The organism is Chryseobacterium sp. FG46, from assembly GCF_057809135.1.
On sequence record NZ_JBMDJJ010000019.1, the window covers coordinates 1 to 57,671 of the forward strand.

At 36.4% G+C, this 57,671-nt stretch carries 49 protein-coding genes (1 of these 49 running past the window's edge); 16 read left to right on the plus strand and 33 right to left on the minus strand.

Annotated features, from left to right (window positions below; all coding sequences use genetic code 11):
• Positions 1 to 425: 425 nt before the first annotated feature.
• The 10 genes from ACODR7_RS14520 to ACODR7_RS14565 form a co-directional block, all read right to left on the minus strand.
• Entirely contained in the window at positions 426 to 995 is a 570-nt protein-coding gene (locus tag ACODR7_RS14520) for a hypothetical protein (protein ID WP_488840080.1), read from the minus strand.
• Between the two features lie 9 nt (positions 996 to 1,004).
• On the minus strand, positions 1,005 to 1,538 hold the full coding sequence (locus tag ACODR7_RS14525; protein WP_488840082.1) for a hypothetical protein: 534 nt from the start codon (positions 1,536 to 1,538) through the stop codon (positions 1,005 to 1,007).
• Positions 1,535 to 4,288, minus strand: a complete 2,754-nt coding sequence (locus tag ACODR7_RS14530; protein WP_488840084.1) for a COG1470 family protein — start codon at positions 4,286 to 4,288, stop codon at positions 1,535 to 1,537. The genes ACODR7_RS14525 and ACODR7_RS14530 overlap by 4 nt, the downstream gene beginning before the upstream one ends.
• Positions 4,281 to 5,081, minus strand: a complete 801-nt coding sequence (locus tag ACODR7_RS14535) for a WxL protein host-binding domain-containing protein (RefSeq protein ID WP_488840085.1) — start codon at positions 5,079 to 5,081, stop codon at positions 4,281 to 4,283. The genes ACODR7_RS14530 and ACODR7_RS14535 overlap by 8 nt, the downstream gene beginning before the upstream one ends.
• A 104-nt stretch (positions 5,082 to 5,185) precedes the next feature.
• Complete coding sequence (locus ACODR7_RS14540; protein WP_110368095.1) at positions 5,186 to 5,764, minus strand: hypothetical protein; 579 nt, start codon at positions 5,762 to 5,764, stop codon at positions 5,186 to 5,188.
• A gap of 188 nt (positions 5,765 to 5,952) precedes the next feature.
• Positions 5,953 to 8,298: a phosphocholine-specific phospholipase C gene (locus tag ACODR7_RS14545; protein ID WP_488840087.1), complete on the minus strand. Its 2,346-nt coding sequence runs from the start codon at positions 8,296 to 8,298 to the stop codon at positions 5,953 to 5,955.
• Between the two features lie 81 nt (positions 8,299 to 8,379).
• A complete protein-coding gene (locus ACODR7_RS14550) occupies positions 8,380 to 9,900 on the minus strand; it encodes a SusD/RagB family nutrient-binding outer membrane lipoprotein (RefSeq protein WP_488840089.1) in 1,521 nt (506 codons plus the stop codon).
• 20 nt (positions 9,901 to 9,920) lie between these two features.
• The gene (locus tag ACODR7_RS14555) at positions 9,921 to 13,079 is read right to left on the minus strand and encodes a SusC/RagA family TonB-linked outer membrane protein (RefSeq protein ID WP_488840091.1); all 3,159 of its coding nucleotides are present in this window, start codon (positions 13,077 to 13,079) and stop codon (positions 9,921 to 9,923) included.
• Positions 13,080 to 13,409: 330 nt separating this feature from the next.
• Positions 13,410 to 15,014 (minus strand): BamA/TamA family outer membrane protein, encoded by a 1,605-nt coding sequence (locus ACODR7_RS14560; RefSeq protein WP_488840093.1) that lies wholly within the window; start codon positions 15,012 to 15,014, stop codon positions 13,410 to 13,412.
• 124 nt (positions 15,015 to 15,138) lie between these two features.
• A complete protein-coding gene (locus tag ACODR7_RS14565) occupies positions 15,139 to 15,933 on the minus strand; it encodes an SDR family oxidoreductase (protein WP_488840095.1) in 795 nt (264 codons plus the stop codon).
• A 251-nt stretch (positions 15,934 to 16,184) separates the two neighbouring features.
• Here ACODR7_RS14565 and ACODR7_RS14570 point away from each other — a divergent pair, with 251 nt between their 5' ends.
• The 4 genes from ACODR7_RS14570 to ACODR7_RS14585 all read left to right on the plus strand — a co-directional run bounded on the left by ACODR7_RS14570 (position 16,185) and on the right by ACODR7_RS14585 (position 23,548).
• Positions 16,185 to 16,883: a hypothetical protein gene (locus tag ACODR7_RS14570; RefSeq protein WP_488840097.1), complete on the plus strand. Its 699-nt coding sequence runs from the start codon at positions 16,185 to 16,187 to the stop codon at positions 16,881 to 16,883.
• Positions 16,884 to 17,177: 294 nt separating this feature from the next.
• Positions 17,178 to 20,066: a SusC/RagA family TonB-linked outer membrane protein gene (locus tag ACODR7_RS14575; protein ID WP_488840099.1), complete on the plus strand. Its 2,889-nt coding sequence runs from the start codon at positions 17,178 to 17,180 to the stop codon at positions 20,064 to 20,066.
• Between the two features lie 26 nt (positions 20,067 to 20,092).
• The gene (locus ACODR7_RS14580; protein WP_488840101.1) at positions 20,093 to 21,601 is read left to right on the plus strand and encodes a RagB/SusD family nutrient uptake outer membrane protein; all 1,509 of its coding nucleotides are present in this window, start codon (positions 20,093 to 20,095) and stop codon (positions 21,599 to 21,601) included.
• A gap of 120 nt (positions 21,602 to 21,721) precedes the next feature.
• Positions 21,722 to 23,548 carry an alkaline phosphatase gene (locus tag ACODR7_RS14585; protein WP_488840103.1) on the plus strand — a complete coding sequence of 609 codons (1,827 nt, stop codon included), beginning with the start codon at positions 21,722 to 21,724 and terminating at the stop codon, positions 23,546 to 23,548.
• 223 nt (positions 23,549 to 23,771) lie between these two features.
• Here ACODR7_RS14585 and ACODR7_RS14590 read toward each other — a convergent pair whose 3' ends face one another.
• The 5 genes from ACODR7_RS14590 to ACODR7_RS14610 form a co-directional block, all read right to left on the minus strand.
• Positions 23,772 to 24,755 (minus strand): phosphatidylinositol-specific phospholipase C, encoded by a 984-nt coding sequence (locus ACODR7_RS14590; RefSeq protein ID WP_488840105.1) that lies wholly within the window; start codon positions 24,753 to 24,755, stop codon positions 23,772 to 23,774.
• Between the two features lie 413 nt (positions 24,756 to 25,168).
• Positions 25,169 to 25,849 carry a hypothetical protein gene (locus tag ACODR7_RS14595; protein ID WP_488840107.1) on the minus strand — a complete coding sequence of 227 codons (681 nt, stop codon included), beginning with the start codon at positions 25,847 to 25,849 and terminating at the stop codon, positions 25,169 to 25,171.
• Positions 25,850 to 25,925: 76 nt separating this feature from the next.
• Positions 25,926 to 27,146: a 3-phosphoshikimate 1-carboxyvinyltransferase gene (locus tag ACODR7_RS14600; RefSeq protein WP_488840109.1), complete on the minus strand. Its 1,221-nt coding sequence runs from the start codon at positions 27,144 to 27,146 to the stop codon at positions 25,926 to 25,928.
• 70 nt (positions 27,147 to 27,216) lie between these two features.
• Positions 27,217 to 27,543, minus strand: coding sequence for a nucleotide pyrophosphohydrolase (locus ACODR7_RS14605; protein WP_076594856.1), 327 nt, complete (start codon positions 27,541 to 27,543; stop codon positions 27,217 to 27,219).
• Positions 27,543 to 28,952, minus strand: coding sequence for a hypothetical protein (locus ACODR7_RS14610; protein WP_488840111.1), 1,410 nt, complete (start codon positions 28,950 to 28,952; stop codon positions 27,543 to 27,545). Before ACODR7_RS14610 ends, ACODR7_RS14605 begins: the two co-directional genes overlap by 1 nt.
• 184 nt (positions 28,953 to 29,136) lie before the next feature.
• Here ACODR7_RS14610 and ACODR7_RS14615 point away from each other — a divergent pair, with 184 nt between their 5' ends.
• The 7 genes from ACODR7_RS14615 (at position 29,137) to guaB (ending at position 35,443) form a co-directional block, all read left to right on the plus strand.
• On the plus strand, positions 29,137 to 29,388 hold the full coding sequence (locus ACODR7_RS14615; protein ID WP_002976190.1) for a type B 50S ribosomal protein L31: 252 nt from the start codon (positions 29,137 to 29,139) through the stop codon (positions 29,386 to 29,388).
• 105 nt (positions 29,389 to 29,493) lie between these two features.
• Positions 29,494 to 30,654: a GlmU family protein gene (locus ACODR7_RS14620; protein ID WP_488840113.1), complete on the plus strand. Its 1,161-nt coding sequence runs from the start codon at positions 29,494 to 29,496 to the stop codon at positions 30,652 to 30,654.
• Between the two features lie 99 nt (positions 30,655 to 30,753).
• Positions 30,754 to 31,263 carry an RNA polymerase sigma factor gene (locus ACODR7_RS14625; protein WP_002976192.1) on the plus strand — a complete coding sequence of 170 codons (510 nt, stop codon included), beginning with the start codon at positions 30,754 to 30,756 and terminating at the stop codon, positions 31,261 to 31,263.
• Positions 31,238 to 31,927, plus strand: a complete 690-nt coding sequence (locus ACODR7_RS14630; RefSeq protein ID WP_488840115.1) for a hypothetical protein — start codon at positions 31,238 to 31,240, stop codon at positions 31,925 to 31,927. Before ACODR7_RS14625 ends, ACODR7_RS14630 begins: the two co-directional genes overlap by 26 nt.
• A 16-nt stretch (positions 31,928 to 31,943) precedes the next feature.
• The gene (locus ACODR7_RS14635) at positions 31,944 to 33,230 is read left to right on the plus strand and encodes a DUF4252 domain-containing protein (protein WP_488840117.1); all 1,287 of its coding nucleotides are present in this window, start codon (positions 31,944 to 31,946) and stop codon (positions 33,228 to 33,230) included.
• Between the two features lie 11 nt (positions 33,231 to 33,241).
• Positions 33,242 to 33,745: a DUF4252 domain-containing protein gene (locus tag ACODR7_RS14640; RefSeq protein ID WP_488840119.1), complete on the plus strand. Its 504-nt coding sequence runs from the start codon at positions 33,242 to 33,244 to the stop codon at positions 33,743 to 33,745.
• Between the two features lie 237 nt (positions 33,746 to 33,982).
• Positions 33,983 to 35,443, plus strand: coding sequence for an IMP dehydrogenase (guaB, locus tag ACODR7_RS14645; protein ID WP_488840121.1), 1,461 nt, complete (start codon positions 33,983 to 33,985; stop codon positions 35,441 to 35,443).
• 262 nt (positions 35,444 to 35,705) lie between these two features.
• Here guaB and ACODR7_RS14650 read toward each other — a convergent pair whose 3' ends face one another.
• The 11 genes from ACODR7_RS14650 to ACODR7_RS14700 all read right to left on the minus strand — a co-directional run bounded on the left by ACODR7_RS14650 (position 35,706) and on the right by ACODR7_RS14700 (position 47,422).
• Positions 35,706 to 36,398 (minus strand): T9SS type A sorting domain-containing protein, encoded by a 693-nt coding sequence (locus ACODR7_RS14650; protein ID WP_488840123.1) that lies wholly within the window; start codon positions 36,396 to 36,398, stop codon positions 35,706 to 35,708.
• A 5-nt stretch (positions 36,399 to 36,403) separates the two neighbouring features.
• Entirely contained in the window at positions 36,404 to 36,997 is a 594-nt protein-coding gene (locus ACODR7_RS14655; protein ID WP_488840124.1) for a phage tail protein, read from the minus strand.
• Between the two features lie 173 nt (positions 36,998 to 37,170).
• On the minus strand, positions 37,171 to 38,241 hold the full coding sequence (locus ACODR7_RS14660; RefSeq protein ID WP_076594866.1) for a DUF4407 domain-containing protein: 1,071 nt from the start codon (positions 38,239 to 38,241) through the stop codon (positions 37,171 to 37,173).
• A 151-nt stretch (positions 38,242 to 38,392) separates the two neighbouring features.
• Complete coding sequence (gene ruvC, locus ACODR7_RS14665; protein WP_047435701.1) at positions 38,393 to 38,947, minus strand: crossover junction endodeoxyribonuclease RuvC; 555 nt, start codon at positions 38,945 to 38,947, stop codon at positions 38,393 to 38,395.
• 215 nt (positions 38,948 to 39,162) lie between these two features.
• Positions 39,163 to 39,687: a 2'-5' RNA ligase family protein gene (locus ACODR7_RS14670; RefSeq protein ID WP_488840127.1), complete on the minus strand. Its 525-nt coding sequence runs from the start codon at positions 39,685 to 39,687 to the stop codon at positions 39,163 to 39,165.
• Between the two features lie 30 nt (positions 39,688 to 39,717).
• Complete coding sequence (locus ACODR7_RS14675) at positions 39,718 to 40,830, minus strand: serine hydrolase domain-containing protein (protein ID WP_488840128.1); 1,113 nt, start codon at positions 40,828 to 40,830, stop codon at positions 39,718 to 39,720.
• Between the two features lie 197 nt (positions 40,831 to 41,027).
• A complete protein-coding gene (locus ACODR7_RS14680) occupies positions 41,028 to 41,738 on the minus strand; it encodes a Dph6-related ATP pyrophosphatase (RefSeq protein WP_488840195.1) in 711 nt (236 codons plus the stop codon).
• 55 nt (positions 41,739 to 41,793) lie between these two features.
• Positions 41,794 to 41,994 (minus strand): hypothetical protein, encoded by a 201-nt coding sequence (locus ACODR7_RS14685; RefSeq protein ID WP_488840130.1) that lies wholly within the window; start codon positions 41,992 to 41,994, stop codon positions 41,794 to 41,796.
• A gap of 172 nt (positions 41,995 to 42,166) precedes the next feature.
• Positions 42,167 to 45,514, minus strand: coding sequence for a methylmalonyl-CoA mutase family protein (locus tag ACODR7_RS14690; protein WP_488840131.1), 3,348 nt, complete (start codon positions 45,512 to 45,514; stop codon positions 42,167 to 42,169).
• Positions 45,515 to 45,752: 238 nt separating this feature from the next.
• The gene (locus ACODR7_RS14695; protein ID WP_488840133.1) at positions 45,753 to 47,027 is read right to left on the minus strand and encodes a hypothetical protein; all 1,275 of its coding nucleotides are present in this window, start codon (positions 47,025 to 47,027) and stop codon (positions 45,753 to 45,755) included.
• A complete protein-coding gene (locus tag ACODR7_RS14700; protein ID WP_488840135.1) occupies positions 47,024 to 47,422 on the minus strand; it encodes a hypothetical protein in 399 nt (132 codons plus the stop codon). The genes ACODR7_RS14695 and ACODR7_RS14700 overlap by 4 nt, the downstream gene beginning before the upstream one ends.
• Positions 47,423 to 47,666: 244 nt before the next feature.
• Between ACODR7_RS14700 and ACODR7_RS14705 the strand changes: the two genes are divergently transcribed.
• Positions 47,667 to 47,999: a hypothetical protein gene (locus tag ACODR7_RS14705; protein WP_488840197.1), complete on the plus strand. Its 333-nt coding sequence runs from the start codon at positions 47,667 to 47,669 to the stop codon at positions 47,997 to 47,999.
• Between the two features lie 38 nt (positions 48,000 to 48,037).
• On the opposite strand, the gene ACODR7_RS14710 is transcribed toward ACODR7_RS14705, so the two are convergent.
• Complete coding sequence (locus ACODR7_RS14710) at positions 48,038 to 49,135, minus strand: DUF3667 domain-containing protein (protein WP_488840137.1); 1,098 nt, start codon at positions 49,133 to 49,135, stop codon at positions 48,038 to 48,040.
• A 347-nt stretch (positions 49,136 to 49,482) separates the two neighbouring features.
• On the opposite strand from ACODR7_RS14710, the gene rplM reads away from it, so the two are divergent.
• The 3 genes from rplM (at position 49,483) to rpsB (ending at position 51,296) form a co-directional block, all read left to right on the plus strand.
• On the plus strand, positions 49,483 to 49,938 hold the full coding sequence (gene rplM, locus ACODR7_RS14715) for a 50S ribosomal protein L13 (RefSeq protein WP_002976217.1): 456 nt from the start codon (positions 49,483 to 49,485) through the stop codon (positions 49,936 to 49,938).
• A 6-nt stretch (positions 49,939 to 49,944) separates the two neighbouring features.
• Positions 49,945 to 50,331: a 30S ribosomal protein S9 gene (gene rpsI, locus ACODR7_RS14720; protein WP_002976218.1), complete on the plus strand. Its 387-nt coding sequence runs from the start codon at positions 49,945 to 49,947 to the stop codon at positions 50,329 to 50,331.
• Positions 50,332 to 50,534: 203 nt separating this feature from the next.
• On the plus strand, positions 50,535 to 51,296 hold the full coding sequence (rpsB, locus tag ACODR7_RS14725; protein ID WP_062675707.1) for a 30S ribosomal protein S2: 762 nt from the start codon (positions 50,535 to 50,537) through the stop codon (positions 51,294 to 51,296).
• Between the two features lie 249 nt (positions 51,297 to 51,545).
• Here the strand turns inward: rpsB and ACODR7_RS14730 are convergent, their stop codons facing one another.
• The 4 genes from ACODR7_RS14730 to ACODR7_RS14745 all read right to left on the minus strand — a co-directional run bounded on the left by ACODR7_RS14730 (position 51,546) and on the right by ACODR7_RS14745 (position 54,233).
• Positions 51,546 to 51,983, minus strand: a complete 438-nt coding sequence (locus tag ACODR7_RS14730; RefSeq protein ID WP_488840140.1) for a DUF6759 domain-containing protein — start codon at positions 51,981 to 51,983, stop codon at positions 51,546 to 51,548.
• Positions 51,980 to 52,681, minus strand: coding sequence for a DUF6759 domain-containing protein (locus ACODR7_RS14735; RefSeq protein ID WP_488840142.1), 702 nt, complete (start codon positions 52,679 to 52,681; stop codon positions 51,980 to 51,982). The genes ACODR7_RS14730 and ACODR7_RS14735 overlap by 4 nt, the downstream gene beginning before the upstream one ends.
• A gap of 13 nt (positions 52,682 to 52,694) precedes the next feature.
• Positions 52,695 to 53,372 (minus strand): tRNA (guanosine(46)-N7)-methyltransferase TrmB, encoded by a 678-nt coding sequence (gene trmB / locus ACODR7_RS14740; RefSeq protein ID WP_488840144.1) that lies wholly within the window; start codon positions 53,370 to 53,372, stop codon positions 52,695 to 52,697.
• A 96-nt stretch (positions 53,373 to 53,468) separates the two neighbouring features.
• Complete coding sequence (locus ACODR7_RS14745; RefSeq protein WP_488840146.1) at positions 53,469 to 54,233, minus strand: DUF6759 domain-containing protein; 765 nt, start codon at positions 54,231 to 54,233, stop codon at positions 53,469 to 53,471.
• Between the two features lie 451 nt (positions 54,234 to 54,684).
• Between ACODR7_RS14745 and ACODR7_RS14750 the strand changes: the two genes are divergently transcribed.
• Positions 54,685 to 56,232: a GEVED domain-containing protein gene (locus ACODR7_RS14750; protein ID WP_488840148.1), complete on the plus strand. Its 1,548-nt coding sequence runs from the start codon at positions 54,685 to 54,687 to the stop codon at positions 56,230 to 56,232.
• Positions 56,233 to 56,476: 244 nt separating this feature from the next.
• Here the strand turns inward: ACODR7_RS14750 and ACODR7_RS14755 are convergent, their stop codons facing one another.
• Positions 56,477 to 57,268: a hypothetical protein gene (locus ACODR7_RS14755; RefSeq protein ID WP_488840150.1), complete on the minus strand. Its 792-nt coding sequence runs from the start codon at positions 57,266 to 57,268 to the stop codon at positions 56,477 to 56,479.
• 203 nt (positions 57,269 to 57,471) lie between these two features.
• Positions 57,472 to 57,671 carry the end of a T9SS type B sorting domain-containing protein gene (locus ACODR7_RS14760; protein WP_488840152.1) on the minus strand. Its footprint extends 3,199 nt past the window's final position, so 200 of the gene's 3,399 nt are visible here — the last part of the coding sequence; the start codon falls outside the window, past its right edge — the gene reads right to left on this strand; the stop codon is at positions 57,472 to 57,474.

Below are 57,671 nucleotides of genomic sequence, written 5' to 3' on the forward strand. Positions count from 1 at the left end.
TTTATCAATGATGACAGACATACACTCCAGTTGTCACTCCACAGGAGTCTCAACAAAGTATTATCAAATAACTCAGTATTACTTTTGCTTTTTTAACCTTTGATCTCTTAAGACTCTAATAAAGTTGGCTGGATTCCTGCGGAATGAAACAGTAGAAAGAAAAGGCGCAAATGAAAAAGAAAGACGCCATTGGAATAGCAATAACACCATTGAAAAAAGAAGTTTATCTATTCTATTGGCAGAATGATATTCCTCCCTTTTTTAAGCTCATAAATCGATTATCACGAATAAGAAGTAAATAATCCTGATAAATATGTTCGAGTGGCTCAAATCTATTTTATTTTAACCCAAAAGAAATAAAAAACCACCTCTGTAAAGGAGTGGTTCCATTTATGGCATTTTAATTTTGAATTTACAAAAGAGACTTAGTTTGCTCCGATTGTAAAAACTATTTGTGCGCTATACGTTGCCGCAGGAATTGTTACAGATACACCACCCATTTGTAATTGTACATTTATAGCTGAGTAGTCTACACTGTTGTTAATTCCTAATACTCCACCAAATGTAATTGTAGAAAGTGTTACTGCACTGGACTGAAGTATTTCTATATAATTCGCCGTTCCACCAGAGAATGTAACGGAACAAAGCAAACAAAGCCCATTGATAGTTGCTGATCCACCACTTCTTTTTGCATAAAGTTTAAGAGAGCTGTTCCAGTTGGTAGGAACATATTGCATACTGATTTTGGCACCAGAGCTACCAAGAAGATTCAGGAAAGATCCTGGTAAATGACCCGACAACGTGAGTAGGCCAGGATTATCGTAAGTTCCGGTATAGTTGGTTCCCGCTTCAGTGATGGTAGGTACACTTGCATTCCAGTTAGATCCTGTAATATTTATGGTTTGCCCTTTAAGGTAACTTCCCATTATTAAAGCAATAATGTATAGATACCTTTTTAAGAACTGTTCTTTGAGAAAAGGACTTTTAATTTTCATTTTTTAATTTTATTCTGTAATGGTGTAGGTGATGACAATAGCTGTATTGGCCTGTGCCTGTAAATTGCCATAAGTACTAGTGGCAAGTGAAATGGTGAGGGCATGGCCGTTATTTGCTCCATTTCCTGTATATGCTCCTCCAATACCACTAATAATCGTAGTTGGAGTGGTTGTAAGGATAACCTGCCCTGCAGATGTTCCCAATGTTCCACCTCCGGCTCCGGAAGCTGCAGCTGCCTGAATTCTTATATTGACACCTGGAATAACTGTATTTACTGATGCTGTAATTCTTCTGGTAAGTCCTCCGGAAGCGATAGCAGATGTATAGTTGATCCACTTTGACGTATTGGGTGCTGGAGCTACCAGAGCATTTCCAGCCTCGGTAGGACGGGTAAAATTTAAAGTTATGCTTCCTGTAGGTTCAATATCCATTAAAGTTACTTTGGGTAAAGTCAAAGTAACGGTAGTACTTGCAGTCTGGGAATAGGTTGAACTGTATACAGTACAAAATACAATTAATAATATGGAACGGATCAGAATCATCTCTTCTTTTTTATTTCATTATATCCTACTTTCAAGGATTCCTTTTGATATTTGATCTCTATCTGTTGTTTAACAACATTGATGCTTAATTTTTTTGTTTCTGATGGTTGTAAAGTAAACAGAAATTTATCTGTTGAGATTTTATAGCGTTTATCCAACCCATTACGATAAACTTTTACAATCCAGTCTCCCGGACGTAGATAAGTGAAATCAAAATCTTCTCCGATGTAGCATACCTTACGAAAAGTCTGATCATGGTTGCTAGCTTCTACAATGATACTTTCCCTTTTCTTCTTTCCTTTTAAAGATGATTGTTGCCAGGAATCTGGCTGGTCTTTTTCTCCGGTTTCCAGGAAATTAACATGGCCCTGAACATTTGCTGCAGTTGTTAATCCGAAATTAAAAGTATGCTCTTTATTCATCAATGAAAGGGAGGCTGGAAAAGTTTGGGTTGGAATATCATTGATTTCTGTGGTGGAACGGTCTATTTCAAGATAATAATTACCCGGGATAACATTTTTAAACATATAATTTCCATCCTTATCGGTAATGGATAAGTAACTTCCAAGCATTAATCTTATTCCCTCTGTTTTTTTTATACCTAAGTTGCTCACATTTCCAGACAGTGAAATATAATCGGCAATTTTCTGTACCGGAATGTTAGGTCGCCATGTATAGCGCATAGAGAATATGAAATCTTTATCTCCAATTTCTCCTCTTTGCAATGAATATCTTCCGGAAAGGTCAAGTTCGTTTCCAGGAAATAATTGCTGATGAAAAAGAAGTTCAAACAGATTTCTGTCTTTGAAATATTCCTCAGGCATATAATTGTTCTGATAAAAGATGCTTAATCTGGTTTTATCAGAAAACTGGCTATAGATTCTTGCTCCGTAGTAAAGGCTTTTCTGATTCTGAAGCTGATATCTTGAGCTTATAGCATAACTTCCGAAGATGTTAAAAGATGTTTTGAATTTTTGAAATGAAAGGTTAGCAGAATAGAAACTTGAATTTCCACTAAATCCCGTCAGATAATTATCTGTTTTCCCGAATTGTCCATCTACATTTACCTGAAATACTCCTATCTGTTGATTAATACTCACTTTGAAATAACGTTCATAATAATCAAACTGTTTAGGTTCTAATCGATCTTTATAGGTTTGATACCCATTATTAAGAATAATGAAACCACTAGGCAGATATTTGTACTGTACTCCATATTGAAAATACTTTCTGTAGGGGGCTGCCAGTAACAGGGTATCTCTTTGGAAGTTTTTGGCATCCTGCATGTAATTGGCAAATATGCTGATCTTTTTGGTGATATTGTAATAAATATTACCGTTAAAGGTATTTGTATTGGTAAAATATCCGGCAAAATCAGGACTGGCTCTCATGTACATCAGACTTCCGTTCAATTTTTTAAAAATGGCTTCTGCCTGTAATAAATAGGCTGTTCCATCTGTTTTTTGTGTTGTACTGTATGCCAATTCCCCGGAAAGATTAATGTTTTTTGAAACTTTAAATTTCCCTTTAGCATAAGGCAGATGAGCATCTGAGTCAAGTTTTACATCTCCAAATCGGATTTCTTCTTTCCTCGGAGTTTTGTAGAGATATCCTACAGATACTTCAGACTCTTTTCGGATTTTAAAGGCTGAATAAATATTAAATTCATCTTTAATATCTCGGAAGAATCTGGGATGATTATAGAAGCCGCCGAAGCTTACTTTATTAAAATCATATCGGATTTCTGCCCCGCGGCCATATCTTGCAAATTCTGTAAGATAAGAAGAAGAGTAGGTTTTATCGCCAAGATGAAGAAAAAACTTATCTCGTTTATAATTCACAAAATATTCCTCATATTGGGTGAATGTATTAAGCTCTACCGGATTGTGAGTGACAGCCCTAAATTCAATCTGATTCTTATTGTCTTTATCAAGTGTTCCTTTGCCGTAAATTTCACCTTGAAAACCATCATTATAAACGCCCATATTCTGCATTCCAATGAAAGATAAAGAGAAAGCAACAGGCAGTCTGTGATAAATATCGTTTTCAGAGGGTTTTACTGATATCACCTGAGTGGTTGCATAGACATCCTGAGTTTCTTTGGGATTATTCCTCGGATGTACCGAAAGATTTAGGTTCTGAAATTCATTCTGAGCAAGTTCAGAACTTGTTACTTTGTGAATCGTAATGATTTTTGATTCATTGGGTGCAAGAACAAGAGATGATTCATTATCAATAACAGCATTTTTACTTTCAATAACAATACTTTCCGTTATATTACCATTGTTTTTTAAAAGAAAAGATGCACGGATCGTTTCTCCAGCTCTTACAAATTCAGGTGTATTTAAAGCTGTAACCAAAAGCTTTCTGCTTCCGGAAACTACAATTTTTGAACTTTGTGTAAAAGCTGTTCCATTATTACGGTCTGTAATGTTCAGGGTGACAGAATAAATACCCTGTCCTGTTTCAGTACCGATCCGTAAAGGAACCAGATATACCGATGTTTCATAAGGCGGAATCTGAAATTCTCCCTTTGCTAAAATAGGATTTATTGAGGAACTTGAAGTGACAACTGAAATATCATATATTTTGGTTTCCGTCGAATTATTTTCTAAAGTGAAGGGAATAGAAGTAGACATTCCCGGCATTAAACTATCTTTTTTACTGACCAATCTGTCGGATTGCTCTTGGGAAAAAATAAATACCGGGAATATTGATATGATAATAAATAAAGTCCAAGTTCTAATCATTTTTTACTTCTAATTCCACATTGAGTGCAAAAGCATTCTCTTCTTCATCCGTTGCTATGATAGTTGCTTTGTATTTGTCAGGGGGTAATCTACTGATATCAATGTAAAATGTCTTGGAGGTATCTGGCAAAAGTCCCATCGTTAAACTTGAATAAGTTCCCATCTTTTCACCCGTTTTCCGGTTATAGATTTCAATAGAAGCTGTCGGTTTACAGTAAAGATTGCCATGATTGGCTATTGCTATCTTTGCTGTCTGCTTTCCCTCCTGTTTTTCTACCTTTACATTTTCAAACTTAAGGTCCGGTTGGCCCTTTTCTGCTTCAAAATCTGTAATGACCTGAATAGCATATCGTATAACAGAAGTGATGCTCACTCCCGGTTTATTGTCGCTGGGTTTTATCTCTTCTACCGGTTCTACAATGATCACACTCCAATAGCTTCCCGGATTCATTGCCTGATTGGGAACTGTTATTTCATAAAATATCTCAGTCTTTTCCTTACCTTTAAGAGTAACAAGATTGGTATTGAGCTTTAGCCATTCTCCATTACTGCGTTTATTGGTACGTAATGCTGTATAATTGATGGTTCCGTCTGCATGGTAGGTATAATCCTGTAAAAATATTTTTACACTTTGAGGGTTGCTGCCTGTGTTTTCAATAGCAACTTTTCCTTTATACACCTTTCCGTTTTCTATTTTGTAAGAATGCGTAAGCCCGTTGAGAATCACAATACCGGCATGTAAAAGGCTGAACTGCAAAATAAGGGTGATCAAAAGAAGGATACGCTTTATCATGATGTAAAGTTTGGAGTTAAATCATTAATAATACAAAGCCCGGAAGAAACTGGATACTAATTTCTTCTTGTTTTTGAAACGTAAATTAGAATTTTAATTAAATTCTAATTGTCTGATATTGTATACGTAACGGTAGCAGCAACAGTAGCTGTAGCCTGTAAATCTGCATACGCGGCTACCCCTCCAGGACCACTTCCTGCAGCGAGTGCATAGGTAAGATTATGACCGTTATTGGCTCCATTCCCGGTATAAGCACTTCCGATGCCAGAAATAATAGTCTGATCGGCGGCACTTAGTGTCAGAAGGCCTGCAGATGTTCCCAGTGTTCCTGCTCCTGCTCCGGTAGCTGCAGCAGCAGTTACGTTAAGATCTACTCCTGGAATAATGGCATTCATTTTTACACTTACATTACGTGTAGGGTCTGCAACAGATTTAATAGAAGAATAGTTAAGCCATAAAGTAGTGTTGGCCGCATCCGGAATAATAGGACTTCCTGCTTCAGTAGGAGCCGTGAATCCAAGGGTAATGTTTTTTGTTGCTGCTGGTTCAATATCTACTAATGCAACTTCGGGAATAGAAATGGTAACCGTATGGTTGTCTGTATTGATGTCCTGCGCGCTCAGATTCCCGGATAGAGCAAACGCAAATAAAGACGCTGCAATAGTCAAATTTAGTTTTTTCATGATGATGATAATTAGTAGAGTGAATATAACGAAATTCGGAATACATTGAATAAAATATATAATAATTTTTATATTAATAAGTATTTACATTATGTAATGCATTTTGGTTAAAATATTCTTTAACGGAATAAGTCAAAAAAAAACCTATACAAATTTGTACAGGTTTTTATCAATATTAAAAGAATTTTTTACGCCCAATGCGGATCAGAAACAGAAACTTTTCCGGTCTCTATACGTCCGGCAAAGTGCCACAAATGTTCGTTTGACGAGATTTTCAAATCATACCACCCTTTAAATTTATCAAGATCGATCATTATTTTTTCTTCTGATTTTTGTACAGGAATTGTTTTTTTATTTTTTGTGTACAAATCTTCCAGATTGATGGAGAAATTTTTCTTTTTGTTACTTCTTATAGTCAGCTCAACTTGGTTTTTTGCTGTTATATTTTCTAAAATTATATCTATTTCCGGAGAAATACTTCCCTGAAATTTCCTGAAAAAGCCATTGGGACCGAAAATTTCATAATCATAGGCTCCGGAATGCACAGCAAGGGACAAATTTTGTCTGGAATATAAGGCATATGAAAAATGATAATTATTACTGTTAAATTGAGTCCTGTCATAAACAAGCAAAGGAACTCCATTTTCTTTCAGATTAGTCATTTTTATATGATCGCCTTCCAAATTGACATGGAAATGATAAGGCAGCGGGCTGGATGGCTTCAGTCCTCTTTCCTGAATGTCAAGCAAACTATCATTAAGTTGATCTTCAGAATACCATTTAAGATCAGGAACAGGTTTATTTTTAGCTGCATTGATGGTTTTAGCGTAATCCTTCTGATCCAGATAATCCATCTGCGGAACTTTTATACTGGAAGAGTTGAAAGCAGAGGTAAGATCACCGCATACAGCTCTTCTCCAGTCACTGATATTGTCAACATGTACATTCTTTTTGAATTTTTTCATGATAAATTTCTCCAGAAACTGCAGTACAGAAGTGTGATCCGATACTTCGGAATTGACAAAGCCTCCTTTTGTCCATGGCGAAGCGATGATCATAGGAACTCTATAGCCTAATCCTACAGTACCTTCAATTTTTTCATAATTTTTTAAAGAAGGATTACTCATGTATTCCTGAGATTGATCTACATATTCCACTCCTTCTTTTCCATTCATGTCAACAGGCTGGCTTGGATTCACCGGTGGTGCGAAAGGCAGCACATGATCAAAATATCCATCATTTTCATCGTAATTGATGATGAATATGGTTTTTTTCCATGTTTCAGGATCTTTGGTAAGAATATTTAAAACCTCAGAAATATACCAGGCTCCGTACCAAGGTGATCCTGGATGATCTGAGAAATGTTCAGGAGCCACAAGCCAGGAAACCAATGGAAGCTTTTTCTCTTCCACATCTTTTCGGAACTGAAAAAGTACATCTCCTTCAGGAACAACCAGTCTTTCTCCGTTTTCATCCTTTCCGATTTCAAGTTTCCAGTAATCCGGATCGTTGGAATTAGTCGTAAATGCTTTTTCGTGAAGGTTTTTTTCTTCCTTTGAAAGCCTGGAATAATTATCAGGATGGTATTTCACCTGATCTTCCTGTATTTCCGCCAGCATAGCCTCCAGCCTTTGTTTCTGACCAGGATTTTTTTCAATTTCCCCTTTCAGATAGGTGATGATATTAGGAATATTCTGATAGTATCCTTTTGAAAACTTAACGTTGAATTTTGAAAACCACTCAATCGGGTTATCTGTAAAATTACTCAGCCAGGCTTCCTGCTCTCCGGACATTCCTTTTGGAAGACTGATCTCGTTCTGATAAATTCTCCATGAAACATTCTGCTGTTCTAAAATCTCCGGGAAGCTTTTCCATTTTGCCTGTCTTGCTTTGTCATAATCAATGTTTTCATTAACAACATTGGCCTTTACTTTTCCGTTTTGCTGTTCTCTCAAAGTTCCGGACCAAAGGAATAGCCTGTTGGGAGTCGTTCCGGTAAGAGAAGAGCAGAAATACTGATCGAATATGGTAAATGCATCTGCCAGCTGATAATAAAACGGAAGGTCTTCACGGTTGTAATATCCTAAGGTAAGCGGAATATTCTTGTAATCTTTATTTCCTGAGGCTTTCGCCTGAAGCCATTGGTCAAATTTTCCTTTGTTCAATGCTTTTTGCTGATCAGCCCATGAATGTGGAAGTGAGCTCATCCAGGTAGATTTTGTATTTCTTAAATCCAGTCGGGCAGGAGAAGCATATTTTCCTTCGTCATTTTTTTGAAAGAAAACAGAATGTCCATCATGCTTTACAAAAGCTCTTTTATCCAAAAAGCCTCTTACTCCTTTAAGAGCACCGAAAGCGTGGTCAAATGAACGGTTCTCCTGCATCAGGATGACAACATGCTCTGCATCATAAAACGTAGACTGCGCAGCAGGATCAATGGCTAAAGCTTTTAAAATAGCAGGATGCAGAACATTTGAAGTTCCTAATCCAGCTAATAAAAGACTTGATTTCTCTAAAAATTCTCTTCTGTTCATGTTCAATCGTAATAAGAAAGAAACCGCAAGTTAATAGGATTTCCTGCGATTTCTTTGTTTTATATAAAAATAATCATGTTTTTATTGCAGCCACCAGGGTTTGGAATTGATATTATCATTCCCTCCATACTGAGCGGCTAATGCGGCCTTTAAATTGTTGCTGTTGTAATTATACTCAGACTGCGGATATCTGAATCTGAAAGGTGCTGCAACACCTGCTTTTAAAGGATAGTTAGGATAACCTGTTCTTAAATAGTCATAATATGAAGTCCACTGTGCCTGATGGAACATGGTCATGTATTTTTGGGTCATGATCTTCTCCAGTTGTGTTTGTAGTGGATCAGCATTATTATAAACCACTAAAGGAGTTGCCAGATATTGATTCACATCAAAGCCTGAGAAATACTGTCCCGGATTTTTTACATAGGTCTGATAAAAACTGAAACTCGCTTTGATTGCGTTGTCATAATGTGTTTTTGCAGATCCGGAAATCCAGCCTCTTGCCGCAGCTTCGGCCAGAATAAACTCAAGTTCTGAATAACTCAATACAGAAGCAGGCTCATTGGTAGGATCTTTATAAAAACGGTCGTTTACTTTAGAGATATTTTTTGCTGTGATCAAAGCAGCATTATCAGAATAAGGTGACGTAGGATTTCCTCCGTTGTAAGCTGTATAATCTGTGATTGCTTTTCCTGCTTCTTTTGCTCCGGTAGTTTGTGCCGCAAATGTGAACAAACGCGGATCATGTCTGTCTTTAAACATATTAATGAAATAATCTGCCATGTACAAACCCGAACCATATCCGCTATTATTAAACATGGTGTATCTGCTATCAGCAGCATCAGCAAACTTAAGTTCACCGTTATCTGCAATGGAGGTCATGAGAGACTGGCTTCCTGCAATTGAAGCAAATTCTGCAGCAATATTATAACTTCCTACCGTCGTTTTCTTAGATAAGGTGATCAGTATTTTCAGGCGGAATGAATTGATCAGTTTTTTCCACTTTAAAGCATCTCCGTTGTAGACGATATCTCCTTCAATTTTATCGCTGGTATTAATAAGATCATTGGCTTCTTTGAGTTCTGATAAAATCCCGGCCATGATCGCTTCCTGAGTATCATATTTCGGTTGTGTAATCCCGGATTCACCCTTTACCGCTTCAGAATACGGAGCACTTCCAACTTTCAAACTGATGTTGAAGAAATGATAGGCTCTCAGAAATTTTCCGATAGCCAGATAATTTTTGTTTCCTCTTTTCTCTGCTTCCTGCATCATTTTTCCTGTATTCAGAAGTCCTTTTGTGTAAACTTCAAAGGATAAATCATTCCATTTAATATACTGGTATGCATTTTCGCCATCAGTACCAATCATCATTCTTGAAGCGTACATATTATCTCCATCCACTTTGAAGGTGTATTGTGAAACATAGGTCAGAAGATTTTTGGGATCAATACTGGCCTGGTCATTCGGATTTTCATTAATTGTATCAAGGTTGGATTCACATGATGCTAACGTCAGAAGCCCGGCTGCAAATATAGATTTCATCATCCATAATGCTGTTTTCCCTTTTTGCCTTTTCACTTTGTTTATAGTATTTTTCATTGTCTAGACGTACTTTTTAGTTAAAACTTAAGATTAAAACCGATTCCAAACCATCTGCTGGAAGGATCCTGAATATCATTGCTTACATCACCTTCTCTACCTGTTCTGATCTGGAAATCAGGATCGGAGTAAAGATTCTTTGATTTTTTCCACATGGCTAAATTATAGGCAGAAATATTGGCAGTGAAGCCTTTTACCATTCCTTTCGGATTCAGTAATGACGAGAAATCATATTCCAGAACAACAGATCTCAACTTAACGAAGGTTCTGTCGAAAACGTTGGCAAATTCTTCACTCTCATCCTGCGTTACTCTTGCACGGTAGGGATAATTTTGTGCCCAGTCCTGATAGCTGATTGCTTTTGTGTGTGGTGTATAAAGCCCGGTTGCGGGATTGTAGTTAACCCCATCCGGTACAAAATAATACGTCCCCGGATTCGCATACTCAAGATCCCTGTACGCTACAGAATTAGGATGTTTTCCTCCCCACCACATTTTTTCTACTACCTGCGACCTCATCACACCACCGATGCTTCCATCGATTCCGATATTTAAAGTGAATTTTTTATATTTAAAGGTGTTGTTGAAACCAAAAGTCCAGTCCGGATTGAAATGCCCTAAGTTACTTGGATTATTGGCTCTTGTAGGCATTCCTGTATTGGCATCAAGAATGACTTTTCCGTCCGGAGATTTTTGCCATGTGTAGTCATAATAACTGTCCATTCTTTCTCCCAACTTAATGTTGTTGTAGTTCGGCATATTATCATAAATGGAAGTCAGCTTTTGCTCATAAGTACTCCAGTTGATCAATGTTTTCCAACTGAAATCAGCAGTTTTTACCGGAACTAAACCAAGGGTAACTTCAAATCCTTTCGTAGTATATTCATTTCCGTTTACATATTGTGAGGTGAAACCTGATGATTCAGCAGCCGGGAACTGAAGGATATTATTATAATCTAATGTTCTGAAATACGTGGCATCTAAGGTAATTCTGTTATTCAGGAAACCTGCACTTAGCCCTAATTCATAAGATTTTGTCTGCTCAGGTTTCAGCATATTTTCAACATTCAGCGTTGTTGGATAATAATACGTAGGATTTCCGTTAAATGTGGTTCCTTTATTGTTCAGATAATAATTTCTGATGGAATAAGGCTGGAAGTCATAGGCAACTTTGGCCCATGAAGCGGAAAGCTTCAACATATTGATAGACTCCGGTAATTTTACCAGGTTTGAAATAACGGCACTGATGGATGCAGAAGGGTAGAAGTAAGATCTGTTGGCTTTAGGAAGCGTAGAAGACCAGTCGTTACGTCCGGAAATATTGATGAAGAAAGCATTGTACAATCCGATATCAATGGTAGAATAAGCACTGTAAATTAACTTTTCCTTCAAATAGGTATAATTTTTAAGCGCTCCTATAGAGTTTTCGAATGTATACACTTCAGGAATTTTCAATCCGTCCGTAGACCTTTCATTTTTGTTGTTTTTATAGTAAAAAGCTGAACCTCCGGCATTGATGGTGAAATCAAAATTTTCAGATATTTTTTTCTTATAAGTCGCCAAAACATCGTAGTTGAGATTCCATGTTTTATTATCTTTTAAAATATATCCGCCACTTCTTGGAGCATCATAATTAAAATAAGAATAAGGACTCAGAATTTCCGTTTTGCTATGGTTTTCTACAAGAGATATTTTCCCTTTTACCGATAGATCCTGCGTAGCTTTATACTCTAAGCCTGTCTGAGCATTGATAATATTGGTTCTGTTCTGATTCTTGTAATACTCAGCTCCGAACCATGGGTTGTTGTACCATGCATAATTCCAGTTGGCCTGTGCTCTTCCTTCTTTTCCGGGAATCCACATATGATTTTTCAGTGCATTTCCGTCTACATCACCTCCCATCCAGATCAGGATGGTATACATGTGCCCGCTTGGGTTGTAATCGTAGTTCGGAATGTTAGGCGTAAAGGCCTGGTTGAAGTTGAACTTTGTATCAAAGATTAATTTCTCACCAAGATGATTTTCAGAAGAGAAATTGATCCCGTATTTCTGAAGATAAGAATTGGGAACCCTATCATCATAATTCATGAAGTTTCCGGAGAATCTGTATACATCTTTGTTATTTCTGTAGCTGATCGCAAAGTTATTATTGTTGATGACAGCAGGCTTTAAGAATGTATTTAAGTTATCATGGTATTTCCAGTCAATCGGAACTCTTTCATACCTTGATTTATCATCATACTGAGTTCCTGTCACAGCTCCATACCAAGGTACTACCTGTCCAGTTACCTTATCTCTGATCGGGCTGTTCCATTGGGCAATCTGTAAACCCGGAACGAATTTCGGCCCCCAGATCATATCCCCATCGTTGACTCCGCCATCAGCTCCGTCCCAGAATTCATATTTTCCGTGAGAACCGTTACCGTATTCAGTCTGGGTTTTCGGAAGATTAGTAAACCCTCCAGTGATCATGGTATTCTGAGAAAATTCTACAGAGAAACCTTTCTTCTTAGCATTTTTTGTTGTGATCAAAACAGCTCCGTAACGTCCTCTTGAACCATATAGAGCAGAAGCGGTAGCCCCTTTCAACACGTTGATGTTTTCAATATTGTTAGGATCCAAATTCTGGAAAACCTCTTTTTCCACAATCACACCATCAATGACAAAAACCAGATTGGAATTTCCTCTCAAAGTAAACTGCGGAGCCTGCTGCATTCCTGTAGGATTGGAAACATTCAGACCAGCAACCTGTCCTGAGAATAAATTCCCGATACTTGGCGTAGTAATGGTTTCAAACTGTTTCGTTCCCACTTCCTGAGTGGCATAACCAATCTTTTCTTTCTTCTTGGCAATACCTAATGCGGTAATAACAACGCCTTCAATCTGCTTTTCGCTTGGTTTTTTTAAAACAACGGAATACTGTTTTTTGGAAGAAACCTCAACGGTATAAACAGAAAAATCAGGAGCAAAAAATTCAAGAATGTCTTTAGGGTTTGCGGAAATGGTGAAATTACCATTTTCATCTGTAGTAGCGGTCTTTCCTGTGTTTTTATCGGTAATATTCACACCGGAAACACTAGAACCGTTTTCTGATTTTACGTTTCCTGAAATATTGATTTCCTGAGCGGAAAAATAAAGAGGAAGTAAAAAAACGGCAAAAGTAGCTAGAGTTTTCTTCATTTTTTTGAAGACAAATTTAGCAGAGTACTGTTACCTGTAGTTTAATGATGTATTAAAATAAAAATACGATTTAATATTTTTTAACATTAAAAATTAATAAATAAGTAAAATGGAAAATATCCTTTGTATAGAGACTTTTGCTTTATTCTATAGATATTAATATCAAGGAAACTGGGAGAGGGAAGCTGGAAGTTATTGTGGTATTGTCAACTTCTTGAAATCCTCCGTAATAAATTTTCTAAGAAAAGCTTCCGTCTTATGAAAGAAACAGATTGTGAAAATAGGACTCTGATAACTTCCAGCCTCCAGCTTCCCTCTTCCTTTCTATTTTTAAAACCTACTCAGAATTCCCCAGTGGATTTTAATATCATTAAACTTAAAAGGGTTTCCAAACTCATTTCCGTTAGACAGCTGAAAGCTCATCAATCCGATAGGAATGAAAAAATTAAAACCAAGCCCCACACTATAGAGTTTGGGTTTTACATTCAAAGATTTATTATTGAGCTGGCCATATTGTCCAAAGACGTCAAAGAAGGCCTGGTTCCCGATAAGATACCGGTATTCTAAGCTTCCATAATAATAAAAGTCAGCAAGAAGCGAGTTTTCATTAAATCCCCGCATGGAATTCCAGCCTCCGAAACGGTATAATTCATTGGTTGAGAATGCTATTTTAGAATCCATCATGGCACCTTCCGCCTTGATGTTCAGAAAGTGATTTCCCGAAATATGATAATTATGTTCTCCGAAGAAATAGAACTGATTTTGCTTGGCTTTGATATTATCTTTTGAGTAAGTGGTTGTTAAGAAATCATATCCCGCATTGATCCTTGTTTTATAAAGGAAAAGGTCAATGTCAGTAGGTTCTACCATTTCAAACCATACCCCTATTCCTTTTTTGTTATAGTCTTTTCCCTGGGTGTAGAGTTCATCTATAATTGTTGAAGTTTCCAAAGTTCCTCTAAGACCTATTTTATTTCGGTTGTTGATATGGTAATAAAAAGCAGGTAGGAATTTTACGTTGGCAAACGTTGAGTCTTGTCTGTAGATATTTACTTTGGTATCCATTCCGACGTTCGATTTGAACAGGTATGGAATATCCACACGAAGATCAAAAGTCTGCCCTTTATCCGGGTTTCTCTGCCAGTATAAATTGACGGTTTCAAAACCATTGAACATATTCCTGAAATTGACATTCATCGTTCCGTTTAAGGTAAACTTGGAGGTTTTATCATTTCCAAAACCAATCACCCCATCAAAGGTATTGGTCTTTTTCTTTTCCAGAAAGAGGTAAATACTGGTGGAGTCTTTTGTGAATAAAGTTTGTGGCTGCCGTTCGAGGGTCAGAAAAGGATGGCTCTGAAAGGTTTTGTTGATGGCTAAAAGGTTTTTGTCATCATAGTTTTTACCTTTGAACTCCTTTTCCATATTTTTGATGAACCTTTTGGGAACTTTTTCGTATCCCTTTACTACAAATCCGTTGATTGTTCTTTTATCATTTTTATTGATGTCGAGTTCTACAATGGGATAGCCATTTTTCTGCCCTTTGTATTTAGATTTGATTCTGCTGAAAGAATAGCCTTCATCAATATAAGTTTTGTTGATACTCTTCTTGGTGGAGTCTAGATTTTTAGTGAAAAAATCCTTCTGGATCTTTAATTTCTGAACAAGAGAATCTGTAAGGTTGACATATGTTTCATTGAAATTCCTGCCTTTATCGTAGAAAATTTCAGTGCTGTCGCCTTTTACTTTAACATCTTTCAGTTGGGTGAAGAAATAATTACTTTGGGCTAATGAATCCAGAAACTTCACTGCAGAAGTAGAATCTTTTACCTTTTTTCTCACTTTGGTTTCCGTATCAATCAGCCAATACTGCTTCTTCTGCGCTTGTGTAAAAACGCAGAACAGTACAAAAAATATTTTCAGAAACAGTTTCAATTTATCATTATGAATGTGAAGGGAATGGAGAAATCTTCAGTAAAAAGATTCTTCACTGCATTTCTGAACTACGTTTGCAGACTTTCCGTCAGTGTTCAGAATGACAATGCGCCTTATCAATCAACTAATTTTTATCCAGTTTATTATACTTCTTCATCAAATTTTCATAAGTTCCCTGTGGAAGAATCCATTTCAAAGGAACTCCGATTTTCTGCCCGAATTTACCAAAATAATAATGAGCTTTCCATTTATTTTTTGCTAAAAGTTTTTCAATGTATTCGGCAACTTCCAACGGATCAGTTCCGTCATTCACATGAGAGTTCATCAGTGCATATACTTTGTCAAAAACATTTTTATAAGGCTGGGAAACCTGTGCAATCACTCTGTTGTCTGCAATATTGGTTTTAATATCTCCCAGGTGCAGAGAACATACGTCAATATTCCATGGGTAAACTTCATATCTCATCGCTTCAGTTACTTTATCCAATGCGGATTTGGAAGCCGAATAAAATCCACGGAAAGGCAGTCCCATTTCACTTCCGATACTGGAAACATTGATAATTTTTCCAAATTTGTGCTCACGCATATTCGGGAGTACGGCACTCATCATCTGCACAGGTCCGGCAAGATTCAAGCTGAAAAGCTTCAGAATATCTTCTTTTGTAGAATCTTCCACTGCACCTACCATTCCCATTCCGGCATTGTTGATCAGAACATCAATTTTGCTTTCTGTTTTTAAAACCTCAGCTACAGCATTTTGAACTGCAGTATTGTCTGTCACATCAGTTGGGATAGATTTGAAATATTGGCTTTCTGTATGTTTTCTGCTTAATCCGTATACTTGATGTCCTTTTTTACCAAAATATTCTGCCAATGCAAACCCGATTCCTGATGAGGTTCCTGTTATAATGATGGTCATTGAATTCGTATGATTTTTAATGTTTTTATTTCTTCTGATACCAGTGAGACTTTTTTAATGGTCTGTGTTCAAAAGTAAATCTATTTTCAGCAAATGTAAAAAAAGAAAAATGAACTTTGATATGGATAAAGCTTTAAAGTTGGATGTATTCTCTAACTGATTTAAAATATTTAGAAATAATCCATCAGTGTTGGAAAAGTTATTATATTTTAACTCCGGTAAAATTTAGTAATTAATTACGTTTTAAATTAATGATGAAAAAAGAACTGCTAATATTATTCATACTCAATTTTAGCTTTTATTGTACAGGACAAGAAATTAAAATTCCGGAGAATTTCACTGAACATTCTATTCCAAAAGTAGAATCTCCGGAATGGTTCGTTCTTAATCATTCTAAAGACTGTTATGCTGTAAAAAAAGATAACGGTAGATTGATCATAGAAAAGACCAGCTATTATAAAGAGAATTCTGAATTGGAAATTGAAGATGGAACATTGATTGGAGAAAATAAAGGAGAATTTGGGGGAGCACTATACTTTCAGCCTAAAGAAGATAGAGAAAAAATTGAAATAAAATTTGGAAACATTGTTGATATTTTCAGATTTCAGAATAAGATCTATTTCACAGAAGGCTCAGGTATATGGGGAAGTTTGTATGAATTAAAAAAAGATTCAGCTTTCACTTATAATAAAATCGAATCCTTTGGGGATGCCTTAGAAGCTTTAACTATATTCAATGACAGTATTTATATTGCTTCTTTTCATGGCTTTTATAAAGTAGTGGATCAAAAAGCCACACTCCTTTTCAGGAAACAGTTTTGGTGGGGACTGTATCCAAACTCTGTAGTGGTATTCGATGAGGAAAATATTTTTATGGGAATACGAAGTGGAATTGTTAAGTTGAATCTTGTGAAAAAAACAGTTAACTTTTATACAGAAAAAGAAGTATAGTTTGTGTTTTAAGAATTAGATTCTTAAAATATTTTTCGTTCAAACCGCTGAATGTGTTTTTTTTTATTCCTATCATGGAATAAATTTAAGACAAACTTAATATTAATTCATTATTCATCATCGGAGGAATGATTACTTTTAATTACATATATTTCTGAAAAACAGGTGTTTAATTTTATTTTGTGGTAGATGGTACCTGAAAAAATCTAAAATTTCTTAATAAAAACATAAGAAAACCTTAATGAGGCATGGAAGCAGACTGATCTAATTTTGCACCTAATCAAAAAGGAGATCATGAATGTATTTAAAATCCCTGTATCCGTAACGTATTTAACGGGAAGGGTATTACTTATTGGTGCAATATCAGCTTCACCGGTGTTCCTCGCTCAGAAAAAAGACAGCTTAAAAGAAAAATCCATCGACGAGATTGTTGTTGTCGGCTACGGAACACAGAAAAAAAGTAAAGTTTCCGGTGCTGTTTCGGAGGCTTCGTTGGATAAGCTAACTTCCAGATCTTTGTCTGGTGTAGGAGAAGTTCTTCAGGGTAAAGCACCCGGAGTAACTGTAGTGAACGAAGGTGGAGATCCTAACGGAGCACCTAAGGTCAATATTCGTGGTCTGGGAGGAATCAACGGAGAAACTCCCCTTTATGTAGTAGATGGGGTGGTTTTCAATGGAACTCCTTCTATTAATCCCAACGATATTCAGGATATCTCTGTACTTAAAGATGCTTCTGCGGCTATTTACGGAGCAAGATCTTCCGGAGGCGTTATTCTTATTACCACTAAAAAAGGAAAAAAAGGAAATCTTACTGTAGATTTTGATGTTAAGTATGGTTTAAATGAGGCTTGGAGACTGAAAGAATCTCTGAATGCAGCAGAATTCCAGGATGTGATGTATAAGGCCTATGAAAATGCCGGAAAACTGGGAAGCTTACCGATGGCTTTTAATCCTAATCAATATCCGGACGGAAGAATTACCAGAACAGATTGGATGAAAGAAATTTTCAGAACGGGAACCATTCAGGAATACAATGTTAATCTAAGCGGAGGAAGTGAAAAATCCAGATATTTTGTGGGTATGAACCACAGAAGTCTTGAGGGGATCTTATTGAATACGCAGGCAAAACGATACAATTTCAGAGTCAATTCTGAACATAAAGTAAAAGACTGGCTCACGATTGGAGAAAATATGTACTATAATTACTCTGACGGCAATACAGCCGATACAAAAAGTGGCTATACAGGAGCTTTGGTAGCTGCCATGTATTATCCGCCCAATGTTCCGGTATATACTCCTAACGGTGCATTCTCAGGGTTGCCGATTGATGTGGCAGGTGGATATGGAGATATGATCAACCCGGTGGCGTATCTTAAAAGGATCAGCATCAGAAATCCTACCCATGAGATTTTAATCAACCCTTATGCTGAAATTACTTTGGCAAAAGATTTAAAATTCCGTTCCAATTTCTCACAGACTTTTAAACTGGGAGATGTAAAGAACTTTACGTACAGAGTTTTGGAAGTCGGGAAAATTTTTGATACCAATAATTTAGAATACCAATCCAATAATTCATCCACAGCACTTGCAGAGCAATTGTTGACTTATAAAATTTCAGCGGGACAGCATAATTTTGATTTCCTTGGAGGTTTTACGTTCCAGAAAACCATTGATGATGGGTTTGTGGCAAAATCGTATGACTTCAGAAGTGAAGCAGAGGTTTTCCAACACCTTCAGAATGCTGCAGATACCAATAAAGATGTTTCCAGTTACAGATTCAAACAGTCTTTGGTTTCTTATCTGGCGAGAGTAAACTATGATTATGCAGGAAAGTATATTGTAAGTGTATTGGGAAGACGTGATGGTTCTTCACTGGTAGCAAAACAAAACAGATTTGCGAATTACTATGCGGTTTCCGGTGCATGGGTAGTTTCGAAAGAAAATTTCATGCAGGATATTTCTTGGCTTTCAAGTCTGAAACTGAGAGGAAGTTATGGTATTCTGGGTAACCTTGGAGGGATTTCACCACAGGCTGTAAATCCGTTGATGACGAGAGATAATAATGTGATTTTCGGTCAGGATCCTTCTCAGAATATTGCGTATTATGCTACTACACGTCCCAACCCGGATCTGAAATGGGGAAAATCTGAGCAGACCAACTTCGGGGTAGACGCTTCCTTCCTTCACAACAGTCTTTCCTTACAGTTCGATTATTTTGTGAAGAACTCCAAAGATCAGATCTTCAATGTAAGCTTGCCAAGTACGGCAACCTATAATAATCAGTATGTGAATGCGGGATTATTTCAGGATAAAGGATATGAATTGGGGATCAATTATAATAAAGTAGTTTCCGGTGATTTTACTTTCTCAGTAGGTGCTACAATGAGCCAACTAAAAAATACGGTGAAACAGCTTGCCAATGTAGATGAGATCTTTATCAATGATAATGGGGTAAGAGGAGTATTGAAACCAACCCGTGTGAAAGTAGGTGATCCTCTGTATTCTTTCTACGGTTACAAGACCGGTGGAATTTTCCAGACTCAGGAAGAAATCAACAACTATAAAGATGCCAACGGAAATCTCATCCAGCCCAATGCCAAGCCGGGAGATATCAAATTCCTGAAAAAAGAAGGAAATACGGGAGTGCTTAATAATAATGACTTTGTCAATCTTGGAAGTCCATACCCTAAGTTCTCCTATGGCTTTTCATATAACATGACATGGAAAAATTTTGATCTGAATTTATTCTTCCAGGGAGTATACGGAAATAAAATTTTCAACGGAATGAAGTTTATTTCTTTGAACCCGGGTGGAACAGGGCAGAATTATAATATGGACAGAGATATCCTGAATGCATGGACACCTCAGAATACGAATACTGATATTCCAAGACTGGTACACGGCGACCCAAGCGGTAATTATTCCAAAGTATCAGATTTCTATGTGGAGGATGGATCTTATTTAAGACTGAAGAACCTTACCATCGGGTATTCATTACCAAAAGAATTGTACAGAAAACTGGATGTAAACAAAGTGAGAATTTATATGACCTCCAACAACTTGTTTACTATAACGAAATATACAGGATTTGATCCTGAAGTAGGAATGAACTCTTACGGAGTTGATACCGGAAGATATCCTCAGGCACGCTCATTCATCTTTGGAGTGGAGATCGGATTATAATTTTTAACCAACAAAAAGTAAAAGAAATGAAATTTTTCAATAAAATATTGTTAGTATCAGGAATATCAGTAATGCTTCTTTCATGTACAGGAGAACTTGATGTTCAGCCGGAAGGAACCCCTACGGAAGCCAGTTTCTGGAAAACAGAAAACGATCTGGTTACCGGAGCAAATGCCATGTATAAGCCTTTATTCGATGGTGAATTTTATGGAAGAGGCCTTTTCTGGTTTATCAATGCCAGTGATGATATGGTAACCGGAAGAGCAAAAAGTGAGGCGGATAACGCCAAAAACTTCAGCAGCAATTATATCGCGGCAGGTGATCTTGAAACCCAGTGGAACAAAAGATACAACGTGATTGGAGTGGCCAACCGTGTGATCCGTAACGTTGATAATATTCAAACCTCTCAGGCAACAAAAAATAAATATCTTGGAGAAGCCCTTTTCATGAGCAGCAGAATGTATTTTGAGCTTGCTTATTCTTACGGAAATGAAAAGGCCGGAGTTCCAATTATTGACCGTTCGAAAGATCCGGATCCCAACCCGATTCCAAGAGCAGCCAATGTAATGGAAAACTACACTTACATTGTGAATGACCTGAAAAGAGCGGCAGAATTATTACCTACTCAGGCAGAACTTCCTGCAAAAGACTATGGAAGACCTCATAAGGCTGCAGCATGGGCATTGCTGGCCAAAGTATATCTGTTTATGAAAGACTGGAAGAATGCAGAATTCTGGGCTAACGAGGTAATGACCAAAGGAAACAGAGCTTTGTTGAGTAATTTTTCAGATGTTTTCAAGGCTGAAAATAACTACAGTTCAGAATACATCTGGTCTATCCCGGGAACTCCTAAGTTTACCGCGTGGGGAAGTATTCTTCCGGGAGTAATGCTTGAAAACAAAGGATGGGGAGAATATAACGGATGGGGATATTTCCAGCCAACGAAAGAGTTATTTGATGAATACGAAACAGGAGACCTTAGAAGAAGTACTACCATTCTTAAAATAGGAGACAAATTTACCTTTAACGGAAAAGAGAGAATATACGCTTCTTCCAATTCCCTTACCGGATACCAGTTCAATAAATATATGGATGCCTTCAAATATGAGCTGAAAAGTGGTCACGTGAGTGCCAACGGAGATTATCCGTGTACAGACCTTGCCGTTCCGATTATGCGTTACGCTGAGGTGATCCTGATCAAAGCAGAAGCTTTACTGATGCAGGGAAAATCTGCAGATCAGGAAATCAATATGATCAGAATGCGTGCAGGTTTATCAGCTAAAAACGGATGTACATTGGCTGATCTGAAGCATGAAAGACGTTGCGAGCTGGCAGGTGAATGGGCAGACAGACACAGAGACCTTGTACGTTGGGGAGATGCACAGGCAGCTTATGCGAAGCCTCTGCACGGTATCAATGGACAGGTAGTCTGGGCAGCAAGAAACTTTAATCCTGCTGTGCATAATGTTTGGGCAGTTCCGCAGATTGAAATTGTAAACAGTCATGGAATCATTAAACAAAATGAAGGCTGGTAAAATTTAATCTTTATATATAAGCCGCTATATCATTGCAGAACATTCTGTGATGATATAGTTTTTTCAAAGGAGTAGGGATAGGCCGTTTTATGCCACCTATAAAATAATAACGATAAACAAATGAAACTATCAAAAATATTAGCTGTACTGGCACTGGCTGTTTTTTCAGAAAACCAGGCACAGAATTATTTAAAATATAATGTTGGGAATGCTCATTCGCATAATGATTATATGCAGGAAATTCCCTTTTGGCAGGCTTATTATGCTAACTTCGGTTCTATTGAGGCAGATGTTTTTCTGGTAAAAGGCCAACTTTGGGTTGCACACACCGAAAAAGAACTTTCGGCAGACAGAACACTGGAAAATCTTTATCTCGATAATATTTCAAAACAGATTAAACTCAACAAAGGAAATATCTATCCTGATGCTGGTAAGAAACTTCAGCTGCTGATTGATATTAAGCAGGATTATAAAACATCATTGGCTGTTTTAGTCAGTACATTAAAGAAATATCCTGAGATCACGGGAAATCCTGGAATTAAAATTGTCATTACTGGCGGAAAGCCTCAACCGTCAGAGTTTAATAATTATCCGAACTATCTTTATTTTGATGGAGATCTTGATCATAATTATTCCCCGGATCAGTTGAAAAGAATCGGAATCTTCAGTGCAGATCTTCCGGGGTTGGTAAAATGGAATGGAAAAGGAATTCCAAGGGATGAAGAAACGCAAAAAATCAAAACTGCAGTTGACAAAGCACATGCTCAGCAGAAGCCGGTTCGTTTTTATGGAGCGCCGGATTTTCCTAATGCATGGGTAAATCTGATGGATTTAGGGGTAGATTATATCAATACCGATCATATTCCGGATCTTAAAAAATTCATGAACACCATTCCGAAAAACTTTTATAAGAATACAAAAGAATACACCACTTATACGCCAACTTATCAATCAGACGGTGTGGAGAAAAAGGTGAAAAATGTGATCCTTCTTATTCCCGACGGAACTTCTTTACCACAATATTATGCTGCCTTTACAGCCAACAAAGGGAAGCTGAATGTTTTCAATATGAAATCCACAGGGCTTTCCAAAACGAATTCATCCAATGCTTACATTACAGATTCCGCACCGGGTTCTACAGCATTTGCAACCGGTGTGAAAACCAAAAATACGTTTGTAGGCGTTGACAATATGGGAAAAGCACTCGCACAAATTCCTGATATTATTGCAGAAAAAGGAATGGTTTCCGGATTGATTTCCACAGGAGATGTTACAGATGCTACGCCTGCAGATTTCTACGCCCATTCAGATAACAGAAACAGTTCAGAACCTATTCTGAAAGATTTTGCTGCTTCAAAAACTAAAATACTGATCGGCGGTCCTACAAGCGGATTGTCTCAGGAAAATCTACAGAAATTCAAAGAAGCAAAAATAGATCTTTACCAGAATTTGAAATCAGTAACTAAAATAAACAACCGTACTCTGATTATTGATCCTCTGGCTTCACAAAGAATAACCAATGGAAGAGGAAACTGGCTTTCTGATGCTTTTGATCTTACCTTAAATGATTTAAAAACTAACGAAAAAGGATTCTTTATGATGATTGAAGCCTCCCAGACAGATGGTGGAGGGCATAGCAATAATATAGAACAGCTGGTTACAGAATTACTGGATTTTGATCAGGTTGTAGGGAAGGCGATGAAATTTGCTGATGAAAATAAAGAAACTTTAGTAATTGTAGTGGGAGATCATGAAACAGGAGGTTTAACCCTTTTAGACGGAAGTCTGAAAGAAGGCTGGATATTGGGAAACTTCAGCACGAATGATCACACCTCTATTCCGTCAAGTGTATTTGCTTACGGACCCAATTCAAAAGAATTCACAGGATTGTTTGAAAACACTGAGATCTTCAGCAAAATACTGGGAGCTTACGGAATTCAGAAATAGCTTTTAATTTATACTTTTACTTTTACAAAGAGAGGCTGTTTCATTTTTGGAGCAGTCTTTTTTATGAATTAATTTAAGGCTCCCGCAGATTCTACAGATTAAGCAGATGTTTGAGTTAATCTGCGTTATCTGCAAAATCTGCGAGAGATAAAAGCAGAAAAAAACGCAAAAAGGCTGCCTCAACAAGAGAGACGGCCTTTGAATAAATCTAACAAATAATAATTTAGAAATTGGTGTTAACGATCAATTGGGAAAGTTCAGCATTCACAAAATCAATCGGCATTATTCCGAAAGATCCGTGAGTATTGGATTGGAAGAATGTTTTAAGCCTTGGATTGATATTGTTGGATACGGTAGGAATACTTGGGATTCCAAAAATTCCAGGCTTATAACCGCTCGTGAAATTCACAAAAAGTTTACCATTTGTATCATTTTTTGCTTCATTAAGCAGGCTTGAAATTGCGTTCCACTTATCATCATTATTGGTTACCTTGTAATAATCCTGAACCTTTAGCTGTACGCCTGAATTGTTGATGTCAAAAGTGGTATTATCCGCCCATGGTGACGCGTTGATTCCTTTGGTTGTTCCCGAAGAGAATCTTCTTAATAACTTGATCTTTCCTCTAACAGCACCCAGCGTAGGAATATTTGCGCCAAGATCCCATTTAGAAGGATTCTTTTGTACATAAGAATCAAATGTCTGTTCAAAACTTCTGGTTGTGTTCGAAGCATCGTATTCTTCTTTTACCGACATGATAATCGTTTCAGAAGGATGACTGTTAAGGAAGGCATAGCATGCATTCAAGACATCATCAAAATTCAGATTTTGGTAAATCGCTCCGTGATGAATGGTGAAAGCATTGTCAATATGTCTGCAGCGTATATCCAGAAAACGGACTCCTGCATTCAGTTGTTCTGCGATGCTGAGGTCTTGAGTTTTAGCCGTACCTGATACAACTGGTGCATCTACACGTGCTCCTGAATCATGAGTTCCGGGAATTGAGATTTTTGAAAGGGAAATGTTATCCTGAAGACCGGCCATCCAGCTATTCAGAGAAACAGGCAGTAATGAAGCTCTGCCAGCTGTTTTTGTTAAAGAAGCGACATTGTTTTCATTAGAGTCTCTTTCCATAAGACTGTCATTGGAACAAGAAAAAAAGATGGATGCAGTAACAACCCCAAGAGTGATGGATGTTATACGTTTCATGCTTTGTTTGAACATAGTTTTTTTATTTTTTAAGGTAGCTTAAAAATAAGAATATATCAATGCACAAGGAGTTAATTTAACTTTAAGAGATAATTAAGTTGGTATAAAGTCAGGGAGTTTGAAGTTGGAAGAAGTAAATTGGAAAACTGATTTTTCTTAACGCAAAGTTTATTTTTAGTTTCGGAAATATCGAGTAAGCAAAGATGAAATCAATGAAATTGATTTTTTCTAAGCTAATGTATAAAAGAAAGCTTCATAACCGATGTATGTCGGCCTCTTTGCTCACTTTACTATAACATTAGAATTAATTTTACTTTGCGTTAAAGAAATGTAGCTATAAAAAATCATAATAAATGAGTGTTGAAGCTCACTGTCAAACAGTAACCTCCAGCATCCGGCTTCAATCTTCCATCCTAAAAAACAAAATCCTCTTTTAAACCGGGAAGCCTGAACTTGTGGTCTCCGATAAAGAAATCATTTATTTTAATAAGAGCCGGGAATTTATAAGTAAACTCTTTGTGGGAGTTTTCAGGTACTTTAGTTTCATCATCACAGGAAGAATATTTCCTGTCAATAATTACTTTTCCTGTTGAAAAATTGATCTCGTTCGTAAAGCTGAAATCACAGGTGTCTTCAAAATGATCATGTGAACCGATCAGATAGAAATCTCCGTTCTGAAATCTGAAGATATGTTTATATTGCTGGGTATGTCTGGAATTGGTAAAAAAGCTTTGCCCGATATGAAGGCTGTTGTTTTTTATGTTGACCTCAAGAGTATTGTCAGAAGGGTAAAATCCGGTTCCGCTTGAAAAAAAAATGTTAGAATTCTCTTTCCATACTTTTAGACCGCTGTTTTCCTTTTTCAGAATATAAAAAATCCTTTTATAGTCACTTGTACCTTCCGGGTTTTGCGTGTCTGATGCTTTTATATTGGTGTTAAATACCAATACTACTTCATCTTTACCATCTTTGTCAAGATCCCCTTTGGTTTCTGCTATTTGGATGTATCCTTTCGGAACCGAAAAGGCTTTCAGATTCTGGGCAGATAAGCCTGAAACAGATAAAACAAACAAAAAGAAAAAGAAATGTTTCATGGTTATGATATAACATTAAAATGTGGTCATCCGAAAACAACACTTATTTTCAAATGACCACATTTTATAATATTAATTAATGAGTCAGTATGCTTTCAAGATCTTTCCAGAACATTGGATAAGACTTTTCTACTACATCTTCATCTTCAATATTGAGCTTGCCGATCAGACAAAATGGTGCAAAACTCATGGCCATTCTGTGATCCTGATAGGTCTTAATAGAAATATGGCTTTGTGGCTCTCCAAAACTGATTGATTTAATCGTCAAATCTGTGATCTCTGTTTCGGTACCCAGCTTTTTAAGCTCATTATATAAAGCCAGAAGCCTGTCGGTTTCCTTTACTCTTAAGGTCCCCAGTCCGGAAATCTCAAAAGGAATTTTTAAAGCGGCGGCTGTTACACAAAGAGTTTGTGCAATGTCCGGACAGTCGTTCATATCCAGCATAATTTTTTCCGGGAAAGAAAAATCACGCTGAGGTTCAAGCGTTAGTTGATGTTCATCTTCAGAGAATGTAGTTTTGATTCCGAAGAACTTTTCGTAGATGTTGGCAATGGCCGAATCTCCCTGTGTGGATTCTTTGTAAAAACTTTTCAGATGAATCTTTTCTCTTCCTAATGCACAGATAGAGTAGAAGTAGGAAGCCGAGCTCCAGTCGCTTTCCACTTCATAATGTACTACTGCGGAATTGTCAGGAGTGAAAGGTTCTACTTTGATGGTATTTCCTTCAAAACTGCTTTGAATACCAAATCTGGTCAGGATATCAAGCGTCATTTCAATATAAGATCTTGAAGTAACGTCACCCACAAGATTAATCACCAATCCATTCTCAAGTTTTCCTGCTATAAGTAGCAGTGAAGTGATAAACTGGCTTGAGATATTCGCAGGAACATTTACCGAAGTCTGGGTGATTTTTCTTCCTGTAATTTTTAAAGGGGGAAAACCTTCATTCTCCATATATTCAATTTCCACTCCAAGATCTCTCAAAGCACTTACCAGATTTTTGATAGGTCTTTCCTTCATTCTTCCGGAACCTGTAAGAACAGTTGTCTTTCCTTCCTGAATAGAATAATAAGAAGTGAGAAAACGCATTGCTGTTCCCGCATGATGAATATCTACCACTTCGGTATTCTCAGATAAAGCTTTTTTCAGCAGCTGAGTATCCTGAGAATTGGATAAATTCCCGATTTTTATATTGTTAAACAGACTTTCCAGAATCAATAAACGATTCGAAATACTTTTCGAACCGCTGATCTGTACTGTTTTATCACCTGATAATTTTGATTTTTCTAGCTTCATTATGATCTACATTATCTTTAAAAATAATGAGTTATAAATGCATGTATTATTTATAACTCATCATTTATCATTATTTCAATTTTTCGTTGTTCTGATGCCGGTCTTTATCACGGTCAGTTTTAATTTTCATTTTTTTGTCGAAAGCGTCCTGTAGGTTGACTCCGGTTTGATTGGCTAAACATAATGTTACAAAAAGCACATCTGCCAGTTCTTCACCAAGATCTTTAGTCTTATCACTTTCCTTTTCGCTTTGTTCACCATATCTTCTGGCAATAATTCTTGCTACTTCGCCTACTTCTTCTGTCAGCATTGCCATATTGGTAAGCTCATTAAAGTATCTTACCCCAATGGTTTTGATCCATTCATCTACCTGCTGTTGTAACTGCGTAATTTCCATTATTGATAAGCTCCTAAAGTTGGGTTAGTGGTTCTGGAAACATTCACGATATCAAAAGGTACCGTTGCTGCAACAGCCGCATTTCCTTTTCCAAGAGCCGGAGAACCAGGTTTTACCCTTAAATTCATTTTAGCCATAAAATAATTGACAAACTGAGGCTCTGCATTTTTTACCGTTTGTATCACATTCGGATTGTTATCAAAAGTGAAACCTGCTCCGATGGCACTGGTATATTTGATTAATGAATTTTGAAGTAAAAATTCAAACTGTTGTCCCGGAGTTTGTTCAAAATGAACAGCAGCATCCCTGTCAGAATATATAATACTATTTTTGATGTCAAGCTGCTGCAAAGCACCTTGTTGTGTCTGCCCGGCATCATTTTTCCATTCATTGGCTGCAAAAATTCCTGCTCTGTCGAAAGAACTCATGGTCTTGGAGTAATTCGCAATAGTAGCATGAGTATAGCTATGTTTTCCACCCAGGAAAATCCCTACACAGGATAAACCGCAGTTGTTCATTACAAGATTGTTGGCATTTACTGTAGAACCTACAGCATAAATTCCGTATTCAAAGAAAGTATGGATGAAGGAATTGGTAATGGTAGCATTGGTTTGCTTCATATCCAATCCTCTCGTACCTCCGAAAAGTCTTGCATGGTTCATCTTAAGGGTAGAATTGGCTTCCATTTTAATAGAATTCCAGTTTTTAGGAATCGTATCATAATAAGGATCATTCCTGTCTCCGCGAAGAATAACCTGATCTGCCTGAGTACCGTTGATATTTAAAAAGGCTCCCGAAGAAACTTTCATTCCACTGTTTTTATGGAAGTACACTTTAGTTCCGGCATTGATATCAAGAGTTACATTGGGATTGATAGTCAGATTTCCATAGATGATCTTTGCTTTATCGTTATTCCATGTGGTGGAATTGGTAATCACATTCGGATTGCCTGGTGTCTGGATGAAAAATTCAGCATCCTGAACCACAGAAAATAAAGTTACATGCTGTTGTCCGCCAGGGCTGGTGAAAAGAACTTTGTCTTCTGCTATGGCCTCGGGTCCTGTAGCTTCCGGTGCAATTTCGACAAAAATATAAAGACTGTCTTTCTTTCTTAAAGGAACATTCTTAAAATCATATCCCGGTTTTCCATCTACATTGATTCTATATAATGAAGCAGCTCCTTTTTCAAGGTTCACTCTTGGGATCATAATGTCCTTATCTTCATTATTATATACTTTCACAACATAAGTTTCTGAACGTACCTGATGATATACCGTATCACAGAATACCGTATCTCTTGAGAAACGAAGTTCCTGCGTAGGACTGTCAAACGTTATGTCATCTTTATTACATGATACTGCTACAAGTAACATCCAGAAGGAAAAAGCCAGTAATAATTTGAATTTCATTGAAATTAAAGTTTAAGTAAGTTCCAAATTTAACGAAAATACTTTAAATTTCTTATCAAGAAAAAAATATTGAATTCAGTATTTGGAATTTTAAAAAAATGTTGTATTTTTGCAACCTAAAATTTAGCAGAGAAATATCCATTACTATTTCGAAAGCAAACTTAATTTTTTTAAAAATAGTATTATGAAAAACGGAATCCACCCAGAAAATTATAGACTTGTTGTTTTCAAAGATATGAGTAACGACGAGGTGTTTCTTTGCAAGTCTACTGCAGAAACAAAAGACACTATCGAGTATGAAGGACAAGAGTATCCTCTAATCAAAATGGAAATCTCTTCAACTTCTCACCCTTTCTACACTGGTAAAGTAAAACTAGTTGACACTGCAGGTAGAGTTGATAAGTTCATGAACAAATACAAAAAATTCGCTAAGTAATTTTTGTATACTTAAAAATATAGAAGTCTTCCAATTTTTTGGAAGACTTTTTTTATTGTAAATTTGTTAACCTTGAATTTTAAACTTTAAACCAAAAACTGAACGATGCAATTAGTATTTTCAGATGCACAATATTGGGAAGACTTTCTTCCGCTTACTTTTACCCGTCCGGTTGCTGCAATGCGATGTGGAATTCTTACATTTTCAGAAAGATGGCAGAAAATTCTCGAAAACACAGAGGTAACTTACTTCACCGAAATGTATCTTCAGGATAAATTTAAAAGCCCTGAGGAAAAAGAAAGCCTTTTTCTGGTTCCGAACTTCCTTCCCACAGAAACTGTAATTCAAAAGATTAAAGATCTTAAGCAAGGGGAAGCACTTGTTTATGAAGACGAATTGATTGCGGCTAAAATCAATATGAAAGGTTTTTCTCTGAACCAGATTGAAAAAATGACGGATATCAAAGAAGACCTGATTTTTTTCAAAAGACCAAAAGATCTGTTTACCTACAACCATCATGCGATTGATTTTGACTTTGATCTGCTTACCGAAGGAAGAACCTCACAGGAATTGTCTTCCACCAACGGATTTTTAGGAGATAAAAAAGATCTGTTTATTGAAGAAGGAGCCGAAATTGAATTTTCCACCCTGAATACTAAAACCGGAAAAATTTATATTGGAAAAAATACAGAGGTTATGGAAGGCTGTCATCTTCGCGGGCCAATTGCTCTTTGTGATGATTCCAAATTGAATCTTGGAGCTAAAATTTATGGGGCTACCACAATCGGTCCTCACTGTAAAGTAGGAGGAGAAGTGAATAATATCATTATCTTCGGATATTCCAGTAAAGGGCACGAAGGTTTTGTAGGAAACTCTGTGATTGGGGAGTGGTGTAATTTTGGAGCAGATACCAATTCTTCAAACATGAAAAATAATTATGGGAATGTAAAATTCTGGAACTATAGAACAAAATCATTCGAAGATACAGGATTGCAGTTTGCGGGTCTGATTATGGGAGATCACTCCAAAACGGCTATCAATACCCAATTGAATACAGGAACGGTAATTGGTGTTGCTTCCAATATCTTCAAACCAGGTTTTCCACCTAACCTTGTGGAAAGCTTTTCATGGGGCGGACTGAAGGATGATGAAAGATTCAAGCTTGATAAAGTATATGAAGTAGCAGAAAGAGCTATGGCGAGAAGGAAAGTCGCTTTAACAGAAGAAGATAAAGCGATTCTGAAACATATTTTTGATACGTATTAGTTCGATTATAATAAAAACTTCAAATTTTTTTGAAGTTTTTTTATTTTTGATGTAATAGATAAGTAATGGCAATTGTCTTACCTATAAGAAACAAAACTCATGACCCAAGAAACTTTCAAGAATACGGTGTTTATTCTCAAAGACGAGATGTATCGTTTTGCGAAGCGGTTTGTCATGAGCAGTGATGAAGCGGAAGATGTAGTACAGGATCTCATGATGAAGTTTTGGCAGAAGAGGGATGAGCTTGAGCAATTCGGGAATTTTAAATCCTATGCGCTGAAGTCTGTCCGGAACGAATGCCTGAACCGTCTGAAGCATCATGATGTAAAGATCGGCTTTGCGGATATGCAGCTTCATCGCTCGGAGCTTTACAGTATGGAAGTTGATAACCTCAAAGAACATATTGTAGGATTTATCAATCAGCTCCCCGAAAAACAGAAGATGGTCATCCACTTGAAAGATGTAGAAGAGTATGATGTTTCCGAAATTTCTGAAATGCTGGAAATGGAGGAAAATGCAGTAAGGGTAAACCTGATGCGTGCGAGACAAAAAGTAAAAGAACAAATCTCACAACTGATGAGCTATGAAAAAAGATCAATTACAAGATAAATACAACGAAGTCTTCCGGGAAATTAAGGAAGAAAAAATGGACTGGAGTTTTGAAGACTTTCTTCAGACTGCAGAAGGTGAGAAGCCTGAACAGAATACAGCACCTGTTATTCCATTGGAAGAACAGAAAAAGCCCTCCTTTCCTAAATGGTTCTGGATGGCCGCCAGTGTAATGCTGGTCTTTGGGATTGGTTTATTTCTCAACTCTAATAATTCCGGTACAGCAGATGTACAGGACAGGGAAAAACTGGTAAAAGACCAAATTTTAAAACAAAAATCCGGTTTCATCGAAGAAAATAGTGATCATCAGGAACAGGTTGCCGTGAATCACACAGACTCTATTTCCGGTGTGAAAAAAGACTCTGTTTTTCAGGATAACCAGGTGGCAGAAAAAGATGTTATGGACGAAATTCTGCCTAAAAGAGGAAGACTTAAAAAGGAAAGAAAACCCAGATATGTAGATAATTCTTCCTTCCCGAATAAAAATACAAATGATTCTGCTTCTGCATACAATGACTCATATGTCATTGTAAATGGTAAGAGAATCAGCAGTGAAAAAGAAGCCCTGGATGTTACCAGATATTCCTTTATGAAATTAGGAAACGAGTTTAAAAAAACAGTAGCATCTTCCCAAAAAAATGAAAATCTTGACAGCGAATACTAAAAATCAGATCAATCTCATGAAAAAAATATTTTTTATAATAGCCATAATGCTGAGCAGCTTTGCAACTTATTCTGCACAGACTGAGAAATTAGACAAGCTTTTTCAGGATTTTGAAAAAAAAGGAAGAGTAACCTCTATCAATATCAAAAAACCGATGTTCAAGCTATTGAATACCATTGATGTTAATGATGCCTATATCGGAAAGATAAAACCTATACTGAACGATGTAGAGGGACTTAAAATTCTGATTATTCCTAAAATTACTTTCCCGGATCGTTTAAAAGATGAAAATCTTGCGAACATAAAAATGAATGAAGAAAAAACAGAGAGAATAAACAACGCTTTAAACGCTCTCAACTTCAATGAGCTGATGTCCATGAGCAGTGACGGTACTTCCATGAAATTTCTGGCTGAAGAAGAAAAAGACAACTATCTTGAAAATCTGGTGTTCAATGTAGACTCCAAAGAAGAGAATATCATTTTTATTCTCAATGGAAAAATGAAACTGTCGGATGTTAATAAAATCATTAATTCAGCTGAAACAACCACCTCTTCAGTGACAAGTTCGGTAAGAAATGACCTTACATCCGGGAATACATCTTCTTATTTGAATGGTGATAACAGAAATGTTGGTGAGTTTTCAAAAATAGATGCCAGTGTGGGAGTAAATGTTACTTTCAAGCAGGAAAATACCAGAAGTGTAAAGGTGATTGCAGATGCAGATAAACTTCAATATGTTATCACCAAAGTGGAAAACGGAGTGTTAAAAATATACGTGGATAATAAAGGAGTCCGTAATCTGAGATTTAAAAATCTTAACGTTAATGTTTCTGCTCCTAATCTTCAAAGTATAAAAACTTCATCTGGAAGTATTTTTACAGCAGTGAATCCTGTTAATGAAAATAATATGGAGATTGATGCAGAATCTGGTTCTGTTATTAAAGGAACTTTCAATGTAAGACAAGCTGTCGCTGTTACAGTAAGTTCCGGAGCTGTTTTGAATGCTGAATTGATTACTCAGAAACTGGCTTTGGATACCTCTAGCGGAGCAAGTGTAAGCTTATCCGGAGAAGCTGTTTCCGCAGTAATAGAAACGAGCAGTGGAGCTTCGTGTAAAGCCGATGACCTAAAGATTACCACAGCAGTAGCAGAATCTACTTCAGGAGCAAGTCTTTCCTTACTTGTTACAGACAAGTTGAAAGTAAGTGTTTCTTCAGGAGCTGATGTAAAACTGAGAGGAAACCCTGAGCTGGATGCAAAAGTGGACAAAATTTCGGGAGGCAGCTTAAGACAAATCAAATAAAAAACTAAATTATGAAAACTCTTAAAAACATTTTTCTTTCTATTCTGATAATGGGTGTGCTTCAATCGTGTATTGTTTCAGAAAAGCCGAACATTGATTTTTTTCAGAATTCAAAATATGATTTCAGAGGAGCGCAGTTCGCAAGTATTAATGTACCCATGGTTTTGGCTAAATCTTATATTAAGAAAGCTCTGAGAGAAGAAGGGGAAAGCGAAGAGACCATAGAACTGTTTAAGAAAGCTTCTAAAATAAAGGTTCTTACTGTAACCAATGGGAATGAGAAAATGCTAAATGATTACGCTCAGTTTTTGAGTCATAATCATTATGAAGAGTGGGCCAGCATAAAACATGATGGAGATGATATCAACATTAGAGTAAAACAGGATGGAGAGATTATAAAAAATATGCTGATCACAGTAGGTTCTAAGAAAAATGAAATAGTATTCGTAGATGTGAAGGGAAACTTTACCGCCAATGATATTTCAAAAATGATTAATTCTGTTTCTGATAAATAATAATATCATCAAACATTCAAACTATGTAAAACGGAAAACCTCGTCAAATAGACCTTCAATGTCCATATTTAACATATATAAAGTAGTTTCATACTCATTCAATTATTTTGTACCGTAACCGTTCTGACAAAAGAATGGTTTTTTGATTTAAGTTATTGATTATTAATTTTTATTTAAACTATTAAAAAGGATTTTCATATCTCACTAAAATAACCTAATTTTGCAAAGAAAGTAAAGATGTCTATTCATAACAAAATTGTAGAGACAGCCATCACTTTCGATGACGTTCTTCTAGTCCCTTCTTATTCAGAAGTTTTACCTAACCAGGTTTCATTAAAATCAAGACTTACCGACAAAATCACGCTGAATGTTCCGATAGTTTCCGCTGCGATGGACACTGTTACTGAAGCTGATCTGGCTATTGCTTTAGCAAGAGTTGGAGGTTTAGGATTTATCCATAAAAACATGACAATCGCTGAGCAGGCAGCTCAGGTAAACCGTGTAAAACGTTCCGAAAACGGAATGATCTCTGATCCGGTAACTCTATCTAAAGATCATACTTTAGGTGAAGCTAGAGATCTTATGTCAAGATATAAGATTTCAGGTCTTCCTGTGGTAGATCCTGATAATGTCCTTATTGGAATTATTACCAACAGAGATGTAAAATATCAGGAAAATCTTGATATGAAAGTGGAAGAGATCATGACCAAAGAAAATTTGATCACTTCAGACAAAGATACCAATCTTGAAAAAGCAAAAGAAATCCTTCTTAAGAACAGAGTTGAAAAACTTCCTATCGTAGATAAAGACAATAAACTTGTAGGTTTAATTACCATCAAGGATATCGATAATCAGTTGGAGTATCCTAATGCTAATAAAGATGAAAATGGCCGTCTTATCGTAGGAGCAGGAGTAGGCGTAGGAGAAGATACGTTAACGAGAATTGAGGCTTTAGTACAGGCAGGAGTTGATATCGTAGCGATTGATTCTGCACATGGTCATTCTAAAGGAGTTTTAGATAAAATTTCAGAGATCAGAAAAGCATATCCTAACCTTGATATTGTAGGAGGAAACATTGTAACCGCAGATGCCGCAAAAGATCTTATTGCAGCAGGAGCAAATGTATTGAAAGTAGGAGTGGGACCCGGATCTATCTGTACAACCAGAGTAGTGGCCGGAGTAGGAGTTCCTCAGCTATCTGCCATCTATAACGTTTACGAATATGCTAAATCTCAAAATGTAGCGGTAATTGGTGACGGAGGTATCAAGCTTTCTGGAGACATTGTAAAAGCTATTGCCAGTGGTGCAGGTGCTGTAATGTTAGGTTCTCTTTTAGCAGGTACAGATGAGGCTCCGGGAGAAGAAATTATCTTCCAGGGAAGAAAATTCAAATCCTATCAGGGAATGGGAAGCCTTTCAGCAATGAAGAGAGGTGGTAAAGAAAGATATTTCCAGAGTGAAGCTAAAAAATTCGTTCCGGAAGGAATTGAAGGAAGAGTTCCGCATAAAGGAAAGCTGGAGGACGTTATTTTCCAGCTGACAGGAGGTTTAAGAGCCGGAATGGGATATTGTGGTGCAAAAGATATTGAAACCCTTCAAAGAGACTCAAAATTAGTTATGATTACCGGAAGCGGATTGAAAGAATCTCACCCGCATGACGTAATTATTACACAGGAAGCCCCGAATTATTCTTTATAAAATCTAAAAATATTCAATACTAAAGTCCCCACTCTATTCTGATGGGGACTTTTTTTATTCAATTTTGCAATATTGGAATCTGGGATTGATCACTTTATTTAAAAACTGTCCTTTGGATCCTACCTCCTTAAACTTTTCAAAAATATCAGTATCCGGAAAATAAATGAAATGGTACACTTGAAGGAATATTTCAATTCATACAAAAAAATGTTCCTTGCCATGAAAAATTAAAGCCTCCGGAAGTTTCGAAAGCTTTAATAATTTATTTTTTTACGAATTTGAATTGATGTGTCTGAAAATTTCTGGTATTTATTTTCAGTACATATCCTCCGGGAACAAGCTGTGAAACATCAATCTTAGAATCAAACATTTCTGACTTTACAAGGCGTCCGTCAATATTATAGATCTGGATAGATAGTCCGTCATCAATACCGGAAATAGTAATAAAATCAACCACTGGATTAGGAAAAATTTGTATTTTATTTTTTGAAAGATCTGAAGTCCCTAATGTGGTGGTCTGTACATCACCTGTCATAGTAGAATTTACAGCAGTAAGGTTTCCTCCACACTGTCCGTTTGTAATTGCTGTATTCTCTACCCAGGTTCCAACAATATTACCAGGAGGGATAGGAAGAGAATTATTTCCTGTTGAATTATAATAAAGCAAAGACGGAGTGGTAAAGGTTCCGTTTCCTTCGTCTCCAAGAAACTCCCATCTTGTAAGCGTATTGTTCCATTGGATTTTAAATTCGCAGGTACCTAATCCACTACAATCTTGTCCGCCATCAATAGGAGTAGTCATATAGATGTTTTTACTAAAGGCATCAACTCCTGTTTTGTTAAATACAAAAGTATTAGGCGGACTGTCAAACAGATTAGGACATCCACTGAAAGTTATTGTCTGCGTGAAAGCTGAGCTTCCTATAGCAAGACATAGTAAGTAAAGAATTTTCATAATTATTAGTTTTGCGATGGAAATACTCCAGCTAATGCAATGATGCATTTCAGGGTAATAAAGGGAGGTCTGTTTTCATGGGGCTGGCTTCCTCCGGCGTTGTTTACCATTGTACTCTTCATGGTAGTGTTTGCTGATGCATCAGAATATTCTTTATCAAGAATTTTGGTATCTGCCGGAAGGTTGTTGGTTGGAGAATTTTGATTCCCTTCCGCCGTTACTGCATTTACAGTATGATTGTGAGCCGGCATTTGTGTTATCAGTAATGTTACACTTTCAGTTCCGCCGGTTTGTCCCATTGTGTATGTTGTAGGCCCTCCCGGAGCCTGTCCGTTATGAACAACTACTCTTCCTCTCATATCAGGTAACGCAAATGTAGTGGTTCCGTTTCCTCCATAGGTAGTTCCTAACAATGAAAACAATGCTTGATTTTGTGCGATGGGTAGAAGCTGCCCATTACATTCTGCCCAGTATTTTGGAGCAAAATTATAAGGTACAAAGGCTATTTGGCCTAAAAATGGTTCTGATGCCTGTGCTTTCAGAGCAGGAGCAAATGCGCTGCCTATCAGCAGTGTACATGCAAAAATTAAGTTTTTCATGATAATAAGGATTTTATGTAGTATAAAATTAGAAAATATTTTACATAAAATGTTTAATTAAAAGAAAAACCTTTCGTTGTATAACAAAAGGTTAGGTTTTATTTATTGAAAAATAATTTATTATAGATTTTTTCTCTAATGTTTAAGATGGGATAATAGATGAAAAGATCATTTTAATTTTTCAGATTATCTTTAAAATCATCGATTCTGAAATCAGTCAGTGCATTTCCTTTTTCTATTTTTTCTTTGGAATATAACCTGAAATCATTTTCTGTTTTTTCCAGAAGATAATCATAAGGTCCTATATGAGAAATAAGTTTTACCAGTACCGGAGAAATCTCAAGACAGATAAACAATCCCATGATAAAAGTGGCTGCAAGTCCAATGATCGCAGAATTTTTACCAAGTTCGTCCAGGGCCTGTAGCCTTGCCGCAAAACCATTGAATTTATCTTCAAATGTTTCAGTAGATTTTCTTTCCGTTTCCAGATTCGTGTATACCTTGGATATTTCTTTGTCTAGATATTCCAGTCTTGGAGCTGCCTGCTTCTGATAATTTTCCAGATCCAGTCTGCGTTGCTCCTTCAATTGCTGCTTACGTTTTGCATTGGGACCATAGCCTTCTTTTCCACTGGTTAATCCGGATTGTTTACCCAGGATTTCTTTTTCAAGCTCTACAGATGCTGAGTCGTACGAACGCTGATATTGAGCGATCTTTCCTGAAATCTGCTGCTTTTCGGTTTCAAAAGGACCGCTCTGTTGAAGAATCCTGCCGTTCATTTCTCCCTGAAGCTGTTTTTTATTTCTTTGAATGATAGTGTTCAGCTGTTTATTCACCTCCTTTTCAAAAATTTTAAGCTCTAAAGGTTTGGAAATAATAATTCCCAGGAACGTAGCAAGGATGAGACGGGGAATAGCCATCAGAATCTGATTCCACCATGTTCCTGTTTTTTTGATGGAAGAAACAATATAACGGTCAAGATTGAAAATCATCAGACCCCATAAGATTCCAAATCCTACAGCCGCCCAAATATTGTCGAATACTGTATACATTGCATAGCCTGCAGACAAAGTGGCGAATACTGCAGTGAAAAGAACAATCCCTCCAATGCCGGAAAATTTATTCCATTCACTCGGAGTCTTTCTTAAAATATGGATGTTCCCGCCTGAACATACCATCAGAAACTTTTGGAACCAGTTTATTTTATGAGTCCCTTGATTTATAGTTTGTTGGTTTGTTTTCATAACTGAAAATTTATACAAAGGTAGTACTAAAAATCATACCAATGTAAAAGATAGTATTATGTTTTACCAAGTAATTATTTGTGTTTGTATAAGATGCTGCTTTTAAGGGTGTTAATTTTTAATTTTGAAAATTTGTAAAAAAGTATAAAAGCTATTTCAATCTGTCCGGATTTTGTTTCAGGAAACTCTCCCATCCGGAATATGATTTCGTATCTGTTATCGTTCCGGAGTTAAAATGATGACATACTGCTACGGCAAGACCATCCGATGCATCTAGATATTTTGTAGGAAATTCCTTTAATTTAAGAAGGTTTTGAAGCATACCTGCTACCTGTTCCTTACTGGCATTCCCATTTCCGGTGATTGCCATCTTGATTTTTTTGGGAGAATATTCTGTAATAGGGATATTTCTGTAGAGGCTGGCAGCCATGGCAACGCCCTGAGCACGTCCAAGTTTAAGCATACTCTGCACGTTTTTTCCGTAGAAAGGAGCTTCAAGAGCGACTTCATCAGGGTGAAATTCGTCAATGAGAGATAGTGTCCTTTCAAAGATATACTTCAGTTTAGTTTCGTGATTGGGATATTTCTTTAAGATCAGTTCATGAATAGAGACCATCTCCATTTTTCCTTTTTTTACGGAGATAATACCAAATCCCATTACCGTTGTCCCCGGGTCAATTCCTAAAATTATTTTCTCTGAAATCATTGCTTCAAAGATATGACTTTCTATCTTTTATGTGTAAAAAAGTATCAGCAAAGATTTTAATTCATATGAAAGTAATAATACTTTTCATGTTACTGGAATCCTTATTAAAGAAAAACAGGATTTTTCAAAAATACATGTGTGCATGATACTTCTGAAAAACTGATCCAGAACATTATAAAGGAGAAATAAAACTCAACCGGCTTCATCAGCCGGTTTTATTTTTTCAGTTTTTTCTCTGCTATAGGTATCCACTGGCCATCATGACGAAGAAGGATTATTTTATCTACTAAAAATTTAGTTTTGTATTCCTTATTTTCATATTTTTCCCAGGCCTTAAGATATTTTTCCCAGGTCAGATCTCTGAATCCCACGGTCATATGAGGATGAAAAGAATACTGGGCAAAATTAAAGTACTCTTTTACCCTATGATAAAGCTCTGTTAAATGAATATTTTCTTTTGGCTGAATATAGAGTACAGGATTTTTAGGATTGGGAAAGCTTCCAAAGCCATCCAGTTCTACTTCAAAAGGGATGATATCCGTATTAATCTTCTTAAAGGCAATATGAATATCGTCCTCCAGTTCAATTTCTCTTGAAAAGGGAGGAAATAGTGTAATATGAGCCTCGTTTTTCAACGCTTTGGAATTGGCATAGTTTGTTGCCAGATCTTCTTTAAACACTTTTATTTCTTCAATAATCTCCTGTGGAGGATAAATCGCTATGAAGTACATTTTTTTCATACAGCAATTTAGTTTTTTTAGTTCTGGAAACTAATGTTTTGATCTAAGTTCTGTAAGCGTATTCTCAAGATGATCAGTGATCTTTTTTACTTCAATATGCGGTCTGAAGATCAAGCCCTTTCCTTTTTCCTCATCAGCAATATTAGACAGAATGATTACGGATGTTTTTGTGCCCGGATAATAAATATTTAAAGAGGGAGAGCCTTTCACATAACCACTGTGAAAATAAGAATTGGGCTGGCCGATATTAAGCATGATTCCGTAAGCATAACCCATTTTCCCAAAAATAGCATGGTGTCTTTCCGCACTCTTAGCCATAAAGAGTTTCAGTGTCTCAGGTTTTAGAATTTTTCCTCCGTACAGAGCATTATTCCATGAATGAAGATCCTGAATGGTAGATAATATTCCTCCGGCGGGTGTCCCGATTTCTGATCCGCCTAATCTTTTCGGCATATTGGGAACCTCAGAGAATTTGACAGGAGTTCCAACATAAGCACTGGCAAAATGAGTTCCTTGAAAACTATCTCCCGTTGAGGAATGAGTCATTCCTGATTTTTTAAAAAGTTCCAATGCATTTTCATGATATGATTTTCCGGATACTTTTTCCACAATCTTTCCAAGTGCGTTGAATCCATCGTTGGAATAAAAGAAATCTGATCCGCTTTTAAACATCAGTTTTCCACCCATCAGATTCAACCCGGAAGTATGATTTAACAGCTGATGAATTGTAATGTTTTCATATTCTTTGATCTGAAATTCTTTCAGGTATTTTGATGCCTTATCTGTCACATTAAGTTTTCCCTGTTCCATCTGAAGCAAGATCAAAACAGCCGTGAACTGCTTGCTAACCGAACCTATTGCAAAAATGGTATTGCTGTCAATTTTAGTTTTCTTCTTAAAGTCAGAATATCCGTTTTCTCGTCTGTAAAGTGGAATAGAATCTTTAAAAACGGCAATACTTCCATTGAAATGGTACTTCTTGAAAGTAGAATCAATCTGCTGTTCTAAAAGGGTTTTCTGAAAAGCAGCAATGGTAGAATCAATGATGGCTTTTTTATCAACCGGGGCAATTTTTTGAACCTCAGTTGTTGTACAGGAAAATAAAAAACAGAAAAAGAACAGGAATACTAAATTTTTGATCACAGGTGTTGTATTTTTTAATGATGATTGATATTCTTAAAGATAGTAAAATATCCAAAGAGTAGTATGGGAAGCAAATTGCGTGCTAAGATAGACTGCAGGATCAGGTTAATGCAGAGGTAATCAGCTTGAAGTGCTATGAATGAAAGTACTGCTGAAAAATAATACATTAAAAAACCTGTGAAAGAATATTCACAGGCTTATTTTAATAGCAGATCACTGAACCAGAAAACATATTCCCCATCTTCTTCTTCAGGAGTTGTTTTAGGTTTAGGATAAGTCTTTTTAACTGTTTCTCCGATTTCGAACTGAACCGGATTTTTGAAAATAGGGCCATCAAAAGTAAAAGTATGAAACTCTCCGTTTTCTCCGCATGGATCTACATTTTCAGGAAGGTCATCAATGAATTGCTGATCAATAATTCGTCCAGCAAAACTTTGATCAAGATAAGAGCCATTCACGCAGGTTACGATGGTTTTAAAGCCATGCCATAGAAATTCATGGATGAGGTTAGTTGTATCTTGTTTCCACAGAGGAAAGACGGCTTTCATACCGATAGCCGTTAATTGGTCTTCCCTGTATTTTCTCAGATCTTCCAGAAAAATATCTCCAAAAATGGAATGGGTAATGCCCTGAGCTTTAATTCCAGTCATTGTTGTACTCATGATCTGTTGGTATTCTTCCATAGAGGGTTCTTTGGGAAGTTCCATTTTAATTAATGGAATTCCAAGACTTTCGGCCTGTTTTTCCAAAAGAGAAATAGGGACGCCGTGCATAGAGATCCTTTGAAACTCCTGATTGATGCTGGTAAGCAGCGTAGAAATCTCATATTGATCTTCCTGTAGTATTTTGTAAAGAGCAAGGGCGGAATCTTTTCCGCTGCTCCAGTTGAATAAAGCTTTTGGTTTCATTTTAAAATTAAAATCTCCCAAAAATAAGGAGATTTTATTTACAAAGGAGACTTCCTTATTTTGAAGCTGGCTTTCCATAATTGTTGATAGGGCTTGTAATATCAAGCTTTTCCTTTTCCGCCTGTTGTCTTTTTTGTAGTTCTTCAGCATTTCTAACCATATCGCTTTTATGAGAGGTACCTACATTAGAGGTTTTACAAGAACCTAACGCTACAAAAAGACCAAACACCGAAACAATTTTAATATATGTTCTCATTCAAATTTTTTTGATGGTAAATATATAGGATCAGGTCAGTTTATTTTTAATTTTTAACAAACATTATAAACAAACCCATCAAAATTTAGTATTTTTTCACATTAAAAATAACAAAACCTCAAAGAATTTCTTTGAGGTTTTATTTATAAAAAATGTCTGTCCAATGATAGACTTACATATTTCTTCTGTACTTACCACCCACTTCAAATAAAGCATTGGTAATTTGTCCCAGAGAACAATATTTCACGGCATCCATCATCACTTCAAATAAGTTTTGCTGGTTGATGGCTGCATGTTGAAGTTGTTTCAAGGCTTCTTCAGATCTGCTGTCATTCGCTTGCTGGAAGTTGTGAAGAGATTCAATCTGTGCCTGCTTTTCCTCTTCAGTAGAACGGATAACTTCTCCTGGTAAAACGGTTGGAGAACCATCTTTTCCTAAGAAAGTATTTACTCCGATGATCGGATATTCACCAGTATGCTTCAGCCATTCGTAATGCATAGATTCTTCCTGGATTTTTGAGCGCTGGTACATCGTTTCCATTGCTCCAAGAACACCGCCTCTTTCTGTGATTCTGTCGAATTCTGCATATACAGCTTCTTCTACAAGATCCGTTAATTCTTCAATGATGAATGATCCCTGAAGTGGATTTTCATTTTTAGCCAACCCTAATTCTTTGTTGATGATCAGCTGGATTGCCATTGCTCTTCTTACAGACTGCTCAGTAGGAGTTGTGATCGCTTCGTCATACGCATTGGTGTGAAGTGAATTACAGTTATCATAGATTGCATAAAGCGCCTGAAGAGTAGTTCTGATATCGTTGAAGTCAATTTCCTGAGCGTGCAGAGAACGTCCTGAAGTCTGGATGTGGTATTTCAGCATCTGGCTTCTTTCGTCAGCTCCGTATTTTAATTTCATGGCTTTTGCCCAGATTCTTCTTGCCACGCGTCCGATTACTGAATATTCAGGATCAATACCATTGGAGAAGAAGAAAGATAAGTTAGGTGCAAAATCGTTGATATCCATTCCGCGGCTTAAGTAATATTCCACATAAGTGAAACCATTAGCCAGTGTGAATGCTAATTGGGAAACCGGATTCGCTCCCGCTTCGGCAATATGGTATCCTGAAATAGAAACAGAGTAGAAGTTTCTTACTTTTTCTCTGATGAAATATTCCTGAACGTCACCCATTAATCTTAAGGCAAACTCCGTAGAGAAGATACATGTATTCTGAGCCTGGTCTTCTTTTAAGATATCAGCCTGAACGGTACCACGAACCGTAGCAATCGTTTTAGCTTTGATTTCTGCATAGACATCAGCAGGGATTACTTCATCACCTGTTAATCCCAAAAGCTGTAATCCTAAACCATTGTTGGATGGAGGAAGTTCACCGTTGTATTTCGGTCTTTCTAATCCTTTATCGTCAAATTTTTCTTTAAGCTTAGCTTCTACTTTAGATGCTAAACCGTTTTCTTTGATATATTTTTCAACATTCTGATCGATGGCGGCATTCATAAAGAAAGCCAGCAGCATCGGTGCAGGACCGTTGATCGTCATTGATACCGAAGTTAATGCGTTTACCAGATCAAATCCGGAATATAATTTCTTCGCATCATCTAATGTTGCAATAGAAACTCCGGCGTTCCCGATTTTACCATAAATATCCGGTGGTAAAGCCGGATCCTGACCATACAAAGTTACAGAGTCAAAAGCTGTAGACAGACGTTTTGCAGGCATTTCTGCAGAAACATAATGGAATCTTCTGTTGGTTCTTTCAGGACCTCCTTCTCCTGCAAACATCCTTGTAGGATCTTCTCCGGTTCTCTTGAACGGATAAATACCTGCAGTGTAAGGGAAGCTTCCCGGAAGGTTTTCCTGTCCTTTCCATTTGATCAGATCTCCCCAGTCATTGTATTTTGGTAATGCAATTTTTGGAATTCTTAAGTGAGATAAAGACTCAGTAGAAGTTTCAACCTTGATCTCTTTTCCTCTCACAAAATAAGAATAAAACTCTGCATGGAAAGCTTTTTTCGTGTCGTCCCAACTCTTTAAGAAGTCGATATTATCCTGTTGAAGTTCTTTTTCTGCCTTTTGGTATTCAGCATCCAAAGTTTCATTGGAAATGATATTTTTAACGCCTTCAATATGATACATTTTTCTGGCCAGTTCAGCCTGTTTTTCAATATTGATGTCGTATTGTTTGTTGTTTTCGACAATTTCAGAAAGATAACGAACTCTTTTCGGAGGGATAATCGTCACTTCTTCAGTGATCTCCTGCTCAATAAATGTTTTAAGATTTAATTCAGAGAATTTATCGTTAACTTTTGAAACCAATCTGTTGTATAATTCTGTTGTTCCGTGATCATTAAACTGAGACGCTTTTGTTGCATACACCGGCATATCATCTAACGGGCTTTCCCATAGTAAATGGTTTCTCTGGAATTGTTTTCTTACTGCCTGAAGAGCATCTAATGCACCTCGTTTGTCAGATTTATTCAGTGCTACAAGATCCGCATAGTCTAACATGTCGATTTTTTCCAACTGCGTGGATGCTCCATATTCAGGAGTCATTACATACATGGAAACGTCTGCAAAATCAGAAACTTCTGAACCAGACTGCCCGATCCCCGAAGTTTCAAGAATGATGATATCAGGATGGGCCAGCTTCAATACATTCAGCGCAGAGTGAATGAAAGGAGAAACAGAAACGTTATTTTCTCTGGTTGCCATAGAACGCATATAAACTCTTGGATCATTGATCGCGTTCATACGGATTCTGTCACCTAATAAAGCCCCTCCGGTTTTCTTTTTCGAAGGGTCAATGGAAATAATAGCGATTTTTTTATCCGTATTTGAACGTAAGAAACGTCTTACCAATTCATCTGTTAGTGATGATTTACCAGCTCCTCCGGTACCTGTAATACCAATGATTGGAATAGTCAGATCTTTAGATTTTTCATCGATTGCTTTTACAAGCTCAGGTTTTTCTTCTGAGAAGTTTTCAACGGCTGAAATAATTTGAGCAATGCTTGACGGGTTTTCAAAGCTGATATCATCAAGGTCATTGGCTGTAACATCTTTTCCTGTAGCAAAATCTGATCTTTGTACCAGATCATCAATCATTCCCTGAAGTCCCAGCTCACGGCCATCATCCGGAGAATAAATTCTGTCGATTCCGTAAGACATCAGATCTTTGATTTCTTCCGGAAGGATTACACCGCCACCGCCGCCAAAAATTTTGATCTGCGGTGAATTTTTCTCCCTCAAAAGATCATAAATATATTTGAAATATTCGTTATGACCTCCCTGATAAGAAGTTAATGCAATAGCATTGGCATCTTCCTGGATTGCTGTATTTACAACTTCTTCTGCTGATTTATCGTGTCCTAAGTGGATCACTTCGCATCCTGTTCCCTGGATAACACGACGCATAATATTGATTGCAGCATCATGCCCATCAAATAATGAGGCAGCAGTTACGATTCTTACCTTGTTGGTTGGAGTATATTTTTGGGTTTCCATAAAAAATTCTAGACAGTTTCTAAGTTTTCAAATATAGTAATAAAATGAAAACCATGATGTGTAATTTAATGTTTTGATTTTTAAATATTTATAATAATTGTTTTTTTGTTTTGTAGACTTTGTCAGAGGCTGGATCTGTATTTTATAGATTATTACGCTGCTCTGTAATAATAAAAATGTCGGCAGATCAAAATTTGCCGACATTTTTAACCATAAGTTTGGTTTCAGGAAGCTTCCTTTATTGTTTCTCTGAAAAAAGTGTTTTTCTTTTGCTGTCCAATCCCCAGTTCAATCCTAAAAATGAAATCAGATTATCTTTATCACCATAATTCTTTCCAAAAGCTGCATTAATATAAACGCTGTCGGACACTTTATAGTTAATGATTCCGTTAGAACGATAGGTATTGTCTAAATCACTGCTTCTGTAAATGAATTCATATCCAATGGAAAATTTATTATAAACAAGCTCTATTTTTCCACCAAAATCATAATTGTTGGTTTTGCTGAACCCGTTGGCGACATCATAAACTGTTTTGTCCTGCATGTATCTTGCAACGGCATAAAAATTTAATCGTTTTTCAATCTTTGAAGGGTCTGCAGGGGTTTCTTTGATCATTACTTTGGGCTTTTCGTTCTTTTGATTTGCAGCTATCTTTTGTTCTTCAGCTGATTTGGGCTTTGGCTCTTGATTTCTCCTTTCCAGATTGATTCCAGAACTCATTGTCAGCCAAACTCCAAATTTCCCGAATTGATTATTCTTGAATTGGTTATTTAAAAAGAAAGTACTGTAGGCTGAAGCTACATCCAGCTGAAAAGCAGGTTTTTCATCAAGGTATTTTTTATAATTTTCTGTTTCCGTTTTGTAATAATCTGTTTCAAATTCATCTAATGCTTGTGTAAATTTTTTTTCCTTTTCACTTTGGCTGATATTGGAAGTATTTATATCTTTAAATTTTTGCGATTGATAAAACTCTCTTTGAATATCGCTTAACTCCTTTGAGATATTATTATTTGAGGCAGCAATAGCGTCTATATTTTTTTTATTTCTTATTTTAACTACTGTAGTTCGCAAAGAAAAAGATACCGAAGGATTTTCCGTTTCAAGATTTTCAATTTTATAATTTTTCAGAAAGGCAAATGAGACTGAAACGTTTTTTGCTTCACTGAAAATGTTATTTTTATACTCCTCTTTTTTATTGTCAGCATTTTTGATGGTTTTAATGCCAGCGTACTTCAACGCATCCATTTCCGTCAGAGGAAATAAATGGGTCGGGGTAAGTTCTACTGCGTACGCATTGGGAAGACCTTCATTTTCGCTGAAAGAATTCACAATACTGGTCATGAATGCTTTTTTCGATTTTGGGGTTTCCAGATCAGAACTTGCCAAGCCGAGAAGCATTACACTTGGAGAATTGGAAAGCTCCAGCTTGTTTAACTCTGTACTAATTTCTTTGTTTTGAGAAAATAGTAATGTTGATCCAACTGTCAGAGTTACTAGTAATATCTTTTTCATAGCTCAATTTTTATGTACTTATAGACTCCATAGATGAATCTGCCAGCTAAATCTTCGGTTGTTTTACCTTTAAAGGGGTTGAAGTCAAAATTCTTGCTAGGAATTTGAGGGAACTCGAATTTTATTCTGCATGTATTGATTAAAATCTGCAGATGGTTTACCTGCATATTAATATTAAAAGAAGTTGCAAAAAGTAAATTATCGGACTTTACATCTGCTTTTGGAATGGTAAAAGAAAATCCGTCATCTTTTAAATTGTTGTCATCTATCCGGCTTCCATTAATGATAAAATGGGGATCACCAAATTGTGTGTTGGCACTGATTATTACATTCACTTCAACATTGTCTTCGTTAAAGTCCGTAATTTCTACTGTTTTTTTTGAAATCTTTTTCATGTCTATTGTTTTTTTGGTTTGTAATTGTTTTTTTAATTTTTGAAAAATCAGATCTTTCCTCTTCGATACCCTGCAAAATGATTAGGAGGATATCACAGCTCCTGATTCTATTTCAAATTTATAATTTGTAATGTTTGTGGTCAATTACCTTTTTGGGTGATATTGTTGGTTTCAATAATTAAATGTTTGCGACAATTCTGCACCCCGATTAAATTCTCTATTTTTGCAGCATATTTTTACAGACATGCAAAAAGCGTTGATATATTTCGCATTGGGAACTATAGTAAGCTTCCTGATTAATTATTTCTTTTTAAGTTCAGAAAACATTGGTTTGGAGTTCTATTATGCTATTGCTTTTGGTGCGGCCTGGGGTATTGCTTATTATTTGGATACTCCAGATTTTACACTGGCGAAAAAACTGGGACTGTCTTTTGTAGTGATGGCGATTCTGGTTGGTGCAGGTACTTTAATTTTTAAACTTGAACTGGCTATTCCATCCATTCTAAAGTTTTCTATGGTGTTTGTAGCCTATTATGTAATAGCAAGCTTTAGGGCAACGAAGTCATTAAGAAAATAAATAAAAGAGGCTTTCACAATTGAAAGCCTCTTTTATTATTAATGAATCATCATGAAACTTATTAGAGCAAGGCCTAAAAGCAAAAACATGAATGCAATAAAGTTAATGGTGAATAATATCATTCCGAGAATAATGCTTACCAAACCATGGGCGCGATAAACCCGCCTGTGAGCAATAAAGAAATAGGCCATAGTGTATAATGACAGGAGTGATATTGCTAAATATAAAATGGTATTAATCAGCCAGAAGTCTGTGAGACCTGCCAATTTGGTAAGTAAGAATATCAATAATATGGTAAGCAGTAAAAACGAGAAGTAATGCAGCGTGAAAATTCCGTGATCAAAGTACCACCATTTTTTCTTACTATGAAAGATCCATAAAAATAATGCGAAAAGAGGGAGATAGATAAAAAGTGCTTTTGGAAGATTATGAAATGACTTTTCTACCATACCGGCAATAATCTCCTTTTTCTTCACGCCCTTTTCTTTAAGCTCAAAGAATTTGTGAATGATAGGGGCTTCAATAAAACTAAGAGATGACGGGTTTTTGGCTTTAGCAGAATCATAGGCTTTCCTGGTTTTGTAGTCACCAAAAGTAAAATCCGGATCTATTGTTTTGTCCATGTCAATCATATCTTCTATTTCAGAAGAGTCAGGAACTGCTTTTATTCCTTCAATCGCAAGAGAGTCTTTTTCAGTCAGATGTTTTTTTGCTTTTATACTGTCTATAAGCTTTTGCTTTCCGACAGGTTTCATGACTTTTAAAAAGTTTGTTTTACTATTTTCACCACTATTTCCCTCTTTTGTAGAGCCTATATTAACCATAGGAAACAGAGCAAAAACGAAAAATGTAATGAAACTGACAAAAATATAAAGCTTTACAGGAGGAACGTATTTCTGTCTCTTTCCTTCAAGATAAGTGTTTGTCAGTTTGCCGGGGCTAAATAACAAATTTTTTACTGTTCCCCAGAACTGTCCGTCATAATGAGTGAAGTCTTCAATGAAATGGGTGAAAAGAAAGTAGAAGGGCTGTCGTCTTTCAGTATTTTCCTGTCCGCAGTGGGGACAAAACCTTTCTTCAACCTGATGCCCGCAGTTGAGGCAGGTTTTATCATCTCTTATTTTTCCGTGGCTCATGATTATGGAATATGATTGCCACAAATATAATTATTTCGATGAAATTGTGATGATGTTAATATATCTTACAGAATCGTTACAGTAAACTTAATAAAAGAAAGAGTTGAAGGAATAAACTCTTTGCTGTTTCATTGGTGTTTTTAGAATCTTCGAAGTGTATTTTTCATCGGCTCATGAGTTTTCAAGATCTGTGCCAAAATTGTAAATAGTGTTAAAATCTATTAATAGAAGGGGGTACGGGGAAGATTATATAGATTAAATAAAATATGTTTTTGGGTTACAAAAATAATTTGTACCTTTGCACACCCTTTTAGGGGTAAATTATGTTTAATCTTTAACTAAAACGTGTGAATACATTAAGTTACAAAACTGTTTCAGCGAACAAAGCTACTGCTAATAAAGAATGGGTTGTGGTAGACGCTGAAGGACAGCCGTTAGGTAGATTAGCTTCTACGGTTGCAAAGATTTTGAGAGGTAAGCACAAAACGAACTACACACCTCACGTAGATTGTGGTGATAACGTAATCGTTTTGAATGCTGGGAAAATTACACTTTCCGGAAACAAGTGGGCTGATAAGACTTATATCTGGCATACAGGATACCCTGGTGGACAGAAGTCTATGACTGCGGCTGAACTTCAAAAGAAAGATTCTTTAAAGGTATTAGAAAAGTCTGTAAAAGGTATGTTGCCTAAAAACAGATTAGGAGCTGCTATCCTTAAGAACCTTTATTTATATGAAGGAACTGAGCACAAACATGAAGCTCAACAGCCAAAAACAATTAATGTTAACGAATTTAAATAATTAATTATGTCTATAGTTCACAAAATCGGAAGAAGAAAAACTTCTGTAGCTAGAGTTTATGTAAAACCAGGTTCTGGTGTTATTACAGTAAACGGTAAAGATGCTAAAGAATATTTCTCTACAGACGTGATGGTTTACAAATTAAACCAACCGTTTATCCTTTCTGAGACTGTTGGTCAGTATGACGTTACCGTAAACGTATTCGGTGGTGGAAATACAGGTCAGGCAGAGGCTATCAGATTAGGTATTTCTAGAGCTTTATGCGAAATCAACGCTGAGTTCAGATTAGCATTGAAGCCAGCTGGTTTACTTACAAGAGACGCAAGAATGGTGGAAAGAAAGAAGCCAGGTCAGAAAAAAGCAAGAAAGAGATTCCAATTCTCAAAACGTTAAGAATTGCGATAAGCTTAAAGCAACATGCAATAAGCTATTTGAAAAACTTATTAAAATTTTTAATTCGCTTCAAAGCCTATGGCTTACTGCCTGAAGCTTAAAGCAAAAATTGCCCGTTACGTTTAGCATCCAAACGCTTCTCCCATCTAAAGAAGTTGTTGATTGTTTAAAAGACGGAAAGTAAACTAACAAAAACAGAAAACATGGCAAAAGCAAATGTAAAAGACCTTTTAGAGGCTGGCGTACACTTCGGTCACATGACTAGAAAGTGGAATCCAAATATGGCTCCATACATTTTTATGGAGAAAAACGGTATTCACATTGTAGACTTACATAAAACAGCAGTTAAATTAGATGAAGCATGCAGCGCTTTAGAAAAATTAACTTCTGCAGGTAAAAAAGTTCTTTTCGTAGCGACTAAGAAGCAAGCGAAAGAAGTAGTTGCAAAACACGCTTCTGAACTTAATATGCCTTATATTACAGAAAGATGGCCAGGTGGTATGTTAACGAACTTCGTTACTATCAGAAAGGCTGTAAAGAAGATGAATGCTATCGACAAAATGAAAAAAGACGGTACATTCGAAACTTTATCTAAAAAAGAAAGATTACAAGTTGACAGACAAAGAGCTAACCTGGAGAAGAACTTAGGTTCTATCGCTGACATGGTGAGACTTCCATCTGCTGTATTTGTAGTTGATATCTTAAGAGAACACATCGCGGTAACTGAAGCTAAGAAACTTGGTATTCCAGTTTTCGGTATCGTTGATACAAACTCTGACCCTAGAAAAGTTGACTTCGTTATCCCAGGAAACGATGATGCTTCTAAGTCTATTGATATGATCCTTAGCGTAGTTTCTGAATCTATCAAAGAAGGTCAGTCTCAAAGAAAAGCTGATAAAGAAAAATCTAAAGAAGAAGGAGAAAAAGTATCTGCTGATACAGATGCTGATTTCGATGCAGAATAATTGAAGATTTTCTTTAATATAGGAAAAACGCTGGATTTCGATCCAGCGTTTTTTTATTTATATACAAGAGCTATTTCTTAGAAAAGTATTTTTATATAACAGTATAAACTCATTTTTATACTTAGTGATCAATTTTACCTTGAAAGCTTTAAAATGATCTTGTTTCGTGTCTTTTGGCTATTCATTGCAAGAAAAGATCAGAATCTTTTATTTAAAATAAAAACCCACAGAAACTCTGCGGGCTGTATGTTAGTTTGAAAGTTTTATAGAATAAGAAGTTGTGACGAACTTTGTAGACTGGTAAATAGAGTTACATACAACTCCGGATAATCTGTAGTTCTGATTTTTAGGAACCATAGTGTATCCTATCTTACCGGCACCAATAGGAATTTTCTTGAAAAAATTACCTCCGCTTATTGTAAGCACCATATTGCATGGGGATTTATTTTCTACAGAAATAGAGGTCCTGGGATTTTTAGGATCATCACTATTCAGAAGGTCATTAAGTACGTCGGCTGTTTCCGGTTTATAAGTCTTTATAAGATCATTGTACTCTCTTTCTGTATTGGCTCTGTTCCCTGAATTAGCAGGATAAGGGTAGGAAGTTCCTCCCGGGTAGGCTCCATAATTGACATTACAGCTGGCAAGAATCAATGAAGTTCCGGTAAGAACTAATAGTTTTTTCATCCTATTTTATTTTTTGACTTTTGTTTTTTCTGTGATTGCTCCGTTATCGGCTCCTTTTGAATTGATTTCAGTTCAACGTTGGAGGGTTTCGGGTTGTCTATTGTTACAAATATACTTTTTTTAATGTCTTTCTGAGAGGAATATTTCATATCACAGATATTGCTGCTAAGCGTATATGAATCTTTCTTAAGTACAATGAAGTTTTCTGCACGAGCAGGAACTGCAAGATTATAAAACTCTTTTCCTTCTATCCGTAATACAATATTGCAGTCAGAATTATTTTTGAATAAGAGAATAGCTTCATTGCGGCTAATATCCTCATTAAACATGGCGTTCAGCACCTTTACTGTTTTTTCCTTATGTTCAGCAGATGTTTCAGCAATAAGTTTTCTAAACTCTTCCGCATCATCAGAATCAGGATTCCTCATCGCGCTCTTCGGAATATCCGCAATAACAGGCCTTGCTTCCATAGGTTTGGCAGTAAGTGCTCCCTTTGTCCATTCGGAGTTTTTTAAAGCAATAAGCTTGGGCTTCAGCACGGTTTTTTTAGGATCGTCAGGGTGTGCGTTCTTCAGGTATTCTTCAATTTCTTTAATATTTGTGCTTTTTAAAATGTCTTTACTGCTCTTTTGAGCCTGTGTAAAGCTGGGGATAAGAAATGTGAAGAATAAAATTGTTAAAAAATTTTTTTTCATCATATCGTTTAATTCATCAGCTTATCCGGAATTTGATATAAGTAATGGTTTTTCCTTTCGCAGAGAATAGCTCTTCATAATACGTCTTGATATCTCTCAAATGCTCTGTATTAGGATCGTATTCTGGTGCACCATAGATATCATGGTGGGCAGAAATGATCTCATAACCTGCTCCTTGCAGATATCCAAGCGTATACCCATGCAGGAATTCTGAATCGGTTTTCAGGTGAATGATACCTCCTGGCTTCAGGAACTTTTTATATCGGTTTAAAAAATCCGGATGTGTTAATCTGTGTTTTGTTCTTTTGTATTTAATCTGTGGATCCGGGAATGTAATCCAAATTTCGTCAACTTCATTTTCTGCAAAGAAATAATCAACAAGCTCAATCTGAGTTCTCAAAAACGCTACATTATTCATGTTGTTTTCTACAGCTTCTTTTGCTCCAAACCAAAATCTTGCTCCTTTAATATCTACTCCGATAAAGTTTTTTTCAGGAAATGTTTTTGCGAGTCCTACAGAATATTCCCCTTTTCCACAACCTAATTCCAATATAACCGGATTATCATTTTTAAAGAAATTGTCTCTCCATTTTCCTTTAAGATCGAAACCATTTAAAGCATCTTCTCTTGTTGGCTGGATTACATTCGGTAATATTTTGTTTTCTGCAAATCTTGCTAATTTATTCTTGCCCATTGAGTTATAAAATGAGTGCAAAAATAGTGAAAATTTATGGAGTCTCTATGTCTTTTGGTGGTAAAAGACATAGAGATAATTTGCCTTTGCGGTGTATTACTGACTTCCCAGAGCCACCATAATGGGTCTTTCAATTGTTTTTTGTGAAGCATATTGAGCTCCGCAAACCAGGCTGGTAAAAAGATATTGCCCTTTTTCTATAACAATGGAGCCTTCGCCCTGAGCAGGAACTGCCAGTCTATATTTGGTCGTTCCTACACCTTCCATTCTTACAATGATATTGCAGTCTGACTTATTTTGAATCAAAACAATGCATTCCTTAGCATTAGGATCATTATCAAATAAGGAATTTAAAATTTTTACAGTCCTGTTTTTATGTTCCACAGGAGAGACTGCCATTAACATGTTGAACTCTTCTGCTTCAGTGTTGGGAATTGCGCTATTGGCAGTAGTGTTGACAACATATGTATTTTGGGCAGTACTGGGCGTATACACAGTGGTAGATTGTTTTGCAGCCAGCTCAGCTTTATATTTTGCAATCTGTTTTTGTTTGATGATGGCATTCATTTCATCAAAGGTAATTTTGGTAGAAGGTCTTCTCCGCAGCATAGCAAGCATTTCCTGCATGTCTTTTACCTTTTGGTCTGCAGGATGTGCATTCTTGATATACTCTTTCATCATTTCCATCACCCTGGGTTTCAGAACGGATCTTCTGGGATCATCAGGATGGGCATCCCGTAAAAAGGCATTAATCTCGTAGATATTCTTACTTTTCAAAATATCACTGTAGTCTTTCCCTTTTTTTTGAGAAGACATGGTAACGAAAAACATACAACAAAGAAGTAAAAGTAATTTTTTCATTAATTAATATTAAATTAAAAATTCGGTGCTTCACTCTTAATTTGCGTTTTGGTTGCTTAGTTTTTATTTGATAACGAAATACAAGGATTTTTATTTTTAAAAACTTATATCGTGTAAATGTAAAAGCTAATACTAAGAATTAATAAAATAAATGTACGAAAATTAAAGAATCATTTATTCTTTAATGTGATAATTTTCGGTAGCTGGTTTTATCCTATCCGAAAAAAAAATTAAACGGGGTATGCATTAAGATTAAATAGATAAAAATTATTTCCAATTTCTACATCAGATCTACATCGCATCTACATCATGTCTGCATTATTTTACGTATTTAACTAAACTGTGAAAAATATACTGCTGAAGAAAAAATAAATTATATAGATTTGATTTGTTAAGATACAGATAATCTTATTGTTAGCTTATTTTAAATAATTAAAATACTTATTTTATTATGAAAAAACTCTTACTTATTTTTTCGCTTTTATTAGCATCGTTTGGATATGCACAAACTTATTTTTCCGATAATTTTGATGATTTGGATATTACAGACTGGACTCTCTATGATCAGGACGGTGACGGGCACATTTGGTATGACTTTGATGATATACAGCATTTCTATAATACAACTCCCGCGCTTACATCTTTAGCAATTGATTATCAACCGGATGATTATATCGTTTCACCGGCAATTAATCTGTCCACTGCACCTTCCGCACAGCTTAAATACAAGGTGAAGTTGATAGAAAATATGCCCGAAACCTATTCTGTATATGCTGCGACAACAAACAGTGTAGCGGCATTTTTAGCAAATGGTCCTTTGTTAACTGAAACTGTAAATAGTAACGGACCAGTTAATAAATATTATCTCAAAACTATTGACTTATCTGCATTTGCAGGGCAGCAGCAAGTTTATATTGCCTTTAGACATCATAATTCTGACTTTCAATTTTTAATGTTCCTGGATGATGTCAGTGTTAGTATTGTTCCTGGTACGGCCCCTAATTGTTCTGCATTGATATCTCCTGCAAATATGGCGACAGGTGTTCACTATACCCCCTCAACAAAATTAATATGGAGTAGTCCCACTACAGGTAGTATTGTTGATTCGTATGATATATATTTAGATCAAAACTCAAATCCTAGCACACTTATTGCGAATGTTATTACGGGTACAAATTATGATGTTTCAGGTCTGATGCCATCTACAACTTATTATTGGAAAGCTGTACCTAAAAATACCGCTGGTAGTGCGACCGGATGTCCTGTCTATTCGTTTACGACCCCTCCAACTGATTTTTGTCCTGCCAGTTCTAACTATCCCGTTTTTGCAAAAATAAACAATGTTACATTTGCTGGTATTAATAACAATTCATCAAACGACTATGTAATAGGGTATGAAGATTATACTTCGGTAGTTGGAAACGTTTCATTAGGCGAGACTTATGGTTTTTCAGCACTAAGTTTAGATCAAGGGCTTTGGGATCAAGTTTTAGTCTGGATAGATTTCAATAATGATTTTGATTTTGATGATGAGGGAGAGAAGGTTTTAGAGACAGTTGGTAACAACCACACCCCTTTGGTTGGGCAGATTACAATACCGACTACTGCTACATTAGGACAAGTTCGTATGAGAGTGAGATTAAACAATGCTAATCTAAATGATCCTAATAATTATTCTAATCAGACTCCGTGCGGAAACTCAGCATTTGGCCAGGTAGAGGATTATACATTGAATATTGGAAATATGTTGTCTGTCAGAGAGTCTGATAAGGTTCAGGTTAGGATATTCCCTAATCCGGTAACTGATATTTTGAATATTGAAGCACCTGCAAAAGTGAAATCTGTTGATGTAGTTGATGCTTCAGGTAAATCGGTCTCTAGTTACAGGCTCAATACTGCTAAATCTCAAATTAATTTGTCCAGATTGGTTCCGGGAATCTATTTCGTAAATATTGAAATGGAAGATGTAACCCGATCTATAAAAGTGATAAAGAAATAACTTGACAAAAAAGAAAGAAGCTGTATCACAACTAGATGATGTGGGTTGAGAATCGCTTAAACGAAAACCCTTCTCGTATAGGGATACAGGAAATTTTCATAAAAAAGGCCGTTTTCACGAGTTGTGAGACGGCCTCTTTTGTATTGATGGAATAATTGAAGATCAAGCAGAAAAAAGTATGGTTACTTGTACGCTCGCAGGAACAGGCTCTATGGTCTTTAATCCCCGTCTTTTCATTGTTTTTTTATTTACTGATGATCTCCTGAAGGTGAGAACTTCTTAATCTTTTTTGATAGATTGGAAGGTATTTTTCAATAGGAATTTTCACAGCTTCAAAGTTTCCTGCCAGCACGTAAGCCTGGATGTTTTCTGAGGAATAAACAAACTGAAGGAAGTTATCAATTAAGTTTTCCGGTATTTTAAATTTGGCAAAATAATCTTTACCCAGATAATTTTTGATCTGTGCCACAGAACTGTTCATCCTTTCATAGGCCTGATAACGCTGCTTTTTCTTTCTTTCTCCTGAAAGAATATCATAGATGCTTTCCAGACTGAACGTAAGACCTCCATCCCGAAGTCCGGCAACAGGAAGTTCCGGAGGCGTACCGTCACCTTTTGGCTCAGGAAGACCAATTACTTTTTTAAGAGCATAAGCTTTGTCTTCTTTTCTTAAAGAGTTTACATCATACCGAAGATTTCCGGTAGGCTTGAACCTGCTGAGAACAATTTCCTGAATTTCATAATAGGCGATCTTAAGCTCAACCAGATTTTTCTGTTCCATGGATTGAGGGGTCAGCTTGATGTCTTTTCTTTCGGTTACAATAGAGGTAAACCGGATCACATCCCCGGTATTGGCCGGAATATTAAAATTGCCATTGTAATCCGTAAGAACAGTTTTTTGTGTATTCAAGTTCGTGACATACACCTGATTGAGATATAAAATAGAGTTGTCTCTCAGAAATACCTCCCCGGAATATATTTGTGCATTAATTTTTGCCAGAAAAACCAATAGCAGCAGAGTAAACAGTTTCTTCATATAATGCGCAAAATTACATAGAAATAAAGCAATTATGTATAGTTAGATGAGGAATAGTGGTTAAAGTTATATTAAACTTTGGGATTTAATTGTTAAGGAGTGTTAGAAACCTGCCATTCATTTAAAAAGCAGGGCTTGTATATAAAAAACCGGAAGAAAGAGGTGCTGAATCTTCAATGGCTGTTTCTTCCGGCTTTCTGTTGTTATCTATGCTTTACAAGCAGCCAGCTTGTGTATTTTATCAGAAGACTGGAACCATATTCTGTCCAGGTAATAAAATACCAGTAATTTGCTGTAGGAACATACCTACCACCAATTCTTCCATCCCAGGTGTATCTGTTTTCAGGAGTCCCTCTGAAGACTTCCGCACCATACCTGTCAAAGATACGGAATACAAGATTAT

What these genes read in the sequence shown, in the direction of transcription:
- ACODR7_RS14520 (WP_488840080.1), bottom strand. Translation starts at nt 995, where the DNA reads ATGAAAATTAAAAGTCCTTTTCTCAAAGAACAGTTCTTAAAAAGGTAT.
- ACODR7_RS14525 (WP_488840082.1), bottom strand. Translation starts at nt 1,538, where the DNA reads ATGATTCTGATCCGTTCCATATTATTAATTGTATTTTGTACTGTATAC.
- ACODR7_RS14530 (WP_488840084.1), bottom strand. Translation starts at nt 4,288, where the DNA reads ATGATTAGAACTTGGACTTTATTTATTATCATATCAATATTCCCGGTA.
- ACODR7_RS14535 (WP_488840085.1), bottom strand. Translation starts at nt 5,081, where the DNA reads ATGATAAAGCGTATCCTTCTTTTGATCACCCTTATTTTGCAGTTCAGC.
- ACODR7_RS14540 (WP_110368095.1), bottom strand. Translation starts at nt 5,764, where the DNA reads ATGAAAAAACTAAATTTGACTATTGCAGCGTCTTTATTTGCGTTTGCT.
- ACODR7_RS14545 (WP_488840087.1), bottom strand. Translation starts at nt 8,298, where the DNA reads ATGAACAGAAGAGAATTTTTAGAGAAATCAAGTCTTTTATTAGCTGGA.
- ACODR7_RS14550 (WP_488840089.1), bottom strand. Translation starts at nt 9,900, where the DNA reads ATGAAAAATACTATAAACAAAGTGAAAAGGCAAAAAGGGAAAACAGCA.
- ACODR7_RS14555 (WP_488840091.1), bottom strand. Translation starts at nt 13,079, where the DNA reads ATGAAGAAAACTCTAGCTACTTTTGCCGTTTTTTTACTTCCTCTTTAT.
- ACODR7_RS14565 (WP_488840095.1), bottom strand. Translation starts at nt 15,933, where the DNA reads ATGACCATCATTATAACAGGAACCTCATCAGGAATCGGGTTTGCATTG.
- ACODR7_RS14570 (WP_488840097.1), top strand. Translation starts at nt 16,185, where the DNA reads ATGATGAAAAAAGAACTGCTAATATTATTCATACTCAATTTTAGCTTT.
- ACODR7_RS14575 (WP_488840099.1), top strand. Translation starts at nt 17,178, where the DNA reads ATGAATGTATTTAAAATCCCTGTATCCGTAACGTATTTAACGGGAAGG.
- ACODR7_RS14580 (WP_488840101.1), top strand. Translation starts at nt 20,093, where the DNA reads ATGAAATTTTTCAATAAAATATTGTTAGTATCAGGAATATCAGTAATG.
- ACODR7_RS14585 (WP_488840103.1), top strand. Translation starts at nt 21,722, where the DNA reads ATGAAACTATCAAAAATATTAGCTGTACTGGCACTGGCTGTTTTTTCA.
- ACODR7_RS14590 (WP_488840105.1), bottom strand. Translation starts at nt 24,755, where the DNA reads ATGAAACGTATAACATCCATCACTCTTGGGGTTGTTACTGCATCCATC.
- ACODR7_RS14595 (WP_488840107.1), bottom strand. Translation starts at nt 25,849, where the DNA reads ATGAAACATTTCTTTTTCTTTTTGTTTGTTTTATCTGTTTCAGGCTTA.
- ACODR7_RS14600 (WP_488840109.1), bottom strand. Translation starts at nt 27,146, where the DNA reads ATGAAGCTAGAAAAATCAAAATTATCAGGTGATAAAACAGTACAGATC.
- ACODR7_RS14605 (WP_076594856.1), bottom strand. Translation starts at nt 27,543, where the DNA reads ATGGAAATTACGCAGTTACAACAGCAGGTAGATGAATGGATCAAAACC.
- ACODR7_RS14610 (WP_488840111.1), bottom strand. Translation starts at nt 28,952, where the DNA reads ATGAAATTCAAATTATTACTGGCTTTTTCCTTCTGGATGTTACTTGTA.
- ACODR7_RS14615 (WP_002976190.1), top strand. Translation starts at nt 29,137, where the DNA reads ATGAAAAACGGAATCCACCCAGAAAATTATAGACTTGTTGTTTTCAAA.
- ACODR7_RS14620 (WP_488840113.1), top strand. Translation starts at nt 29,494, where the DNA reads ATGCAATTAGTATTTTCAGATGCACAATATTGGGAAGACTTTCTTCCG.
- ACODR7_RS14625 (WP_002976192.1), top strand. Translation starts at nt 30,754, where the DNA reads ATGACCCAAGAAACTTTCAAGAATACGGTGTTTATTCTCAAAGACGAG.
- ACODR7_RS14630 (WP_488840115.1), top strand. Translation starts at nt 31,238, where the DNA reads ATGAAAAAAGATCAATTACAAGATAAATACAACGAAGTCTTCCGGGAA.
- ACODR7_RS14635 (WP_488840117.1), top strand. Translation starts at nt 31,944, where the DNA reads ATGAAAAAAATATTTTTTATAATAGCCATAATGCTGAGCAGCTTTGCA.
- ACODR7_RS14640 (WP_488840119.1), top strand. Translation starts at nt 33,242, where the DNA reads ATGAAAACTCTTAAAAACATTTTTCTTTCTATTCTGATAATGGGTGTG.
- guaB (WP_488840121.1), top strand. Translation starts at nt 33,983, where the DNA reads ATGTCTATTCATAACAAAATTGTAGAGACAGCCATCACTTTCGATGAC.
- ACODR7_RS14650 (WP_488840123.1), bottom strand. Translation starts at nt 36,398, where the DNA reads ATGAAAATTCTTTACTTACTATGTCTTGCTATAGGAAGCTCAGCTTTC.
- ACODR7_RS14655 (WP_488840124.1), bottom strand. Translation starts at nt 36,997, where the DNA reads ATGAAAAACTTAATTTTTGCATGTACACTGCTGATAGGCAGCGCATTT.
- ACODR7_RS14660 (WP_076594866.1), bottom strand. Translation starts at nt 38,241, where the DNA reads ATGAAAACAAACCAACAAACTATAAATCAAGGGACTCATAAAATAAAC.
- ruvC (WP_047435701.1), bottom strand. Translation starts at nt 38,947, where the DNA reads ATGATTTCAGAGAAAATAATTTTAGGAATTGACCCGGGGACAACGGTA.
- ACODR7_RS14670 (WP_488840127.1), bottom strand. Translation starts at nt 39,687, where the DNA reads ATGAAAAAAATGTACTTCATAGCGATTTATCCTCCACAGGAGATTATT.
- ACODR7_RS14680 (WP_488840195.1), bottom strand. Translation starts at nt 41,738, where the DNA reads ATGAAACCAAAAGCTTTATTCAACTGGAGCAGCGGAAAAGATTCCGCC.
- ACODR7_RS14685 (WP_488840130.1), bottom strand. Translation starts at nt 41,994, where the DNA reads ATGAGAACATATATTAAAATTGTTTCGGTGTTTGGTCTTTTTGTAGCG.
- ACODR7_RS14690 (WP_488840131.1), bottom strand. Translation starts at nt 45,514, where the DNA reads ATGGAAACCCAAAAATATACTCCAACCAACAAGGTAAGAATCGTAACT.
- ACODR7_RS14695 (WP_488840133.1), bottom strand. Translation starts at nt 47,027, where the DNA reads ATGAAAAAGATATTACTAGTAACTCTGACAGTTGGATCAACATTACTA.
- ACODR7_RS14700 (WP_488840135.1), bottom strand. Translation starts at nt 47,422, where the DNA reads ATGAAAAAGATTTCAAAAAAAACAGTAGAAATTACGGACTTTAACGAA.
- ACODR7_RS14705 (WP_488840197.1), top strand. Translation starts at nt 47,667, where the DNA reads ATGCAAAAAGCGTTGATATATTTCGCATTGGGAACTATAGTAAGCTTC.
- ACODR7_RS14710 (WP_488840137.1), bottom strand. Translation starts at nt 49,135, where the DNA reads ATGAGCCACGGAAAAATAAGAGATGATAAAACCTGCCTCAACTGCGGG.
- rpsI (WP_002976218.1), top strand. Translation starts at nt 49,945, where the DNA reads ATGTCTATAGTTCACAAAATCGGAAGAAGAAAAACTTCTGTAGCTAGA.
- rpsB (WP_062675707.1), top strand. Translation starts at nt 50,535, where the DNA reads ATGGCAAAAGCAAATGTAAAAGACCTTTTAGAGGCTGGCGTACACTTC.
- ACODR7_RS14730 (WP_488840140.1), bottom strand. Translation starts at nt 51,983, where the DNA reads ATGAAAAAACTATTAGTTCTTACCGGAACTTCATTGATTCTTGCCAGC.
- ACODR7_RS14735 (WP_488840142.1), bottom strand. Translation starts at nt 52,681, where the DNA reads ATGATGAAAAAAAATTTTTTAACAATTTTATTCTTCACATTTCTTATC.
- trmB (WP_488840144.1), bottom strand. Translation starts at nt 53,372, where the DNA reads ATGGGCAAGAATAAATTAGCAAGATTTGCAGAAAACAAAATATTACCG.
- ACODR7_RS14745 (WP_488840146.1), bottom strand. Translation starts at nt 54,233, where the DNA reads ATGAAAAAATTACTTTTACTTCTTTGTTGTATGTTTTTCGTTACCATG.
- ACODR7_RS14750 (WP_488840148.1), top strand. Translation starts at nt 54,685, where the DNA reads ATGAAAAAACTCTTACTTATTTTTTCGCTTTTATTAGCATCGTTTGGA.
- ACODR7_RS14755 (WP_488840150.1), bottom strand. Translation starts at nt 57,268, where the DNA reads ATGAAGAAACTGTTTACTCTGCTGCTATTGGTTTTTCTGGCAAAAATT.